This window comes from Vibrio sp. IB15, from assembly GCF_016406055.1.
In the GTDB taxonomy this organism is placed as follows: Bacteria; Pseudomonadota; Gammaproteobacteria; order Enterobacterales; family Vibrionaceae; genus Vibrio; species Vibrio chagasii.
This window is the reverse complement of sequence record NZ_JAEFCE010000003.1, coordinates 1-57671: the sequence shown is the minus strand read 5'-3', so window position 1 is coordinate 57671 and position 57671 is coordinate 1. Positions and strand designations below refer to the sequence as shown.

Here is a 57671-nt window from a genome sequence, read left to right as displayed (position 1 = left end):
TCGTCAATCGACGTCAACAATAGATCGATGGTCTCGTTGCCTGAATGGATGATTTCCATGGCCTCGTCACCCACGTCACGCAGCTGTTTTAACTCTTCGGCGCTCAGTGCATATGGCTCTTTGATGTCACCACTCTTTGGGTTTGGCAGTATCGATTGAATAACATCAATAGAAGTTAATAAGCCACTAAGAGGATTTCTCATTTCGTGTGCAATACCGGCACCAAAAGATTTTGCTAGGGACACCTTGTTCTCGTGTTCCACCTGATTACGGAAATAGAACAGGTTACCGAATAGATAGATAAACAAGAAAATCGGCACATGCGTCCAGTTCATGGTTATCTCAAGATAGAAGCCTTGTGCTACCCAAGCGCAAAACGTTGCAATCCCTATTCCGGCAAAGGTTTGTGCAAACATCACTCCTGTGACATGAACCAAAAGAATATGGAGGAATATTGCCGACATGAAAGACATGACCCAAACATTGGACCAATTGTTCATCAGCAACATATAAAAGAAGAAACATGGCAGACAGAGCGTAATCGCGACTTGATAATACGCAGGCAGATACTTTCGCCATTCGAATGGAACGTGTTTACGGAAAATGATGCCGAAGAACAACACCGAGCATAATAGGCGGAGAGTCAGATTTTCATACGGCTGCGGGAACAGATACTCCCACACAACAAAGTAAACAGGGAAACCGACAAAGCCCATCCAACCTACTAGGGTTAGATTCGGTTCAGCATATTGATAAACTTTACGAATAGCGTTCATACGAAATTCTTTATTCTCTAAGCCCGGACGTTTACTCGTTTTATGATTGAGTTTTTGTTTTTATATAACCGAACGATTATATTACACATCACCTCCGAGCAGTGAGGTTTGAATCAAATATATACACGCTTTTGCATTTAATCTGTTTCAACTCTGCTGCCAAATACATGAAGACCTCGTTAATACGAGGCCTAATATGATTTCATTTTTTGTTATCTGTGACACATAAAGCTAGCGTATCGGCAGGTAGATGTTAGTAAGCAAATCACATTCATCCACCTCATGGACTAGATTAAGGTACTGGAAAAAGCACGGAAAATCCCTCAAAGATTCGCCACTCTTAGGTAACCACTCACGATATAAGTAGCTGACCGTGTCAGCGATTAAATCATGGTTGCCCTTATGAACAGCTACAGCACAACGACCGCCCGGAATGATCCCCCTCTTAACACCAAAGACATTTTCTGGGACATCCCCGTTATGGCTTCCGCAAATATCAAAGCGATATTCATCTTCAGGGGTATCTGAAGGGTCAGAATAAGCCACACCAAATGTGTCACTGGTTTTTACCGGAGAAAAACCCGTCGACTTCCTCCAATCAATAAATTTAGCAGCAGTATTGTAAACCAGCTTTGGGCTTCCTTTATGCTCAATCAGTGCAACCTCTGTCTCGTAAAAATCGACGACTTTCACATCCATTATCTTTTCTCCACTCTTTGGTGAGTTAAACTCATACTTTGAACGCCAATATGGCCAGTTTGGTTGTTTTCTAAATTGAGAAGGTGTCTGCTCAAAGTGCCTCGAAAATGCTCGAGAGAATGCTTCAAGACTCTCAAAGTGAGCCTCCAATGCAATATCGGTGACACTGTACTCGGGCTCAAAAGCTAAACGAAAAGAAGCGCGCTTTAACCGAGCAAACAACACATACTGAATAGTGCTAATCCCCATAAACGACTTAAAGATCCGGTGAAAGTGGTACTTTGAACTCGCCGCCACTGAGCTCAGCTGATCCAAAGTTAATGACTCATCCAAATGTCTATCAATGAAGTCACACACATTTCGTATTCGTCGCTCGTGATGTTTCGCTACATTCATTTTTGTTACCCAATAAAGAATTCGGAGAGATAATACCGACGAGGCGTTAAGCTCGCCTGATTGAGATTGCGAGACTGACTTAACTGTTGTGTTTAATTCTATATTAAGTCGTAACAAAAGGCTCTTTAGCCAATGCAGCACTAAAGAGCCGAATCCTACTCAACAATAGATATTGAGCATTGTGATGCCTACTGGATTACAAACTGGGCTAGTTCAGTCCCAACATCGCATTAATCCGAACTATTTCTTGTTGCCATTTCATTTGCAGATCAGGCTTCTGATGCTTTGCTTTACGAGCTTGATCCTTACTGAGTAATTCTTCGAGCTCTAATAGCCTTTCTAAAAGGCACTCTTCATCATTTTGCGACTGCTGCTCATCTGTTTTAAGCAGCTCAGAACCTGAATCGACACAGGCTTTAGAGTTAGACTGAATCGACGCAGAGCAAGGTTCCACGTTATGACCTTGATGGCTGACAGACATCGCCTCATACACCGCATCTAAGTAAGTCATTTCCACAAGTTGACCTTCATTGATATACCAGAATCGATTGCATGATTTTTCGATCAACTCTCGATCATGACTAACCAACAGTAGCCCCCCTTCGAATTGTGTTAAGCAATTCGCCAGCTCTTCTTTGCCTTCAATATCAAGGTGGTTAGTGGGCTCATCCAACAACAGGAAGTGATACTTCGCTAGCGATAGCCCAACGAACAGCAGTCGAGAACGCTCTCCACCACTCAGCTCAGCGATCTTTTGCTCGTGTCTTTCGTAGGAAAAACCCGCGCTAATCAAAGCCATTTTTCTAGCTTCCTGAGACACAGGATAAAATGAGTAAAGTGAATCCAGTAGTGAATGGTCATCACGTAATTGGTGCAAGCTTTGATCGTAGTACCCGACTTCAGCATTGGGGTGAAAATAATCATTATCTCCAAGTTGACACGCCTGATAATTCGCCCATAGTACTTTCAGAAGCGATGACTTACCCGCCCCATTTTTGCCTAGCACAGCAACACGGTCACCGCTCTTTATCTGTTGGAACTGCACTTCAAACAGTGGCGCTTGGTCATCAGCGGCACTAATTGGCACCTCCGACAATTCAAGTAGTCGATTGGCCTTCATGGATTCACCGGACAAACTTAGTGTCCATGGTTCAACGGAGTCTAAACGAGTCATGGTCGAGCGTAACCCTTCGGCTCGCTTTTCCATGCTTTTTGCTTTTCGTGACAGACCTTCATTGTCAAAGTCACGCCCCCAAATCGCTAAACGATGAGCGCTCTTTTCGATGCGGTCGATCTCTTTCTTTTCTGCTTGTTGCCTTTCAGCATCCGTTCGATCTTTATCTTCCAGTGCTTTTCTAGCTTCGGTGCATTTTTGGCTAAAGCTAAGTATCCTTTTGTCACGTAACACCCAAGTAGAATCGGTGACGTGGTCGAGTAATCGTTGATCATGCGAAACCATGACAAACGTCCCTCTCCAATCTTTCAGAAACTGCTCTAACCAAAGTAACGTCGGTAGATCTAAGTGGTTACTTGGTTCATCTAGCAACAGGACATCTGGCTCAAGAATCAATGCTCTCGCGACTAACACTCGCGCGTATTGACCGCCACTTAAAGTGCCTACAGGCTGGTTCCAATAGCTTTCATCAAACCCTAAATTAGAAAGAGTAATTTGCGCTCGCCATTGTTCTGTTTGCTGCATGTTTAAAGGAAGGTTATCGGTCACAGCATCAAGCATTGAGAGGCTCAACAGTCGCTTGGGTAGGTGTTGCTCAATCAAAGCAACTACAGCATTCGAAGCAAAGGAAACATTCCCCACAAAGTCAGGTAAATCTTTGTTTAACCGACGTAATAAAGTACTTTTTCCACAGCCATTACTGCCGATAAGGCCAATGCGGTCGCCTTTTTTAATGGTAAAGGAAAGCCCATCAAATAGGCGGTATGATGTTAGATCGTAAGAAATGGATGATGTAGATATTAATGTAGTCATTTGTTTACTCAAGTTTCAAGCGCAACAAAGCGCTGTCGTCATTCGCTGACAACAACCAAGTAAACTAGAGTGAAGAAACTCTATTGAAGGTTATATTGAAATGCTTCGCTCAAGTTTTGGTTATCGCAGCACGATAGTGTTAAAACTTGAGTTTTGGTCGTACCAAAAAATATGCGCGAAGTTAAATTCACACACTTTCATAAAAATCCTCCTTGTATTTGTCTTGAGTTGAACATTAGCGCTAAAAGTAAATCACATTAATCGATGAGTCAAAATATTTAGTCGCTTCGTCTTGGGTTTGATTTACAACATTAGGTGACTGTTACCCGGTGCATTTTTCGTGGAGTATCACCATAATCAATAACGGCATAATGCTGAGTGACCCTGTTGTCCCATATCGCCATTGAGCCCTTGTTCCATTTAAAACGCACTTGATATTCTGGTCGTCGTGCAATTTCAAACAACTGGCTAAGTAATGAATCACTTTCTTCACGCTCAAGCTCATTGATGTAACGGGTAAATTGCTCGTTGATATATAACGTCTCTTTGCCCGTTTCTGGATGAACTTGCACTAAGGGATGTACCACCGGCGGGTTTTCTTGCGCAGTTTTCAGCAGCGACTTATGCCAATCTAGCTCGATTTGGTCCGATTCAATACCCTCAAATGCGACTAAAGAATGCGTTGCCGATAAGCCCCTTAGCTTGTCTTTCATGCTTTCATCTAATGAATCAAACACTGCGGTCATTGAACACCAAATCGTGTCGCCACCGATATCCGGTACATGTTGAGCATGTAATAGAGAGGCTTTAGATGGCAGCTCCCGCCACGTTAAGTCGGTATGCCAATAACTCTCCATTGGCGCATTACCTCGAGTAGTTTCTATCACACTGACTTGCGGAACTTGTTCTACACGCGGAAAGAAAGGATGAGCGGGTTCGAGATCTCCAAACCGTTTTGCAAGTGCTAAGTGTTGTTCAGGCGAGAGGCTTTGTTCATCCAAGAAAATGACTTGATAAGTAACAAGTGCTTTGTACACATCATCGAGTTCACTCTCACTACAATCCGAAAGATTTAATCCATGAATACGAGCGCCAATGTGAGGTGTAATGGGTTCAATTTTCAACATACTTTCGCTTATCGGTTAAGAGGTATTAAGGGGAAGTCATTTAGCTACTCGTTATTAAACCGGACAGAACCGATTTTTCTTTCCTTACCACGCAACATAAAACGCGTTTATTCGAAAAACAAAAGAAAAGAGCCCCTACACTGGAGCTCTTTTTGTTTGTTGATACTTCCTGTATCCGTAGACAAGTCCAATCTGTAGTACTTTCACCGAAAGCCAGATCATCGATATCTCCAGTTGTGTATCACTATTAAATCTAGCATACAAACTTCGAGCTTTTCTGAGACGTAACCGAAAGTTCGTCGAAGTACCGCCAATTCCTGCTTATCAACCAAAGCAAGCAACGCCATATCCTTTTGTTGCCTCCTACAAACCAAAAACAAAACCCACAACAAGGTGGGCTTTGGCTATCAGTCTTCTGAACTGACTAAACTAGTGAGTGACTTTTTGAAACCATTGTTCAAACCTAAATTTAAAAGTTTGCTTGAAGCGTCAAACCACTGTACGCCGAGTATGCATTCAACATCACGTGATATCTGCCGCTTTGGGTGACATTCACCGTACAAGTCTCGCTGTTGCCCGATCGGTAAGGTCGGCAGTCCCACGTACTAAGCGTTGGTTTATCCCCGAAACGTAGATACAGATCCGCATCGCCTGTGCCACCAATGGTGACCACTGTCAGCTGTTGACCCTGTTCCAAGTCCATGTAGAAGTAGTCCTTTTGTCCTCGACTGCCACTCAGTCCATTAACCGGCACGCCAGAGACTAGTTTTCCATCTGGATCTGGTCCAGGTGTTGGACCACCGCAATCCGGTTCACAACCACTATCAGTCAAACTATACAGCAGTTTATTGGTGGTTCCTCTTGTGTCAGAAACCTTATTCTCCGAGGCTCTTGAGTTCAGTAACCCTGCGAGTTGAAGCGGTGTTAAGCCGTTGTTTTCCTGTAAGTACAAGGCTGCAACGCCGGCAACATGTGGCGTCGCCATGGAAGTTCCACTAATCGTTTTATAGCCGCCATCATACCAAGCAGACTTAATTTGAGATCCCGGTGCGAATAGATCAACACAGCTGCCCCAGTTCGAGAAACTTGAACGTGAATCAGAGCTGGTTGTTGAGCCCACCGTCACACCACTTGGTACACGAGCTGGTGATGTATTACACGCATCGGCATTTGAGTTACCCGCTGCCAACATAAAGCTCACTCCAGATTGAATTGCGCCTTGTACCGCGCTATCCAATGCGGTTGAACGACCGCCACCTAAGCTCATATTTGCGACTGAAGGCCCTGATGCATTTTGAGCAACCCAGTCCACACCAGATATTACGCCAGATGTGGTTCCTGAGCCCGAACAGCTAAGTACTCTTACCCCAACAATATCGACATTTTTAGCCACACCGTACTGGCTACCGCCAATCGTTCCTGCAACGTGGGTACCATGCCCATTACAGTCACTCGAATCAGCATCATTATCCACGAAATCATAGCCAGAAACCGAGCGCCCGCCGAATTCCTCATGATTATTATTAACGCCCGTATCAATCACGTATGCTGTTACACCAGAGCCATCAAAATTGGCATTATAGTTTCGATCCAAAGGAAGACTTCTTTGATCTATTCGGTCTAGCCCCCAAATCGCGTTACTTTGAACGGCTTCATTTGAAACAACAGGATCGATACTGAGTATTTGGTCTTGTTCTATATATTCAACGCGAGAATCACGTCTGAGTTGCTTTAATTGAAGTGCGTCTAGATTTGCCACAAAGCCAATAATGGAGCTATCAAAAACATCGTCTGTTTTGATTGAAAACGAATTGGCCATCTGGCCTACCGTTTGTTGAGTGAACTGCTGTAATCCAGCCGCGTCATTCATTAGCATCTGCGGTTGTTTCAATACAACAATATAACGATCAGTGATCGCATCATCTGATGAAGCCAACATCAGTGGAGCAATAGGTTGTTGTAAGTTTTCAGTTGAATTTAAAGCCGAACCTTGAGCCAAACTTGATGCAGAATAAATACCAAATGTGGCTGCAATACAACAACTTAATACTTTCTTTAACATAGCTTGTTCCTTGATATTTTAGGTTTGTTGGTTGTTACCTACGACAAACACGAAAATGCAGACAGCTAGCGTTATACGCTCAATACGTGAAGCAACAGTGTTACAAATTCAACCTAAGACAATAAGAATGAGATTGCTTATTAATTTATATTCATCTCACTAGGAACTTCGAGTGGGGGCAAACTATTTTGAAAAGCTTATGCAATCACATTTTATATAATTTGATCAAAAGCTCTAATTTTAACAAAAGTCGAATGGTTGGTTAAAAATGGTATATGGAAGCGGAATGATCTTCACTATTGACACATAACACACCAAAACGCTGCAAAAACCGAAAAATACAGAATTAAAATTACGGGCGATTAGTCGTGCTTATAGTGAATAAATATTATTAATTGTACTCGCCGACAGCTTACCTCTATCTTGACTGCACTATCCAACACCATAAACAAACGCGATTACGCAGGGAAAAAGACGATGACCGCCATTACCGATTTAAACATTCTGCTAAAGTCCATGTCACCAGAACTCATTGAAGGCAAATATGTTTTCTGTACGGTAGAGGGAGAATTAGCCGACTATGTCCACCTCAATCCGATGGCGACCTTTCGAGAAAAAGAAGGGTTAACTTTAGTACTAACAGAAGAAGTGGCGACTCAAGCGCAGTTAAGTTTCGATGGTGTGTTTAGCTTGATTACTTTGTCTGTACACTCAAGCCTTGAAGCGGTTGGGTTAACCGCTGCTTTCGCCACAAAGCTTGGTTCATACGGTATTAGCGCCAACGTGATTGCTGGCTATTACCATGACCATATCTTCGTTCAGAAAGACAAAGCTGAAGCCGCAATGAGCGCGCTTAGAGAGTTTTCAGAAGCCGAATAACTCGATCAGTTTGCTCGTTCACGTATGAAGTTGACTAACAGCTTAGTTAGATGTGTGTGATAACTCATCGAACGGTAATTAATATATATCGTCAGGGGCGCTAATTGGTCATCTAAGTACTGTTCAACCAATGTGCCCCGCTCTATTTCCTCACGACAAAACTCTCTTGGTAAAGCAACAAAACCAAGCCCGCGGATCGCAGCGGCTTTCGCGATAAACCCACCATCGACATTAATATTTGACTTGATATCCAAGCCCTTCGAGTCGTCTTTTGTCCTGCTAAAGACCCAAGGGTTGCCGCCAAAAGCTTTATAGCTAGAGATACATGGCAACGCTCTTAACTCTTCAATTTTACTTGGAGAACCGTGTTCCACCAAACAAGTTGGAGAAGCCAAAACAGCACTCTCCCATTGGCATAAAGGACGAGAAATCCAATCCCTATCATCCAGCGATCCTCGCTCAAAGCTAATCACGATATCTGGGTCACTGTTGAGTGCGCTTTCGATGGACGTACTGTGTTCACAGAACAGAGATATATTGGGATAGTCGACCACAAAATCAGCAAGAACATCGCCAATGAACGGAACGTCTGGCGTGCTTAAGCGAATACTTCCTTTTACTGATTCAGTTGAAATGGTGAGGCTTTGCAACGTCTGACTCAGGCGACGAAGCGGCTCTCTTATCTCGTTATACAGAATCTCGCCCGCTGAGGTTGGCGTAACCTTGCGGGTAGTCCGATAAAACAGTTTATTGCCAATCTCATTTTCAAGTTGTTGAACATGACGACTTACCGTAGAGCTCGGAATTAACAAGCGCTCCGAAGCCTTGATGAAGCTGTTCTGTTCATACACACAAAGGAATGAGTTTAACCAAGCGTTATCGATCCTTTCCAATCTTATTATCCCAAAACTACCAATACTGAATCTAATATTAGCCTATTTATCAGGATTATCTATCGCGATAAGGTTCAAAAAAACGATGTGAGTTAAGAGTGATGAAAACTAAAAACCAGACAATCTTCAAACGCGATGGGTATCAACTTAAAGCCGAACAACACGGCGAAGGACCAAATTTATTGATTATTGGTAGTGTTGATTACTACAAGCGAGTAATACCGAAAGCGCTACACGACCACTTTACCTGCCTATATCTAGACCATCGTGGGTTTGCTTTAACGGGAAAAGATAACCAGACAATTAATTTAGATATTATCTCTGACGATATTGAAGCTATCTGCGAGAGTTTTAATATACGAAAAGCCTTTGTTCTTGGTCATTCAGGGCATGCTTACATGGCGCTTCACTTCGCCAGTTCTTCCAATATTCGTATTGAGAAGGTTATGATTTTTGGAGCATCACCAAGCTTATCTGAAGAGATGAAAGCCAAACAGTTTTCACACTGGGAAAGTCATGCGTCAGGTGAACGAAAGCGCCTATTTAAACAAAACATTGGAAAGCTCGAACACGACATAAACAAAGAACCACATAAAAAGTTTGTCCATCTATGTAATCGATCAAGCCCTATGCGCTGGGCAGATCCTAGCTTTAATGAACTTCCCCTTTGGGAACGAGTACACACCAACACAACAGTACTTGACGCACTATGGGGGGATATTTTTAACAGTATAGATGTAGCGACTCTGCCTATGGTCAATCAGCTAGAAGTTATTGTTGCTATTGGCGAACTCGATTTCAGTATCGCACCTTTGAGCACTTGGCTGGATTTAGGAGGGGCGTTTAAATCATTAGAACTCATTGAGCTTGAAGGCGTGTCACATACCCCAATGCTTGAATCGCCAGTCAGTTTTATTGAACTGATGTGCCATCATCTACTCGATTAATTCAGTGACTTATCTTGTTCTACCGTCTAACAATTGCCACAAAAAAAGCGACGTAATCTACGTCGCTTTGGCTTATTGCTTACTGTTCATTCACTGATCAGGCATCAGAGAACAAGACCGTTAAGCAAGCTTAAAAGTCGCCACTTTGTCACTTAAACCAGCGGCTTGGCTCTTAAGTTCGTTCGACTCAGTTAAGCTGTCCTGCGCGCCCACAACTAAGTGGTCAGTGACATCTTTAATGGTCGTCACGTTCTGGGTAATTTCACCAGTCACGTGTGTTTGCTCTTCAGCAGCCGTGGCGATTTGAGTCGCCATATCGCTAATCAAAGCAACTGCCGTATTGATCTCTTCAAGCGCATGCGAAGCTCTGTCGGCATCTTCTACTGAATGTATTGCCAGTTTAGAACTACTTTCCATCAGCTCAACGGCTTGGGTCGTTGTGCGCTGTAGGATATCAATCGTTGATTTGATCTCTTCTGTTGAAGAGTGAGTACGCTGCGAAAGCACACGTACTTCATCAGCAACCACAGCAAAGCCACGACCTTGTTCGCCAGCACGAGCAGCTTCAATCGCTGCATTCAAAGCAAGTAAGTTAGTTTGCTCTGCAATGCCTTGGATTGTCGCTAATACTGTTGAGATCTCTTGAGCGTGCTTGTTTAGCTCGCTGATCACGTTGCCCGCTTCGTTCACTTCATTGGCCAAGTTATTGATTGAGCCTTTAGTGTCGACAACCAGAGCGTGACCACTGTTAGTGCTTGTCGCTGAGTCTTGTGCAGCTTTCGCTGTTTGCTCGGCATGTGATGCAATCTCTTGAGTTGCACAGGCCATTTCAGTTACCGCCGTCGCGACCATAGTGATTTCTTGCTGCTGGTGGTTTAGCTCATCCACAGAGCGGTTCGCACGCTGAGCACTTTGCTCTGACTGACTGTTGAGCTGCTCTGATTGTCCGCGGATATGACCTATCAACTGCTGTAAGCTGCCGACAAACGTATTGAAGTTCTGAGCAAGCTCGCCCACTTCATCTTGATTATCAACATGAATGCGTTGAGTTAAGTCACCACTGCCGTTCACAATTTGCGCCAGAGCTTGAGACACATGATTCAGTGGACGGAATAGAATGGTACAAAGCAAATTAAATAGTACCGTACAAACCACCACTACTAGCAATGTCACCAACACTTGACCGATAACAGCGTCAAAGAGTGGCGCCACTAAAGAGTCATGATTCACTACGCTAATCGTAATTAGATTGGTTCCATCAATTGCACGCGCATACAGCACATAGTCAGTACCGTTCAACTCAATAGAGATGTCCTTACCGCTTACCAACGCCTTTTGCACATCTGAAAAGTTCAAACCAAGTGAGCTGATATCTTTGTTCAGTAGCTTAGTGTCTGCGTGCGTGTAAACCGTGCCCTTGTTGGTCGCGATAAACATGTAACCTTCACCTGGAAGAATTACTTGCTCAAGGCTATTTAGAATATCGGTTATTTCAACATCCGCGCCCAATACGACCTGTTGGCCATGCAGTTGCATTGCGGTGCCTAGTGACACTACATTCGCTCCCGTTGCAGCCGCAACCGTAGGGTTGTCCATGAAAACCTTACTTGGATTAGCAACCGCATTGGTATACCAGCCCCACAAACGAGGATCATCATTACCCGGTGGTAACACTACCCCATTGGCATTTTCTTGTGAGCCATCAGGATACGCTAAGAAGACATTATCAAAAGAGCCAGAATCGCGAACCTGTTTCAGGTGAGTAACCAAACTCTCCTTTTGAGACTCTTGAGACAGAGAAGTAAGCGCACGCTCTTTGGATAAGATCCAATCCGATACGTATTGATTGTATGAAGCCGATGCACCTTCTAAACGCTGTTCAACTTCTGTATCCAAACGCTGCAATGAAGCACGGAATGACAGTGCTTCAACCAAAATCCCCCCCAGGATGATGGCCAGACTGGCAGAAATCGCCAGCTTATTCTTAAGTGAGAGTTTCTTTAACATAGGAAACCTATAATTTTTGTATAAATAGCGCTGGAAACAGGACCGTTCCCACGCTGAAAGCAAGCTGATATATTTTACACATTAAAATAAATTATAAAATGCCCTAAGATATTGTATTTAAGGTATATGTGAGCCGAAAGATAGATCCAGATCAAACCAAAAGGTCGAACATCATACGCTAAGGCTCCCATATTAATTCATCAGTCTCATGTGATTGGTAAATGCCGCGCGTATCGCTTCAACATCAATCACAGCCCCACACAAAAGATCTCGTCGTTACGAGACCTTTTAATTCCTATCTATAGAGACGTGACTTACGCAATTCATGTTCACTTTTAAAGAAATGAATTTACATATTTCTAAACAGCCGCTAACGGTTTTCGGCGAGCTTTTGATTGATAAACAGTGCAGATAATATGATAACCAACGCTAACCATGTTGTGGGGTGTACAGGCTCATTCGCAAGTAATACTCCAATAAACACACCCACAGAGGGTACAAGATAGTTAGTCATTGAAGTAAATACCGGCCCGGCGTTTTGTATACTCATCATATAAAGATAATAAACCACACCCGCACACATCACTCCTAAGTAAACCAACGAAAACACTGATGTAGCGGTAGGCTTAACGCTAAAGATTGGCGAAGTCAAAGCCGCAATCAACATCAGTTGAATGCTCGCCATACAAAGTACATTTCGCGCGACAATCAATGGATGTTCATCTCGAACACGGTTCAGTAACAAAAGCGCTATTGCGAAACTCACGGCCGCAACAACTATGCCGGCTGCGCTCAATAAATCTATATTGCCAGTATTCGACAACATTTCTGGGGAGAATAAGACCAATAACCCGCTAAAGCCGACGATGACACTTACAGCGTTTCCCTTAGTTATTCTTACTCCTTTTATAAATACAGGTGATAGCAATAACGCATAAAAAGGCAGTGTGCCCATCAATATCGCCGTAATTGAACTAGATAAGTTCTGCTGTGCCCAAGGCACAAGAACAAAAGGGATCGCAGCTTCTAATAGCCCTATAAGAGCAAAAAGCCCCCACTGATTGCTAATGCTTTTAACTCTTATAAGTTTACATATAACAATAAGTGTCATCGCACCTAGTACAGCTCGAAGTGTCCCTACCCAGACTGGAGAGAACCCTTGAATTGAAATTTCTTGGAAAATAAATTGGGAACCCCAAATCAGCCCAATAGCGATTAACGTTAAATAATTTTTTAGCATGTTTAATATTGTCCGGAGAATTTACGCTGATAAAAAGTAAAAATGGTATGTACTGACAGTTTTGTCTTATTGATTACGACAACTAGGAGTCTGTGATTTAAAAGCTATAGCATCGACTTCAATTAGCATTCCATCTAACGCGAGTTTCGGAACTGGGATCAGTGTGCTCGCGGGTAAGCGCTCTTCAGCCCAACATTTAAGCATTTCTTCGCCCCAGATATGAAGTTTATCTGAATCATGATCAACAATCAGGACGGTAATCTTAGCTACATCATCAAAACCTAAGTCATGTGCCCGTAACGCAACATCAAGATTAGATAAAACAACCTTAACCTGACGACGAAAATCTATGTCTAATTCATGTTCCAGTCCTTCACCACCGCTTTGCCCTGAAATAAAAACAAACTCTCCGTTCGCGGAGGTCTTCACCGTATGGCAAAAACCAAAAGGAGTTGGGTTAAAAAGTTTTTCAGGATTATAAAATTTCAATCTTTTACGTGACATTCTGTTGCCCTATTAAGCTGTGTTTTTAACGTTAAGGAGTGTAAAACTTCAACCTAACTTTAAGTCAACAAACAATTTTCATTAAATCAGTTACCTATGGAGGTAACCTAGCGTTTACCCTATGATTCGAATAATCTTATAAGTCGTTATGTCCATAGAGTTTGCTTATGTCTCGAAGCCAACGCCTCTTTGATTTGCTTCAATTATTGCGCTGTCACAAATATCCCGTGCCTGCCGCTCACCTTGCTCAAGAACTGAATGTCAGTACACGTACCATCTATCGTGATATTGCAACACTACAAGCACAAGGCGCGGAAATCGATGGCGAAGCTGGTGTGGGCTACCTGCTCAAACCTACCTTTACTCTGCCACCAATGATGTTCTCCTCGGAAGAGCTAGAAGCGTTGCGACTCGGTGCGGAATGGATCGCTAAGCAAGCTAATGGAGAATTTAGTGAGTCGGCTAGAAATGCGATTGCCAAGATCTCGGCCGTGCTCCCTTCTGACCATCAAGCTAGGCGCAGTGAAGATATCATTCGTGTTGCTTCAATCATTGAGGTTACAGACTTAAGTTTTGAACTGTCGGAGATAAAGCGAGCGATCAAGCAGCAAAACAAAGCTCAAATTCACTACACAGACGCCAAGGCAAAAGTCAGTTCTAGGGTCGTATGGCCAATGCTGATCGGCGTATTTGAAAACTATTATGTGCTGGTCGCTTGGTGTGAAACACGCAGTGCCTATCGAAACTTCAGGCTCGATAGAATTAGCAAATGGGCCAAACTGGAAGAAAAATATTCGAAGTCACGGAATAGCTTACTCAAAGAGTGGCAAAGCATGGAAGGAATTACAGACAAAGTGATTCGCTACTGACAAAAACTGTCACTAGTTAGGGATATATTCCTGTTGTCCAAAGAAGCACCACACCAGATAACCTAACTAGGAGCAGCTATGTTTACTATCGATTCACTTGTCCTTTATGTCACTGACATTCACAGCAGCATGGATTTTTATTCCAAAGCCTTTGACTGTGAGCCAACACTGCTATCACCAACGTTTGCTGCCATAACTTTTGCAAGCAACGTAAAGATCACCCTCAAGCAATCTGATGCTTTAACACCAGTAAGCAAAGTAACTGGCGGCGGCACTGAACTATCCATGCCAGTAACAGATAAACATACTCTAGAAAACCTTTATAAAGAATGGAGCGAGAAAGGAATACAATTTGAACAAGCGCCTGAAGAGTCCGTGTTTGGTATCAACTTTGTCGCAGTTGACCCAGACGGCCACCGCATTCGAATCTTCGCCTAAATGAAAAGAGCGAGCGACACTCCTGTTGCTTGCTCATCTCATCCGCCAAAAAGAACTAACCGAAGTCTATGGTCAGTAACAATCGAGCTTCTTCAGATGAAGTGACAGGTGAACGGTGGACAAGGCCTCTGTTTTCATTACCGCTCCAACGCTCTCCTTTCAATAACGCAACATCACCGGCGGCCATCTGTTGGATATCAGATTGATTATTGTATAGGCCGGATGCTGAATCTGGCTGACCATTACTTCCACGACCGAGTTTAGAACGGTCAACCGCATCGTTCTCTAGCCACTGAGTCGCAATGCCATGATAGGTTGTCACTAACCGGCAAGGTACTTGGTCAAAATGAAAGCGAGGACACATTGCCTTGTTCAGTACAGCCAAGCGGAGACCAACTTCTTCAAGCTCAAACAAGCAACAGAACATGTCCACCAGCTCAGCCATATTTTCTAGCAGGACTTTTGAAGCCGTTCCGTCTGTAGCGAATTCCAATTTGTCGAAAGCGTTTGCAGGTGACACGCTAACAGACTTACTAAAATTTGGGTTAGCCGCAATAAATTCATTGATTTCAGACGCTAAGCTCTCATCAAAGTTACGCTGCCATATCGCGACATTGATATCATCTTGGTAAATGTCAGCCAACACTGTCGGGGATGAAGCTGCACTAGAAGATGGATTTCGGCCCTTCTGCCATTTATGAGCTAGCGTTCCATCAATACTTGACGATTGATTACAACTCGTTGTCAAAGGTTCAGCTAAAACGGCATTCATTATCTCATCTCCTTGCTGCGCGCTCGTATTCTCTAGAGGCAATATCTCTGTTTGCCAAAACAACAAACCAAGGAGATGTTATAACATAACAGTATATATTCAAACAACTCAAGAGATCATGGTTCCATACGTACCAATATGACATGTGTGCCCCCTACCGAATTTAGTGCATGAGTAAGGTGTTGAGCTGAGCTTGCCCCTATACTTTTCAAAGTTGTTCAGAATACGAACAGCGCTATTTGTTCAACTGGCAATCCATTATGTGGTGACAACTTATGAAAAAACTACTTACAACGACCGGGCTTCTTTGCACCGCCATATCAGCGCAGTCTTTTGCAGAAAGCGGCTACACATTAGATCCGAAGCTGTCGAATGTGACATTCGCAACCATTAAGAAGCAGTTCGTTGTTGAACCCGCTTCCATCAAGCCTTCGTCCGGTGGGCTTACCGAAGATGGGAAATTTTCAATCGTATTGGACATGATGAGTATTAGCACAGGAGTGTCTATTCGTGATCAAAGGCTAAACGAGCTGTATTTTGAATCTATGAACTTTCCTGAGGTTGAGATCTCAGGGTCCGTTGAGCCTTCGCTGTTAACAGGTGAACCAAATAATACGACGATAGCAGCGGAAGTCACTCTGCACGGCGTGACCAAAAACATCGACTTCCCTGTTATGGTCGTACCCTCTGACGGTTTTGTCATGGTGAATTCAACATCCACGGTCATCGTCAATGGCGCAGATTTTGGTATTTCGACCGACAACTTAAACAAACTTTCAGCAACGGTAGGCGGATTAGCGCTTTCCGATAAGGTGCCACTCAACTTCAACTTAATGTTCGATAAATAAAGGTCGATTACAGAGTGAGTTAACACGAGCCCTAACACTCATCAGGTAATCACAACGTTACCTGATGAGTGGGCGTAACTCCAAACCTCACACACTCCCCCTCGAACGTTCAATCTACCACTCGGAAGCGGCGTTAATGTCGTCGGTGTCACATGTCGTTACATAGCATGACCCCTTTAGGCTTTACATCTCAGTCGAGGTAAACAACAATCACTGAGAATAAATCCATAACACAATGTATTTAGATATTATGAGTAACACTGAAAACAAAAAATCGAGTCCTCTTTTTGAAGTCGTATTTAACGTCCTTCTTCCATCATTTATCCTAATGAAGTTCAGCGGAGAAGAGCACCTCGGAACTGGCTTAGCACTGCTTGTCGCACTCGCCTTCCCTATTGCTTACGGTGGCATGGAGTTAATCCGCAACAAGAAATTTAACTTCATCGCTGCACTTGGCTTTGTCAGCGTGTTACTAACTGGTGGTATTGGTTTCTTCGAACTAGACACGCGTTGGTTAGCTCTAAAAGAAGCCTTAATCCCTGGCTTAATTGGCCTAGCGGTACTTGGCTCTACCTTTACTCGCTACCCATTCATCCAAAAAGTGATTTTCACGCCTGCATTGCTGAACATTGCTCTAATTGAAGAGCGTTTAAAGCAATTCGGAAACCAAGCTAAGTTTGATCGTTGCCTAATGACGTCTAACTACATGTTCGCTAGCACGTTCGCATTCTCTTCCGCGATGAACTATTTCCTGGCGACTTGGATTGTTACTAGCCCTGCTGGTACAGCAGCGTTCAATGAAGAACTCGGTAAATTGACTCTATATAGCTACCCTGCGATTGCGATTCCAAGCTTACTAATGATGTTAGGTATTTTTTACTACATCTGGCGCCAAGTTCGTGACATGACCTCACTAGAGACAGAGCAAATTTTCGTCACCAATAAATAAGCTCACTCAGAGCAGCTCAACCTGAATACCTTAAGCCCAGCAATTCGCTGGGCTTTGCTTTATCTATCATCAAGTAAAACGAATAACTCAGGTTGCAGATAATTGGCACGATGATGACTCACCCATTCCCTCAAACTCTAAAATTCCTGATAGCTCTTTTACTATTCGTATTTAAAACGCTAAAAATCAACAACTTGTATTAGGCTTTTAATTGATGGTTTTCTGAACGATCTTGTTGGTTACTTAACAAAGCCCTACCCAATCACTGACAATATCGTACTTGGTGTTGATAAGATCACTCAAGCTAGGTGCCAAAGGTAGACACCAGCCTTACTCACTAAGGAATCAAGAATATGAACAAATCTCAATTAGTTGAACACATCGCTACATCTGCAGACATTTCAAAAGAACAAGCGGGTAACGCGCTAAATGCACTTGTAGAAGGTATTTCAACAACGCTTGCTAACGGTGATGAAGTAGCGATCCTTGGATTTGGTAGCTTCAAAGTAAACACTCGTGCCGCTCGCACGGGTCGTAACCCACGTACAGGCGAAGAAATTCAAATCGCTGCATCTAAAACACCAGCATTCAAAGCCAGTAAAGCGCTAAAAGAGTCGTGCAACCTTTAAGCTAGCGCCCTAAAACGCAGAACTATAAGGAAAATGACGATGACTACGCCAAAGGAAAAAGCCAAAAGCAGTCGCGTTAAAAAAGCAGGTAAATCAACAGAAAACCAAGCACCTAAAACTCGACAACGTATTGAAGAGCTTCTAGAAGAGCGTGAACTGGCCAAACTGTTAGAGCTTTAATTTAGCCCTGCGTTGATAACAAGCGATAGATAAACAATGCCACTGCATCTTTGCAGTGGCATTTTTGTTTAACCAGCAAGTACCCGTGAACTAGCCGTTTCTATCTGCGCAAAATACACACACTAAGTAATTGTTCCGATTACATTGTCATACATACCCATACATACCTAAATTTCACTTTTCATTATCATCGCAGCCTTGATGTTTATGAGTGTAAAGAACGTAAAACCCAACGCGGATGTGTTCGGGGGATGCTTCTTCTTTTGAGGTGATTATGAATGTAGTTCGTATGGGAATTGACGCTAATGTCCATAAAAACAAGGGCAAGTACAAAGCGATAGCTAAGTTTACAATTCGAGCATTGTTTTATTACTCAGATACGAAAAGAATGAATGAGAATTTCAACTCTGATGAGAGAAAACTCTTATTTAAAAAGCAACCGAATTTCCTATCTAAGTTTGTCACACCCTACCTATGTAATGGCTTTAGCAAAAAGCAGAAAATTGAAATTTTATCAAAGCATTACGACTGGTTTGAAAATACGTTCAACACTCCAGCTCGACACAATATTTACAACGAAAGAATCAACCTTTTAGAGCTAGAAATTGGTGAACAAACTTACTTACTGAATCTCAGTTTTGAGCGCAATTCAAGAAAAGAAGGCGAGCTCACGCTGTCGCTGACTGATTCACAATTGAATAAGATGTACACCCTGTCATTCTCTGTCTTCAACAATGATATCTACATCGGTGGTGTTCAAGGGGGTGCCAATGATAACGGGTTCAGCCGAGCGTTTACCAAAGCGTTGCACGGCTTAAGACCTAAGTCATTTATCGTTGAAACACTAAGACTAATGGCCTCCGACCTGGGTATAACCCACATTTACGCAGTCAACGAAGCGAGCCATGTGTCAAACTCATTCCGCTATGGAAAGAAAAGCAAAGACATCAACCTAAAATATGATGAGCTTTGGGAAGAGCATAACGGAGCACAACATAACAAGTGCTTTTACGTGTTGCCTTTACGCGCAACAAGAAAGGATCTTGAGCCGCTTAAACGCCAAAAACGAAAGCTATACCGCCAACGTTACGCTTGGCTGGACCAATATGAAGAAGATCTCAGAGCCGCTATTAACCCTCACCTACAGGCTCCTATCACCTTGACGGTTGAGCTAGCCAAAGCAAGCTAATGAGTTGAGGTTAACATCGCCAACCGAAAGGTTTTCGCACCAATGACAAGCTTTTATAGGTTCTTATTCGTATGAGTCTATAAACGCTTCGATCAAGCACAGTTCCTACACCTAACTACTCCCACTTCCAAAAACGGAATTTTAGCTTACCGGCTATAGGCTGATATCGCGTTGACGATGCTGTTTGAGAAGCGCATGCTTTTATTTCGAGCAGAGTCGTTCTTGGCCGTTTTGATAAGCGAACCGATAAGAAAGTGCTCTGTGTAACGTGTCTAATTGAGTGGCGAGTCAGATGAATAAAGTTGTTATGTTTGTAATGGGGATGCTTTTTACCAGCCGTTTGTTTGCCAGTATCGCCCCCCATATTAAGCAATTAGAGCATGATGCGCCTATCCTACTCCGCTCTGCATTGATCGTTTTTGTAGCCGCTTATGTCATTTAGACAGGTGTTAAACATTACAAAAAACGCAAAACCTCAGCGCTGGAATCAGAGCAGACTAACAGCTAATACCTCACGCTATGCATCGTTGTCTCGGTTAGTTGTCTGCAAAATACTCGACTAAGATTTTACGCCACTTGCGAGACTCTCGAATTTGCAACAGAGCGCGGTTAATCTCTTCTTCGTAAGGGTTATTTTCCGTAATGATAAAACCGTAGTTCTGTTTCTCTAGCTGATACGGTAACACCTCTAAACCTTCAAATTGGCCACTCATTCTGCCATTCCCAATCATATATTTAAGCACTACATCATCCGCTACAATGGCGTCGACTTCTCCTTCTTCTAGAGCAGCCAAAAGCCTTGGCATATCAACATAGTTCTCATGTCTGATACCAAAGCTGGTCAATAGCAGAGAGGATGTCGTCGCGACCTTGGCGCCTACTTTGACATTCGCTAGATCATTAATACCTTTGATCTGAGAAGATCCTTGGCTGAGTGTAAGTTTACTCGCTAACACAGCAGTAATACTGGCAATGAAAAGCATACTGAATACGCCAATAAACACCGTAGCAATCCGCCCCGTTAAACTCTTAAATTCAAAGTAATTAAATGGGCCTCGAGTAATGAAAAGTAAACCAAGGATAAAGCTCTCTAGCCAGCGTCCAGTTCGGCTTTTCATCGAATAGAGCTTCTGGTTTTCACCGTGTTCAAGCATATAGAAAAATGCGCCGATGACACCTGCGATAAATACAACCACACCGATGATCAACCACAAGGCTGGGTTGAAGAATATCGAGTGTAAAGTTTCAAGATAGCCTTTCTTTTTGACTGCGATAGCAAGGTGCGTTTCGTAAAATGAATGGGAAAAATCAGCAAAAATCTCTCGCTCTGGAGTGATTGAAATGCAAGACACACCTATGTCTATTTGTTCCGATTCAATAGCGCTAAGCAACTCATCGAGTGGATGGTTTTCTATCGTAAACTCAACATCCATATCCCTGGCGATCTTTTCCCACAGCTCAATACTGAGGCCATCCCACTCATTATCCATCGAACCAATAACAAAAGGAGGACAAGGGTAAACGCCAACTTTAAGTGGTGCTGATGAAGTCATTGAGCTAAAGAAAGGGAGAAGTAAGAGAGAAAAAACGGCACAAAATCTAAGTGCCAATTTGAAGAAATTTTGCATCAGCAGCCCTCCAGAATGGGCAGCGATGGATTGAATCGAAGATGAAGGCTCATCAACTGAAAACGCACAAGTGAGATCAGAAGTGAAGATATTTTATGATGAGTTCAGTGCTGCCCTAGCTTTAAAAGTTGTTACTTTAACTATAGAGAACCCTATTTATTCTGCAAAACATTGGAGCTCGGCCTAATACATAAACTGACTTTGTATCGATGAACCTTTCAGACCGCTAAGATAAAAGAAACACTATCCTAGGGCACTTCAAAACGTGCACTTACCGCTAGGTGGTCAGATAAATCCCACACACCCCACATATCATCGTCAAAACTGCGTAACACTTCAATTTTGCTGGAACTCGCCATCACGCTGCCATTATTTGAATACAACAGATAGTCCAATCGTTCTTGGGCTGATTGATCACTATCGGATAGGTTTTGATTCACAAGCGGATCGTAACTATAGGTCAATGCCCCCTTTAAAGAAGGCTCTTGCAAATCCAATACTCTTAGCATTTGAGTGAAATCGAGCGGAAACTTGTGCTTGGCGATATTGAAATCACCACCGAAGATAACAGGCTCGTCCTCCGGTAAACCTAACCGTTCCACAAAGGCGAGTATTTCACCGACCTGCAGCATTCGTATATTTCGATGTTCGCGGGAATTCCAAGAGCCAAGATGCAGGTTAAACAGATGATAAGGGCGGCTATCTTTTATTATCTTGGTATAGAGAACACCTTTATCTGCCGCACAATCGGTTCCCCGACAGTTATCAAAGACATGTTGTGCCTGTTCAACAATGGGATATTTACTATAAGTAATAACACCGCCATCGTAGGTATTACTGCCACCACCATCGAGTTTATGACTGACATACTGAAAATGGCGCTGCATGTCCGCATTTAAACGTAGTTCATTTTCTCGCCTGAACACCTCCTGCATAAAAACCACGTCATGATTCTTGACCGCTTCAGCTATTCGTATGTCTCTATCATTCATATGCTCTCCAATATAAGGGAGCAGCCATACGTTGTAAGTCAGTATATTGATGCTATTCGCATCAGATGATGGAGCCGTTGGTTCTTCACTTATAACAAACGTTATATCATCATATCCACCGGTGTAATCAGCCTTATAATAGTATCGGTACCCCCCTTTATTGTTCCCGTGAATCGCTCGATCACTGTATAAGTCACCGATATGTGTGGTTTCAGGATCGACAAGGGTAAAAGACATATCTGACCCCCACGCTGTTCCTTTTAGCCTAACGATTGGAGTGAGATATTCGTAGCCTAAAAATATAAAAAAGTAGTATTCTTTGCCTGCTTTTATGCCACCATATCGACTCAGGTTAGCAACCTCAGCATAGCTATAAGGCCTGATATGGTTGACGCCGGTTGAGGTGATAACTTGCTCATCTCCGGATATAAATAGGCTAAGATCCTCACGGGTGTTATTCAAAATACGTATGTTCGTCTCTGCTTTGATAACGCTACAGAAAAACAACAAACATAATAATGTCGCACTTATCAATTTGGTGATCATCACTTCAGGCACTCTTTTGTTTGTCGCACTCCAAAAATTATTAGAGCTTAGTTTCATATCGAATACAAAATAGAGATAACGCAACACTGAGTAATTTGATGACTTTGAGTATGGGAGGCTCATAAAAAATAATGATCGACACTTGCTGTACATTATTACAAGTGAATTGATGATTTACACAAATTTGATGTGAACAGCATAACTGATTGTTATAGTATAACATTACATCAATTAACTATTATGTCCCATGAAACCGCTATTTAGTCTAATCAAGGTGCTCAGGTGCCTCTCCTCACGATATTTATGTCGTTTCCCAACGCGATTACGCTCTGTTAAGCATTTACCTCTTTGGTTAGCGATGCTGACTTTTGCTCCGAACCTGCATGCACACCCCCACTCTTGGATCGAAATGAAAACTCATATAGAGGGTGAGAATGGCATGATCACCGGTTTTTCAATGGAGTGGTCTTTTGACGCAATGACCTCTATTTATATGCTGGATGGCGAAGACGTTTCTCCAGAAAAAGAGGAAGAGACGCTCAAGAACCTTGCGGCCTCAGTGATCGAAAACATGATGTATGAACATTACTTTACTTATTTCTACGATGGTGAGGAGCCAATTAAATATCAGGTTGCTGAACATGCCAAATTCGAGCGTGATAAAGCCAAAATGGTTCTCACGTTCGACCTACCACTTTCAAAGCCAAAGCCAGTAACACGTGATTCGCTTCGTATGTTGATTTTTGATCCGAGCTATTTTGTCGATATGTCGTGGATCGCTAATGACGATGTGACGTTATCTCCAGAGCTCGCAAGACAATGTAAGTTAGAAATTATCGAGCCGAACCCAACGCCTGAGCAAATGAGTTATGCGATGTCTTTACCTGCCGATGCCGACCCAGACAACACATTAGGTCAGCTATTCACTCAGTCGGTCGAGCTTCATTGTGCAGCGATTCCTGGTTCTTAACCAAGGCGTTTTATTTTTACGATTAGGCGTTTCGACAATTAAGCGTCTGTGCTCGTTCAGTCTCTCTAATCATCAAGAAAAAGATTTCTGATAAAGGTGCATTTAATGCAGAAAAATCAAATTCAAACAAAATACTACCTTACAGGTGTCCTTGCCTTAACACTCGTTGCCGTCGGTGCATACCAACTGTGGGTGATGTGGCCATCATTGGTGATATCCAGCATTCAATGGCAAAGAGAAGTTAATTCAGAGCTTGCCGACCTCCTCTATGATGCGAAGTCTAACCCTTGGGGCGCAGGTAGCTACCTTATCGGGGTCAGCTTTATCTACGGCATGCTTCACTCACTTGGACCAGGACACGGCAAAGTCATCGTCTCAACATACTTAGCTACTCACCCAACAAAAGCAAAAGCCAGTTTAGTGCTAACGGTTGTTTCTGCATTTTTACAAGCATTAGTCGCAATATTATTAGTAAGCGTGTTGCTATCGGGCTTTAGCGCTTCTATGCGAATGGTGAATGACAAAGCCAATATGTTTGTCTCGTTGAGTTTCGCGTTAGTCGCGGTAGTGGGTGCATTGATCTGTTGGAAGGCTCTTAAAAACATCTACACCACAATGCGTACACCAAAATTGAAAGTGAAAGCGATTACCACCTTAGCTGCCGATACGTCTTCGCCAATTTCAGTCCAATCATCAATGGCCCTTCGCTCATCAGTACCTGCTGGTTCAATGATGTTGAAGCCATATAACGCATTACAAAGTGCTGAACACGCTCACACAGATCATTCTCAAACGGATTGTGGATGCGGCCACCAGCATGTTGCCGATGCAGACGCTATAAACAAAGCTTCAACACTTCGTGAATATGCAGGAATCATCGTTACGATTGGCGTAAGGCCATGTACAGGTGCGATTATGGTTCTGCTTTTCGCAAACATGGTTGGCTTATATTGGATGGGCGTTGTCAGTGCCTTTGCCATGGCGATAGGTACCGCGTTCACAACCTCGACGATTGCAATCATGACACTAACAGGCAAAAACTTGGTAAAACGCTATTTGGCTGCAGGTAACAAGAATAACAGTGCGTCACTGAAAGCTGCAGGTCATTACTTACAACTGTTTGGTGGTGTTTTACTTGTCTTAATTGGCTTGTTGCTAATGAGTGGACAAGAGAGCGGTATGTCGCCGGTGTTTACTATGTAACTGTAGGGACGCTCTAACACTGCTAGAAACTACATAACACTTCCCCAGACTAAAGACCTCTTAGCCAGAGGTCTTTTTACTTCGCTGACATAAACACCCTTTAATTTTTTTCAAACGTTGCATAGCTAATAGTATGAATTCCGTTTTCATTATCATCGACTTACAAAACAGAGCCAAAATCTCTAAATAAAAGCGGTGAGAAGCGATACAATAATCAAGTTGCGAAATTGCTGCGTGGGACACCTGCCCACTGAAAGTCCATTTACAGAGAACCTTAAAGTAGTCATACATGTCTAAAGATTCCGGTTTCACCACAGAGTACACCCTCGACAAAGCTTTCTTTGCTGAGTGCTATGACCAAACGAGCGTCCCGACTCAATTCCCAAAAGCGTATTTGAAGGCGTTTTTGTTTCTTCTTTTTGGTTGGGTTCTACTTGAGTTTGAACTATTACCGAGCGGCTACGTTGGTTGGTTCTTCATTGTATTGAGTGTTATCGAAGCGTTCAGCGTATATTGCAAACGAACCTGGTGGTTGTGGCGACAAAGAATCAGCTCTGGCGCTGGCAGCAAAGTGGTATTTAAAGGTGATTTAGATGGCGTGAGTTACAAAAACTATAAGACCACCAACACGATCAAGTGGAACCAGATCGACGAGCTTGAGGAGACTGACCTTGGCTTTATCATTCATATTGGGAAGCAACGCCAATACGTGAGCAAATCGTGCCTAAGTGATGACGCGATTACTTTCATGGTTGAGCAACATAAAGCATCAAAAGCTAACTAACATAAGTGTATTAAGACCTCTCAGAGTTGAGGTCTTAATATTTTCTAGCCTTACAAAACAGATTCCTACCGCACTCAGCTTAACCCAATGTTCTAATTCTTAAAAACCCCATGTACAGCTCTACTGCCTGTTTTTAGCGTGAGTTCATCTAGATGATTCAGCACCGCTTATACCTATTGAATTGAACTCAAACTTTCCCCTGCTTTTTGCACAATTGCATCAAGTGCACCACACTTGAAATAATCAATTTTTGATTAATACTTGGCCTTGGGCACGCCCAATTTAAACAAAACAATTAAGAGAAGTTGAAATGTTTAAGCAGATGATATTAAGCATTGCCTTGATGGGACTCACAGCACCATTACACGCCGCTCAATTGGTCGATCTAGTTAATCCAGAGTTTCAGATACCCTGTAAAGATGGTCCCGATGATATGGTCACCGGAATGCCTGGCCTAATTTCTGAGCTGTCCGATGTAAAATGTACGACCTACGGTCAAATACTTACAGCGCCAGAAGGCTTCATATGGAAGATTGCTGGTACCCATAACGGAGCCATGAGCCTTTTGGCTCAAAACGACGTCGATGAGATCAACGAAGTTGGAAATAAAGCTTACTTTATCTCTATCGAGGGGAAGCAACTTAGTTATGATGAAATAGTGAATGTATTTGATACAAAACTAAGCGACGTTTTATTGCAAAAGACTAAAGAGCAGATCTTAGCTCAACAGGCAGAACTAATTGAAATAACGGCTATAAATAATAAAAATTTAACACAAAACGTTTATATATTCATGATAAAAAAATACACTTTGGGGTTTGTTTGCACACCAAAGTGTATCAAGTGGGCATTTACCATTGAGGATTCACCTCTATAGACGGCCGCCAAATAACCTTAATGTTAACAGTGATATATCGAAACTGTATAGTTAATATTTTCCGTAAGGGAAATAATCTAACCTAATGCTGATTATTCTATGAAGAGTTACTAACGTACACCACATATCTTTGCAGATAAAATAGGTAATATGTCTTTTTTCACTCACAATATGCTTAGTGTTGAACAATTATTTCTCAAAAATGAGAATGGACAACGTGGAATCAGCAGCAAATCTTAAGTGAAAGATTAAAATTATGCTTTATACTGATGTTTATGTATTCCTACTGAAACACTTGGGTACCCCAATCTCGTTAAATGCTCTTCTCTTTAAACAAAAAAGACTCAATTAACTAGGCCTTCTATGTTTGCAAATAAAAAAACTAGTTCAACATATCTAGTATGTCTTTCTTTTATTCCTTGTGTCTTGGCGCTGACTATTTTGTATCTCAGTTTTGGCCGTTCACTGGATGAGCAAGCAAATCAAAAAGCAATGAATATTGTTCAAGAAGTAGATGAGATTCTTGAGTTTGGTAAGCAGACTAACACGAGTGCTTTAAAGCTATTGCTAAACTCTAATGGCTGTGAAGATGAAGCCCTAGCCCTTAGACATCTGGTAGCATCCATACCTTACGTACGAAGTGCCAATCTAGCGAAAGACAATGTTATCTTCTGCACCTCTATTTGGGGTGAAGGCAATTCCAAATATGATCCTACCGCATACACTTCAGGACAATTACTGCTGCTTAATGGAAGTAAAGTTGATACTTCTCACCCTCTTATCGTGGTGAGGTCAACGTTGGATGATCACGCGGCATTAAGTGGGATTGATAGCCTTTACCTAAGAGAGTCGCTCACTTCAGGCAGCAAGTTGCGGTCATTTATTGCAGTCGGTGATAAGTGGCTTGATAGTAAAGAGTTGACCGTAAAGACAAACCCAGTAGAAAAACTCATTTCTTGGCATCAAGTATCATCAAAACAGTTTCCTTATAGCGCACATGCAGGTTTTGCTTACCCAAACATGCTGACGGCATTCTGGGCTAAAGATAAGCAATACATTGTAGCCATCATACTGCTGCAAACTCTGTTTGCCCTTTATCTTATATGGCTATCAAGGCGTCCCTCTAATCTATACCTCGAAATTGAACGTGCAATGGAGAGAAAAGAGTTTGTCCCATACGCTCAGCCGATTGTGAATAGTAAAACTCGTGCAATACAAGGCATAGAGATTCTATTGAGGTGGAAACACCCAGTACAAGGTATCGTGAGACCAGATCTGTTCATTCCTAAGGCTGAAACCTCTGGTCTTATTGTACCTATGACACACCAATTGATGCGGCTCACAGCTATGCAAATTAAGCCTTTCATAGACAAGCTACCTAGTGGTTTCCATGTGGGTATAAACATCTCACCCCAGCACTGTTCGAAAGGCACATTGCTAGAGGCGTGTCAGGAATTTATCGATATTATTGACTGTGACGACGTTACTCTAGTTCTAGAACTCACAGAAAGAGAAGCGCTAAACTACTGCGATTTAACCGATGATATTTTCGGGAAAATCAAAGCGCTCGGATGCAAGATAGCAATAGATGACTTTGGTACGGGTCACTCCTCTTTGGTTAACTTACAAAAAGTAGACCTCGACTACCTAAAGATTGACCAAACCTTTGTCCGAGACATTGGCGTTGACACAATCACAGGCCACCTACTTCAACACATGATCACCTTATCGCACGATTTATCTCTAGATGTCATCGCTGAAGGCGTCGAAACAGAGCAACAAGCAGATTATTTAAGAGAGCGAAGCGTCAACTACCTACAGGGCTTCTTGTTCGGTAAACCGATTCCACTTGAAGAGTTTTTGAAGAACCAAACAAGCCGTTGAAAATAGGCAAACAAAGCAAGCTGAGAGCATTTGTCTTTTGCTCTCAGCTTCTAAAAGATGCATCAACCTCTAAGTAACTCAATAAATCTCGCCGGGCTTCTTCCTGTCATCATCTTAAACATGTGAATAAATGATGATGGGGAGTCATAACCTAGCTCAGAGGAAATCCCGCTAACACTTTTACCCTTTAGCATTTCGTCAATAGCGACATGAACGACGAGCTGACTTTTCCATTGTCGATAACTCAAGTTAGTGTCAATACGTATAATTCTTGACAATGTGCTTTCTGAAACGTTTGAAAGCAATGCAAACTCTCGCTTGTCCATACTACATATTGACTTAATTCCTACCGAAGATATGCATTGAAGCACGCGTCTATCATGAGGCATAGGAGCGCTAGTAAACAGCCGTCTAGCGCTTTTCAGACGGTGAAAGACCAAATCAACGAGTAACTTTTGGCCACCCTCATCATTACTTGTTGGAGTTCTTTCCATCTCAATTAACAGCGATTTTAAGAAAGAATTGATCTCCACAAGCTGAGCTTTGACTGAGCAAAAATCAAAGATCTCTGAAGGCATGTAAAGGCTAACAAGTTCTACGTTGCTCAACGTTCCTACCGAATGTCTAACGCCAGCCGGAATCAATACTCCCTGCTGAGGAGACACAAGCATCCTCTCCTTGGATCTGTCTAAATACAAAAACAACGCACCTTCTTTCGCATAAAGCAACTGAACCCATGCATGGCTGTGTGCCTCAACATTTGCCCCTTTGGGAATTGAACGAGCGACCACTTTGCATTCGCTACACAAGTTTTCAAATGACTCTTTCGAAGGTGGGTAGGTTGAAATCATTGTTGATAAATATTCTCTATTCATTGACATATATTCGATACCGCCTCCATGAGTTGCTCAACTAATCTAGGCGCTACCGGAACCGAACTTGCATTACATTACCATATAAAACAATAAGATAAACACTCAACCTAATCACATTGACTCCTATCTTATTTGGGAAAACACCTAAATCAGAGTGGTTCCGGACTATTTGTCACTCAAACGAAAAACCGTTTAAAGGAAAATATTGTGAGTACACATACCTCAAAAACAAAAATCACAACCGCTAAGATAAAAAGCATGAAAGGAAAAGGGCGAATAGTGTCACTTACTGCCTATACAAAAAACATAACGCAACTAATGGATCCTTATGTCGATCTCATTATTGTTGGTGACTCGCTAGGCATGGTGGCTTATGGGTTTGACTCTACGTTACCAGTTACCATAGAAATGATGATTTCCCACGGTTCAGCCGTAGTCCGTGGCGCCGAAACATCTTGCGTAATAGTAGATATGCCCTTTGGCAGCTACCAGGAATCGAAAGAATTAGCGTATAAAAATGCAGCCGAAGTTATGGTCCAGACAGGAGCCCAAGGTATCAAAGTCGAAGGTGGCCCCGAAATGCTCGAAACAGTGGAGTTTCTAATTCAAAGAGGTATACCGGTAATGCCTCATATTGGTCTATGCCCTCAATACGCCAACGTATTAGGTGGTTTTAAGGTTCAAGGAAAAACACAACACCAAAGGGACCACCTCATCGAAACAGCGCGAAAATTTGAAAACGTTGGAGCATTTTCATTACTTGTTGAAGGCGTTGATGAGCTCACAGCTCGAGAAATCACCAGATCTGTATCGATCCCGACTATTGGTATCGGAGCTTCACCCGAATGTGATGGTCAAGTGTTAGTGACCGAAGACATGCTTGGTTTATTCACTGAATACACACCTAAGTTTGTCAAAAAGTACATCGACCTAAGCCAGCTAATCAAAACATCATTTAGTGAATATGAACAAGAAGTGAGAAATGGGGCATTCCCTACTCGTGAGCATTGCTTCGATTAATTTGCCTGTTCATTGACACTCTGGGTGCGGAAAATATCAGCGCTAGATCAAACAAAATGTGCATATATCGGGTATTTCCTGTTCAAATATCACACTTTCTCAATTACAAATTTGCAACATCTACAACATAATGTTCATATTCAACCGTCTGCATAACCTTGTAGAATATCTTTACTATGAAATAAGGGCTTTTCATTTGTAATGATTCTTCTCGTTTGTATTTGCCACCCTTCGGGGTGGCTTTTTTTTATTAAAGCCTTAGGCCGTTTTCATGTCTTCGCACGTACTCACACCGAGCTAACTCGACGAATTTATCAATAAAAACTCTTATCTATTAATGCTTTACACACCATCAAGCTATCTAATACCCTATCCACCGAACCAACAAATGAGGACCTATCATGTTAAAGTGGACCATATTATTTCTACTACTCAGCACAACATCTTACGCGGTGGCTTCACTAGATCCATTGGGCAATGGAAATATTCTTTAGTATTTCAGGGCTCACTTAACTAATTGATTCCATTATAGAGATACATAAAAATTTCGAATAAACAAAAATAGATAAAGAATTATAATTAAATAGAAGAATTTAAGAAGCACGCTCTGCTCCCTACCCACCGAATATCCACCCCACAAGCACGTAGATTATTTAATCACCACACTTTCAATATGTATAATGGCATTTATAGCGATAAATTCCAGATTATATCCCCAGTATCTAATATAGTCATTTTAACATGCCGCTAGATTTTAAGAGCTTATTAAAAGTACGACCATAAGCTGCGTCAAAAAAAACAATAAGCGACAAATGGCTGACTAAATACATCAGAATAATTAAATCATGCTATAGCTATACATCGAATATATGCTGCTAGTTACTTAGAAATAGTCATTCAACCAATCATTTATAAAATATTAGTTTGCACAGCTGGCAACACAATAAAAATAACTATAATCGCGCAACTCTTTAACAAGGCTACAAAGGCATTTAAACAAAGCGTCCTAACTTACTCGTATTCATCCCAATATGTGAATACACAATGATTCCGCTCAGAATCATTGACCGTACACAACAAAAACACCTGATTCTAATGTTGGTTTCAGATAAAAAATAAAGTGGCAGTTAAGTTAGAGAGAAGTATCAATCCTACAATCAAAAACACAAGTCAGCTCATGCAAAACAAGAACATTAAGAAATACACTATTTCAATCGCAGCAATGCTATCTATGGCCCTTACCGGGTGTGGTGGCGGCTCAAGCAGTGGAGGCTCGAATGGCGGAGGTTCAAACGGTAATGGCTCAATTGATCCAGCACCGCTTGTTAAGCTTCCGGCCCTCAAATCACTGAATATTCCCCAAACCAACTTTCAGACAATTAAGCCTTCCAATTTTGACATTGAGCCCGCAAGCAATACGGCATTAAATACGATGGCGTACAAAAATTTACAAGGTGACGAGCGCATATTCGAAGTTGCCTTCCAGCCATGCGAACAATGTGACGAAGCGGTTATGCCAACGGTTACACGTGTATTCGATATCAACCAGAAGTACACCATGTTTAACATGGACAACTCAACGGTCGCTTGGAAAGGTAAAACATATCATGGCAATTACCCTGTCATCATGGACAAAGAAAGTGGTCAGCTTTACCCCATCGTGATTGACGGTAAGGTATCGGAATTTGATGCTGAGTTACAAAACGAGAGCCCATTTCTTAGCCAACAGAAACAAGGTGACTTAGCACCAAATGAGACGCTATATAGCTTTGACATTACAGATGACGAGCATTGGCACACAAGAGGAATCTACAAAGCAGTGCTAGAAGATAATGCCTTTGTCTTCAAAACGTTAAAAAGTCGTGCGTATGCCGATGAACGAGACATACAGATAGACGCACAAGGTAATATTCTCGTCGACTACCAAGATCCACCAGAAGATCATGCTGTGAATTATAATCACTATGCCTATATCAAATTTTCAGATGAATATCAGGAACTAGACTATCAAGATACGAATTCACGTTATGATTCCTTGAGAGTGGTTGATGGCAAACTAGCAGGGATCGACCGTGCACAGCCAAACTACTTTTCATTTGTCACGCCAGTTGGAGACAAGCTAGTCTCGACGCAAAGCCAATACGACATTACTGGCTCTGAAGGGAATACCGTTAATACAAGTAAGCGCAGCCCACAAATTAATGGTTATGACATGAATATTGGATGCGTAGTGAATAAGCTCAATGAGAATAGCTACGACTACGTTGGAGAAAGTGCGCTGATAGACAAAAGTCGCCCCTACTCTTCATTCGATGCATTGAGAGCCTCGCAACATACCCTGTTTTGCGTCGATTACAATGAATCTTGGGTTAAGGAAGGGGTAACAGTCAAAGTATCGGCATTCGATACTGAGACTCAAACATTCTATGACTTTGATACTGGCATAGAGCTTAACAAAGACTTTTACGCACCAGACGTTGATAAATTAACCGCTATCGATGGCGCTGTCGTACAATCTGATCAAACGGTCATGTTGTACATGAATCGAATCAATAGTGATGAGATCGTAGAGTTTTACATCAACCCAATTTTACAGACGGTTGAGCAAAGAACGAATGATGGTTTTATCTCTCCAACGGGGTTCGCTTCTTTAAGCCACTAAGGTTGAATGCTTTCCTCCACTATTTTAAGGGAGCCGCTCTCTTAAACCTACCTCACATCATGCCTGCTCATCCAGCAGGCATTTTTGTACTAATCAAAACTAACGGGCGCATGGCGATTCAGGAGCTTAGGAGGAAAGAGTACCAGACAACATAGCTGAACAATTTGTAGAAAATGGTAAGCTAATTAGTATCTTGTATGACTGGGCATTTAAACCTTCGGATCTACACGCGCTCTATCCACACCATAGACGCGCATATCCAAGGTAAATGCCCTGCTTGATTATCTTGAAATGACCGGACGCCAATAATGAACACCATTTACCAAATCAGTGACTGCCACCTCTCCGATGAATTCAGCTATGGAAATCTACGTCGAGCTCTTGAATACGTCAATAACGATCAAGAATGCGAAGTTATTTTCCTAACAGGTGACATTTGCTGTAACCCCCAACCCGGTGACTATGTTCACTTAGAAACGTTCGTTCGACACCTTACCAACAAATCTATTTATGCGATTGCAGGCAACCATGATGACTCTCGCTTAATGCGTGAAGAGCTTAAAGGTTCGACGATCTGCGTAACCGATAGAGCCACCATTTGTGGTCGTGAATTTCTATTTCTCGATTCTAGTCTCAAACCCAAAGACAGCGTTCACCCACTCGGTTCAGGACGTATCGATAATCGAGGTCTGGCCAAATTAAAAAAACAGCTGAGAAAAGCCAGCCATCCTATCATTGTTATTCACCACCCCATAATCCCTGTCGGTGCCGATTGGATGAAAGCAATCCGCCTTGAGAACGATTTTTCCATAATGAAAGTGCTTCAGAAATATAGAGTGAGAGAAGTCATTTGTGGTCATGGGCATGATCAAATAACAACGACACAACACGGCATGACCCAGTATATGGCACCTTCTACAGCTTACGGGTTCGACCACTCTATTGAGGAGTACAATCGCAGTGATAAAATTGGATTAAGTAAGATATCCGTATCGCAACACTCATTTGATTATCTGGCTATCTACCTTTGAATATGCGTATTTAGGCCAGTGCGCTACCGCTAACTGGCAAGCCATTCATCTAACACGGAGATGAATTTAGGATTTATGAGATAACCAGTAGAAGCGTGCGGGTTGCTTTGCCCGTCACACACATTGAGATTGTAAATTGGATAAATGTCTTTCATTCCACCATTAATCAAACCCAGTGTAAGCATCTCTTGAAAGTCATTTTTGATTTTGCTGTCGTGAGAGATAAAGTCATCTTCAGCCGACAAGTTCACCCACCTATGAATATTTAAAGGGTACTTTTTCATGCCCTCTAAACGGCTCCCTTTCAAGCGCTCTTTCACACTCTCATCACCTAAAGGTGAACCTAACGTAACCAGAAGATCAATCTTCTTTTTGGCGCCGTAATCATTTCGGTACTCACTGTAATGGGAGAGTTTCCATAACACGTCATAACTGATCATTGTGCCAAGGCTATGTGCGACGATCATCACCTCATCTTGGTTATCTAACGCCTCTCTCAGCTCCACCATTAATCGATACCTTACGTCGCTACCAAAGTAAGAGTCTTCATACCAATAATGACTCATATCGGGAGCAACTAATGCTATAAGTGGCTCTGCCATTTTCAAACGACTAAGCACAGAAGAAAAAGTATCCGCGAGCGCCTCTTGCAGGAACCCTGCCTTCGAAACTTCACCATACGTTTTCTTATTAAACTGATGGGACGTGTACCCTTTGAGATCGATCAAAGCCTGTTGTCGGACAAGCGGCTCTTCAGTTGGCTTGTTCAATAATGTGTTTGATAAGTCGCCAAAATACACGAAACGCTTCTCGATATTCTGGAAAGCTTGGAGTGAATCAGAACCTTTACAGTCACGCTGTAATCCATGTTCGATAGCATCGTACCACAATGATTGAAGCGACTCCCTGTCAGGCTTTTGCCCCCGACCGTGGATAAATATAATTTTCTTTGCCATACCTGAAACCTCGTGTTCACTACCGACATTAATCATCGGGCGGCTATTTTCCTGAAAATTAACGAGGATAGAACCGATTAATTTCGCTTCCCTTGTTTTATGCGGCCTACATAACTGAAATGTACCCTCGTTAAACATCAACTTGTCAGTTTTAATGCGTAAATACCCCATACATGAGGGCCTTGAATCACATGGGGAATACTGCCGGGTCAGGGTGCATCAGTGTCCTTTCAAAACAGCCAATTCCTATTCCGACACACTGAGATAGGCTCTAAGATTCGGTTATGTACAATAACCACATATACTAGGGGGTAGTATTTTATACTCAGGGGGAGTATAGTTTTTTTAACACACTATCTCACAAACCACGGCTTAAGAGTTTCCATATGAAAGATGTTAAAGGTGTTTTCCGCAACCTAGAGAAGATGCTAAGAAAAACAAACTGGTTCGAGGACGGTTGGGAGATCTATAACCGTGGCGAGTACCTTCAGTTATATAAAGAGACATGGTTCAACCAAAAACAGGGCGGTATCCACTTTGAGACCTTTATCGAAGGGCCTCAAATTAAGCAAAAGGCCTTTCCTATTTGCATGCATGCGGAAGAAGACTGCCCTTCCCAAGCAGAATTTATACGCCAGTTTAAAGCACTAGAGAAAGCTCGCATTGAAAGTTGGAAAGGCTATAAAACTCAAGACAACAGTTACGGGATTTGCCAGAGAACCTTACCCCTAAACTTCAAAAACCTAGAGCAGCGTTTGTTCGAGGAATTCAACCGACTGCGCTCACTTGAAGCCAGTGTAGAGAAAGTACTAGATAGGCTCTAATATGAAAAAACAGAAAAGCCCTTGTATTGATATGTGCGACTTTTCACACAGTAAAGGGTGGTGTTTAGGCTGTGGTAGAACACGAGAAGAGTGTAAGGCTTGGAAATCAATGAAGCCTTACGCTGTTAATGTTCTCAAGAAAGAGCTAGTAAAAAGAAAGGCTCAAATGAACCGCTAAACCAAGCGCTATTTGATGTATGAATCCAATACTTTCAGTACCACTTCCATATCTTCTTCACGCTGAACTTTGTCATCTTCTAGTACCACATGCTCTAGAAGATGACCTTTAATGACCTCCCTCATCAAGCCATTCACTGCGCCACGAATCGCTGCGATTTGCTGCAGTACGTCTTGGCACTGTTGCTCGTCGTTATCGAGCATCTTTTTCAAACCATTGACCTGACCTTGTATTTTACTAACTCGGGCCTTTAGTTTTTTCTGATCTTTGGCGGTATGTGACATAACGTAGGTACTCAAGGTAATTAAAAACAAGCGGTTAACCTGTAATGTAGCACTTTAGCGATACTGGGGGGTAGTTTTTCAGTACCCGCAATACGCTTTCTAAGCAAGAGTAAGGCTCGAATGGCCTACTGCTTTGTTTTCGCACGCTGCTGCAAATGCGTTATAAAGGCGGGAACCTTCTTCGCTATGTGTTTTCTTGAGGCATAAAACGCATACAGAACTAAGTCTGCAGGCTGATATTCGAGTTCTACGATTTCTAGTTCACCAGCTTCAATCTCTTCACAACAAAGTTCAGCTGGTAGTATCGCAAAGCCTAAACCGGCCAATGCTCCAGCCTTAGCAAGCTGACCACTATTAACCTTAAATGCTGATTTGACTCGCTGCGTTACCCATTCACCATTATCGTCTGTAAAAACCCAAGGTGTACCGTTCAGTGCGGTAAAGCTACTGATACAAGGCACGTGTTTTAAATCTGTAATCTGAAACGGTTTTGAGCAGCTTTGAAGTAGTTTAGGTGAGGCAACGACAACACTCGGCCAGCGTTGGATTTCTTTAGCGATCCAGCTGTTGTCTTCTAGCTTTCCTCTATGAAAACTGACAATAACGTCAAAGCCATCGATCAAGTCCTCTTTTGGACTGATGCTGGTATCACAACACAGTGATATGGATGGGTACTGGTTGCAAAAGGCAATGACAGCTTGAGCTAATTCGGCAGAGTCCGGCATTAAGATGTTTAACTGCCCCTGCACCTCTTGAGAGTGTTGTGTGACCTCTTCTATCGCCTGGTTGAGTTTATCCAACAAGGGCTGCGTGCGCTTATAAAGATGCTCTCCAGCTTCCGTTGGAGCAATACGACGCGTGCTTCTCACAAACAGTCTTACGTCTAGTTGTTGCTCTAACAACGCAATATGTCGGCTAACATTTGAAGTCGGTAAACACAGAAATTCTGCCGCTCTTTTGAAGCTATTATTCTCATAAACACAATGAAAACTCTTTAGCCATTGCTGATCAATTTTATCCAGCATATCTCCTCACAAATAATCCCATATTATTGGATTATAAAGCCAAATATTGCCACTTTATTACCAAAATCAGGCTTATACAATATTCATCACTCGAACGATGGGAATAAAGGTTATCCATGAGCTGGCTAGAAAAACTATTGAATAAGAATAACTTAAAAAGTAATCGTAAAGTGTCAATCCCAGAAGGTGTCTGGATCAGCTGCCCTTCTTGTACTCAAACCTTGTACCATATCGCACTCAAGGAAAACCTACAGGTGTGTCCAAAATGTGGGCATCATATGCGCATGACAGCACGTCTTCGCTTAGACACATTTCTCGATAACAGCGAGCGAACGGAGTTAGGCACTCAATATCTACCAATAGATCTGCTCAGTTTTAAAGACAACAAACGCTATACCGAGCGACTGGCCTCTGCACAAAAAAGTACAGGAGAAAAAGATGCACTGGTCGTGATGAAGGGCGAGCTACTTGGAATGCCAGTTGTCGCATGTGCTTTCGAATTTGCTTTTATGGCTGGGTCAATGGGATCCGTTGTAGGCGCTCGATTTGTGGATGCAGTCAATGAAGCAATTGAATCAAACTGCGCACTGGTATGTTTTTCAGCCTGCGGGGGGGCGCGCATGCAAGAATCACTCATGGCGTTGATGCAAATGGCGAAAACCAGCGCTGCGCTCAAACGATTGTCTGAAGCTAAACTGCCCTATATCTCGGTACTCACCGACCAAACCTTTGGCGGTGTCTCAGCCAGTTTAGCCATGCTGGGCGATATCAATATCGGTGAGCCTAGAGCGAGAATCGGGTTCGCGGGTCGAAGAGTCATTGAACAAACGGTACGGGAAAAGCTACCTGAAGGTTTTCAACAGAGTGAATTCTTACTCGAACATGGTGCTTTAGACATGATTGTAGATAGGCGCAACATGCGTAAAAAAGTGGCAAGACTTATCGCCATGATGACCAACACCACCCATCAAAAGCGTGAGCTGAAAGAGCGAAGGCACTTAATATAGAGCAGCTCTAAGCCCTATTTATTTTTCCACGATTGATTTAACCACTGCCCCACTCGATTACTTATTCGAGGAGGCAGTGTAACCTAACAGCTCAGCATCACTGCGGAGACGAGTACAAGGTCAATTATACCGTGGCACTCTTGTTTTGAAGATATTCAAGGTATTGATTTAAAACCTCTATATCATCAGAACGTTCGAGTGCTTTTGGATGAGTTTTACGAATCGTATCAATGCTATTTTTCACATCCAAATATGATAAAACGGCTTGTTCGGATTCGATGGAAGGTTTGACGTAAGCCTTAGTCCCCTCGAGCACATTACTCAAGTCTAAACGGCTCTCGTTGAACATTTGTTTCATTATCACTGCCGACTTAACCATACCAGAGCGACCATCACCTAACGCACAATGGACTAACACATTCCCTTCGCGTGTACTCAATAAGTCCAGTACCCGATTCGCTAGACCATCGATATCTTCACTTAAAGGCTGTGTAAGGGCTTTGATTGAAAAGAAGTCCTTAATATACGTCGTCTTGTTAGAGATATACTCGATATTGTGACTCGCTAGTTGCTTAGTTAGTGATACGATCTCTCTTGCCGACATCCCAGAATCAAGGGAGATCAATGCCGAGACATTGTTTTGTTTTAGGTTTTCACAAAACGTCATCAGCTGCGCGCCAGTAGAATAGTTTTTATTAGGTCGACCAATCGAACCAATCCTAAGCTCGGGGTGAATGTGTATGTTCTCAACTTTCCCCTTAGTGTTAGTAGACTTTTGAACGATAGCTTTTTTGAATATCGGCTTCTGAACACCTTTTATCTTGTACTTTGCAGGGGTAGATTGGCTAAACTTAGTGCCACTCCAATCTACCTGGGTTGGTACAGTACCGAACTTTTTGATTTTTACTTCAACGGGAATCCCCAGCTTCGCTGCGGCAATAAACCTGTGCTGTCCATCCAGAATATGAATGCGGCCAGTTTGTGGAGAACGCCAACCAGAAATCAGAATCGGTTCATCCGCCTGCCTTACTATAGAGACCTTTTCATCGATAATAGATTGAAAAACTTCAGGCTGAGCTGGCAATGGAATCTGATTATCCGATACGACTTTTCCAACGGGTCCTTTTCCATTAAAACACCAGTCAAACGTCTCAAGTACAACGTTTCCAGAAGAGGCACCGTAAGCACTATTCACTTTAAAGCTGCCCGCACCACCACTTAAACCCATCGTTTTGATGGTTTCTAAACGTTCACTGGTTTCTTTCAGGAACTTGTACTTTTTAATCGCTCTTATCTTACTTTTTAGATCGCCGATGGCATCGCTCGATATAAATTTAGAACGGCGTATAAATTCGTCAGAGATATCGTTTACAACGCTCCTCATGAAGGCCGTTTTAGATAAACGAATCACTCTAATATTTTTCACTACACAAGCATTTACAACAACAGAGAGGTTAACGTTCAACGCCTTAGCAATCGGGGAAAAAATGGGAATGATGTCTGCTAGAAGTACAATTGAATCAAGAAAAATCGACTCAACATCTTGAATATCTACTTCATAATCAGGATCGTTTATCATCTTCTGCGCGACTTGTAAGAACGGAACCTTGTTGTTTAATGCAGCTTCCATTGAGCTTTCAGTAAACAGAACTTCCTTCATTTCGACCAATTTGTCGCTCAGAGATAACTTAAACTCATTTGCAACCAAATCTTTCAAAAGATAATTCTCTTGGAACTGTTTTTTGGTACCTACCTTTTTAAACGACTGAGCAATCAGGTTAAATTTAAGGAGCGTCGTCTCTTGTACTGCGTCCCACATAAAGTTATCAAATCTATGATTGCGCAGTAAGAAAGGTTTAGGTTGCTCCTGAGTGTCGTCAAAACCTGTTGGAATGTTCAATTTAAAGAAGATAGCGTTTAACGCTTCGTATGATACATCTTTCCAGTTCTCATCCGGTTTAGGCAACACTTCAATCAACTGAGTAACAAGCTCATTATCGGCCCCACCTAGGTAAGTCACTCGGTGATGGAATGCAAATGTGCTGACTAAGAAGTGGCGATGGTTGCTATCTTTAGCGAGAACAATTCTGCCGCTCATACCTAGATGAGTTTGCAGCATCAGCACCGCTGGTTTTATCGCTAAAGATATAGCCTCTGTCGTCGGAGCAGACATAAACAAATTAGCAAACAGAGCAATGAAAGCCTTCACTGAATCATCACAGTTCGGAAATTTCTCTTCGACCAATCGATACGCTTCAGCAATACCCTCTGCTTTACCAACCACGTAGTCATCAAGAATATTTTTAATCGCATTCTTACTGTAGAAAGGCAGTATTATATCTGCGGATGAAATAATGCTGACATTGCTATTCAAGTCACTTTGATAGATTGATTGGTCACGAATCAGAGTGTCCAAATCCTGCTCGAAATCAGAGTTTTTATATTCAACAAACTGCGCATAATATTGACTGTCCGAGTTGAAATTTTCTCTACCTACTATCTTTTCAATAGCGAGAGTTGATTGGCTTTCATCCCCCTCCAGCTCCATGACTTCAGAAAGTACACTAATTAAATGAATAACATCATTAAATCGTTCTACTACTTGAGGTTTTTCATAAACAATAATGTCGTCTAGCTTGATAGTGTCGCTGTAAAATAACGCCATGGTATCCATTACCTGAAACTCTAGACCATCCTTAGACTCATCTCGGATCAGAACCTTCTTAGGTATATTATTTTTTAATAATATTTGGTCGAAGGTTTCATCCAAATAATCCAATGAAGCGCTCATCTCATCAGATATTGCTGTCATTTTCACCAAAGCTAAACGAAAAGCAGCTTTATCATCACGTTGAGAACAATCATGATAGATCTCTACCTCTCTCGTAGCATCACTAAGTACTTTAGCTATATTAAATTCATCTAAGCTGTCGTGAATATTCCCACTCAATGCTCTTTGTACGATAGCGTCTACTTTTTTCTGTGAGATTTTAGCACCCGACTCGGGAATAAGCTTAATCTCTTCTTTGAAACCTGAATTGCTGAGTGCAAACAATACTCGGCGCTTCTCTGCTTTAAAAAACGTATAAATAAGAGCGCTTTCTAACCTAAAGTACAAACTACTTTCGCTGTACTTTAAACTCGTGATTGCACTGTTCAATGGTTCCCCTAACAGGCCTTCATCGCGACGCTCGAGAAGGTTTTCGATATAAATCATTGTTCTCGCAATGCTTGATTTAACAGCGAGATTTCTAGATTTTTCATCACTTTTATATCGATAGCTAATCGTGTTCATCACACTTACTTTCAAGTTTTGTATGAAAATCAAGCTATTTAAATCATTAATCTTGCTGACTATATAGTGCCTTACGTAGTACTTATCATCGATAGCCTTGTAATCCTTTAAAGAAAGAGATCTATACTCAGCAAGCTCCTTGTTAACAACTTCTAGAATTTGAGACATTTTTTGTATTTTTTCTAGGTTGCTATCACTATTTGAGCATATAACTTCAATTTCTTTAATATCCACATCTCTATGTGAACTACTTAATAACACAAGCTATTTCCTTATTGATATTTTAATTGGGATATTGATGATAACTTACATTATATGAAAATTTAAACACCTTTATTTATATCAACAATCAGTAATTTACTAATTTACTAATTTATATATTCCAAAAATTAGATCGCCAAGAATTAGAAAAAGCTTAAATTCACCAAAATAATGAAAAACCGAATCTCATTCATATTTATCATCTCAAATGATTTAAAACAAGTTAATAGTCAAATTAATTCCCAGATATACCATCTTAATATTAAGTAAATACTATATACAGCAATGCCTTACAGTTAAAGCATGTATATATGAATAATACTTTTAGTTTTTGGGTCCATCTAATTTAATAATAAAAACGGAACAGTTGAATAATTCTAAAAAGGATAACATTTATCCTTTACTAATCTAACAACCGTTACCAATGAGCGAACATGGGCTTTTGCTCAAGTGTTGTGGAAACGTAGCATGCGTTAATCCACTCCTTTTTTGACTATCATTATGACAATTGCGATACCCCTAAAAAAAACAGTATATAAAACATGAAGTAATAACTGGCATAGAAGTTTCATACTCACTTAGACAACCCCATAGATGCTTAGACAAACAAAAGGGACTTAGCATGAAACGACTATTGGTTATAGCAGCAGGACTGACAGCGAGTTCAGTGAGTATGGCAGGACCATTTACGTCTTGCCCAAGTGATGCTTACCTAATACAAGGTAAGCCAGCCTCAGTGTATTCCGTTGACTTAGTGACAGGTAACAACAACTTAGAGACAGCAAGTATTGGCTTGGGGCAGTCTGGCTTTAATGCGGCAGGTTTCAGTGAGAATGACGGATACCTATATGGCTACGACAGCACTGGCTCTAGGGTTTTGAGGATGGGCAGTGATTTTCTAGCATCAGAGGTAACTGTTTCAAATTTGCCTAATTACAGTTTCATCGCCGGTGATGTCTATGACGACTATCTCTATTTCTACAACAAAACGAAAGGTATCTTCAAAATTAACTTAGCCCCCTTAACGTCAAACTCCTCTGCAAGCTTAACCATGCAAACCGTCAAAACTTACAACAGCACCAAAGCCAACCACGCAGATATCGCAATCCACCCAAATAACGGAAAAATTTACGGTATCGACAATAATACCGGTGATTTGTTCGAATACCTTCGCTCGGACGGAGCTAGAACGAATTTAGGTGATACCGGGTTGGGAGGAAATAGCTTTGGTGCACTTTATTTTGACGGTGCCGGCTACCTTTACGCCGCCAGTAATAGTTCCGGTAATATCTACAGAGTCGATTTAACTGACCCGACAAACATAACGAATGTTAACGGTGTTTTTTTTGCAAATGGTCCGGCATCCGGTTCAAATGATGGTGCACGATGCGCTAGTGCAGACGCGGTTCCAACTAACTCTAACATTGATTTTGGTGATGCCCCTGACACTTACAGTACTACGTTGGCGTCAAATGGTCCCCGACATGACATAGATGGTGTGACTTATCTGGGTAGCATCTCTCCTGATGGTGATTCTGGGGCTCTTACAGACGATAATGCCGTTGGTACAGCCGATGAAGATGGCATTGGTTTCGTCGCAGCCCTAGATCCTGGATTAAGTTCAGTTATTGAGGTAACGGCGTCCTCATCTGGTTACTTATCTGCTTGGTTTGATTGGAACCGAGACGGTGACTTTGAGGATGCGGGAGAGCAAGTCTTCACTGACACGCTGCTCAATGCTGGTAGCAACTCTCTACCATTCATCGTCTCTCAGTCTGCTACAGCAGGGACAAGCTGGAGCCGTTTTCGTTTCAGTCAGCAAACAGGGCTTAGCTACAACGGTGGTTCAACGTCTGGTGAGGTAGAAGACCACCCCATTACCATCACTGCAAATGGCTACGCCGTTGAGTATTTCCCAAGTGCTGACGACTATGCTTCCGTCGCCTTTGAGGACAACTGGCCGTACACGGCAGATTATGACATGAACGACGTCATAGTTGATCTCCAAATTACGGAAACCACATTGGCCACTCATGTTGAAATTATAAAAATTTCAGGGAAGCTGGTGTCCTATGGGGCAACGTATCAAAATGGCTTTGCTATTCGACTGCCAGGCATCACACGAAGCAGCATTGAATCAACGTTGACTACGTTGAAGTTTGATGGTGTTGAACAACCCTCTAACGGCTTAGAAAGCATATCCGATGAAGCAATATTTATCATCGGTGAAGACATGAGTGTGCACGCAAACAATAGTAGCGGCTGTACTTTCTTTAGAACAGAAACGGGCTGTGATACGAGTGCCTCTTTGTTTAGCTTTACCTTAGAGGTCTATTTTACCGAAGGCTCTGATCGCTCGTCAATTACCGGCATGCCGTACGACCCATTCATATTTGCGACACCAAACACTTATCACGGCGAAGGGCTCCCATTCCATCCAGGCAGAACTTGGGAGGTTCACCTCCCAGGACAAGCACCTACCGAGCAATTTGATACAAGCTTGTATGGTATTGGTGTCGATGCCAGCTTAAATGGTTCAAACAACTACTTTAAAACTGCAACATACCTTCCGTGGGCGCTACTAATAATGGAAGATTGGGAGTGGCCACTTGAATACATTGATATCGTTGACGCTTATCCAGAGTTCCAAGCTTGGGCTGAATCAGGGGGTGTCACAGATGAGAATTGGCACCAATCACCAGCAGCCGGCAAAACCTATAATCTTCCATAGAGAGAAAATATTATGAAATACTTATTAATAGTTCTGACAGGAATTTTGCTTACCGCATGTGGGGGTGGTTCTGGAGGTGATAGCTCTGGCGCTAACACTCCAGATGCGAGCAGTGATGTTAGTCACCCTCCAACAGCTGAGCCGATATTAGCATCACAAGAACACAATCCAACCATGCAGGATTTAGTGATTCCGGCAGGGTTTAACTACGATCCAGTAAAGACTGGTTCACTGGATGTCGATATTAGTGATTTTTCTTCACAACGCGCGCATTTAAGCTTGTATAAGCAATACCAAGAAGAAAGTTCGGGACACTATAAAGCGGATTATCAAAGCAAAGTGGTCTCTGTTCCTCTAGATAGTGGTAAGGCGAAGTTTGACTTTAACATGTCTGATAGCCAGAAGAGTTTACTGGTTGAAATTTGGTTTTACGATGGAACCGATCCTATAAGACGCGTTATTTCACCAAACGATCAAACCTTTACATATTGACCCTCCATAACAGTCAATAACGGCCTTTTGTCCTTGAAAGTCGCATTATTCCTTCGAATATGCGACTTTCTTTATACAAGCACTAGAAGTACAAAAAAGCCAACACTAACCAAAATACAAGAGAAATAGCACAGTACTTTCATCGATTTAAAGGCTTCATTGTGTCCCACCTGGCCATGGGAGGCGATCTCCAACTGTATTGGATGTTTTGTATCACACTCAAACAACAAAACCGTTGTCATGATAATAAACAGATATGATTAACATCAAGGGAGAAAGAATGCTCAACACTCCTTTTATTCCAAGAAACGAACAAAGCTGTTCTCTATCAATCTGCTCACTATTAAGCTTTCAAAATAAGCATTGAGTCAAAGTGAAAACTTAACTCTATGTATGCTCATGTCTTTGAGCAAGTTATCGTAAAATAACAACTCGCAGAACGGAAGCCCTAATGGTAACTAGTATGAGGTCTAAGTCTTTAAGTTGGATTCCAAGTAAATCGCGTTCAATATTAGTACAAGTAACTGTAAATAATTTCTACTAATCAGATCACCTAATCAAGCTATTTAGACTAACAACATTGTATTATTTTGTTACAATCTCGCAGATTCTTATTACCTTTAAAAACAGTAAGTTATCAACAAAACCAATATTATCAGCATCGACAATAAATTTTTAATTTATACATATAGGTATTTTATGTTTGGAATAAAAACAATAAAACTAGAAAACCAATCACTTAAAAAACAACTCGCCGAACTAAAAAAGAAGTATCATTCTGATATTAATGCTCTCGAAATAAAATTAAATAAGTCGCAAAACCTTGCTCAATCGACACATCAACAACATCACAACAGCAGTGAAATGATGTCTAATTGCTTGAAAGGTGGAGATATGCTCAAAACCATTCAAAAAGAGATGGTTGAAAGTGCTAAATCGATGGCCCATGAAAACCAAGAGCTTCAACAGCTGGATGATATGTTTAAACAAACACATCAAGCATTAGTACGCTTAGACAACCGAGCAATTAAGATCAGCGATCAGGCGTCTCAAAGCATTCAATCTGTCGATATTTTGGATCATACAGCTGGTGCTATTTCTAACCTTGTATCGACTATCCAAGAGATTTCAGATCAAACTAACCTTTTAGCATTAAACGCAGCTATTGAAGCCGCGCGCGCAGGTGAGGCTGGACGCGGATTTGCAGTCGTCGCTGACGAAGTAAGAACCCTTGCAGGTAAGGCCAGTGAAGCTAGCGAAAAAATTGACTCATTAGTCAAGCAAGTCTTGGTGCAAGTAAACGCGATAAAGATCTCAATTGGGGAGAACCAAGTTTGCGCTGAAGAAGTGTCAGCATCTTCCGCGCAAATAAGCTCTATTGTTAACGAAGTGGTTGTGAAGTCGGAAAACATGAAGCAAGTGATTCATATTGCTTCTACTCGTGCATTCTTGGATTCGGTCAAACTCGACCACGCTATCTGGAAAAATAACACCTACCGTCTACTCCAAAGTGGTTCATTCACTGAAACCATCAATACTCACTCAGAGTGTCGCTTAGGACAATGGTATTATCGCGGTGATGGTAAAGCTTACAATCATTTGAGAAGCTATCAATTGCTTGAAGAGCCACACAAACAGGTACATGACAATGGTCGAAAAGCCATGAGTCAAGCAGCCTCGGGGGATACAAAAGGCGTAATCACAGCGGTTCAAGCAATGGAAGAGGCGAGTATCCAAGTCGTGTTCCAAATTGATCGTTTAATGAATGAAATTATAGAAACTGAATCAATGTAGTTTTTGTCGAGCCAACATATACCGACCAGACCAGAGATCCAACTAGTAGGTCAATTCCAAGCATCTTGATATCTTCAAATTTTATGCGTGGCACCCTATAGTTGTAGAGTGCCGCTAAACAATTGGATTTGTTAGTAAAAGTTGGGATTCTCCTACAATCAACCTTCTACTTTTTACCACTAGCGGCATTATGTTGTTTCTTGGTTTAGTAGTTTTATTTAATCAAACAACTGCTGTAATTACCGTACTGATGACAATGCCAGCCGCTTTAATCTTTAGACTTGACTCTTCGAACCCAAAGCATTGAACTCGTTTTGCTATTGCCGCGACCGCATGGGGTTTAACTCAAGCTGTCAGCTCTCTGCTACTTATCAGTGGGTTAACTTTTTTAGTTACCTTTGGCCCCTGAGTTGCTTTACTTGCAAGCGCTGCAATCAATGGCTCCCTTTAGAGTCGCCTGGCATGTCTAGCCGAATTATAGATTTCGGCGATACCGCAACCACTCGGAAAGATCAATGAGAACTCTGCGTGTTTGTGCTCAACCGAACATTTTCCTTTACGGAATATACGAGAATTAAGTGAATATTCCTTTACAATCTTTTAAGTTCGATTGACTCGTAGTGTAAGCCCATTTTTGCACTTCAACACTTGATTTAGCTTTCGATAAGTAAATAATATAACTCCACCCAATATGCGTTGAGTTTAACATGCTTAAGTATCCAGTATTACTTGCAACCCTGATATTAACTGTTGTTACCCCAAGAGATGCATTTGCTGAAAGTGAAAAGCCCGAGCGTGACAGTGATGATTATGCTAACTATGTCGTCAACACTGGTATGCAGCAACCTCTAACACGTACTCAAAGAGCAGCTATTTCTTCAGCAATAACACAATCGGTCGTTTCTAGCTATGGAAGTATTATCGATCGCCATACAGCAGCTTCAATAGAATACACATTAATAGATGCGCTATTTAATTCGCCAACATTTCAACATGCTATTTCTTTTGGTCTTCATAATAACGAAGAAAATGTAGGGCAAATTCTCTTCACCAATGAATACGAGGTTAATGAAGAGCGCGAAGGAGATTTTTCCGATGTTGATGAAGTAGAAATTGACGATATCGAAGATTCTGATGCTGAACAAGTGCCAATTATTGCAAGCCATGAAGCTCGCGAGAACGACTATGGTACACCTGTCGTGAATATAGGCGTCGCACCTAGCATCCATTCAAGCGACTACCCATGGTGGCAAGAAGCATTAATTCATGAGGTAATTCATCATATTACAGGTTCATCTGACACCGATAGTCTGAACAGACATGGTCCTACCGAGATTTTAGCTCAAAATGTGGCAAATGAGCTTAATTGGCCAATCCCCACTTTCTCAGGATATGGAGATCCCTCCAGAGTACAAGCATTAAAAGAAAGAAACTTTTCTGCTTTAATTCAAACCATTAATAGACACCCTTCAGAGGCATCTGCATTACTGCAAAGAATATCGATTATCGCAAGAGGCTCAAAGGCTTCTACGAGTTTTAGTTTACTCACTTCGTTCTGCTCATCAATGAATGTAGACTTACCTGATCGCCCTAACTTTGATGACGACGACTTTAGTATGGGGGCTGCTTTCTTTAAAGGCGCTAGCGCAAGTAACTCAGACCAATGCAGTTTTGATGTGAAGGATCGAGCTAAGCCGATAAGTGATTCTATTCACTTTGAAGGAGGACAGTTTCTTATTAAGAGGGATCTGATCAACCTGAACTTGTCTGTCGCAAAACTTGCATTTTTAAGAGCTAAAAATGGCGGCGGCTTTTACAATAAAAACTGGGCGTCCTGGAAGTCGTGGTATAAAGCATCCGCTTGGAAGCATCTATTGGGATTTGGTTTGTATGGATACGGTCAGGAACAAGCTCAGGGTAATGACATCTACAATCCATATGGAATTCGATTTAACGATGGTTCATTTTCCATTGGCGTCGTAGGAAGAGATATAAACAACAGTACCAAGAGTGATAATTTTACCACTCTCGCGGGCACTAACTGGCACACAATTAGATACGCTGGTCAGATGTTTTTTGATCTAAATGGCAGGCCCGTCGCACTCGTTATAACGGACCCTATAACTGGAGGACTTGGTTCTGGTTGGTCATTTGTCTATACCAACGGACAGTGGCAGTACGAGTCACAAGATGATTGGGATGAACGCCTGCTCAATCACTCAGTGTTATCAATGGATAGTGATGCCCCCCAATTTTCTTTATAAACTCCCTCAGATGCACCAAAGACAAAAGCAGCAGAACCACTTTCTGCTGCCTTAAAGCTTCCAACAATCCTTATAATAACAAGCTAGCTTAAAAGTAATTATTGACGCTCGGTAGCTTTTGCAATAGCTAGCGCATAAGCTACATAGAATCTCATTTCGACACTTTAAAGCCGTCGAAATGTGTCCTTTCATAAGAAGTTCATATCAAGAATATTTCAAATAGAAAACTTCACTTTTACCTACCTACTGATAGGTATTGCCATAGAATTTAAAAAAGCCTAAACTACCTATCGATAGATAGGCAAATATAAGGCAAGCAATGAAATACGATTTTATTATAATAGGAGGCGGATTAAGCGGCCTCTACACAGCAGCATACCTAGAAAAAACTGGTTATAGCTACTTATTACTAGAAGCTAGAGAAAGGCTCGGCGGTAGAGTCTTATCATCTTCGAGCTTGACTGCAACAAGTCCAAGTGACCAATTTGATCTTGGCCCTTCTTGGTTTTGGCCTCAAATAAATCAGCGAGTTATGAGACTTGTCGATAGCCTATCACTACCAATCATAGAACAATACGAAACGGGCGACATGATGCTAGAGCAGGCGGGAGGTAAGGGGGTTCGCAAAGTACCTAATCAATTCTTTTCCGCACCTCAGTCCATGAGAGTTTCTGGGGGTATAGCACAATTAACCATGGGCGTTGCTGCACTTCTTAACCAAGATAACATTAAGTGTGGGCATCAATTACAAGGAGTTAATCATACTGAGAGCCAAGGATTTGCATTAGATGTTCTCCACCAAAAAAAGGCCATACGCTTAGAAAGTGAAAACATTATTCTTGCACTTCCTCACCGTTTAATTGCAAATAACATTCGCTTTTCCCCTGCACTTCCAACAAAAGCACTCGAAGCTCTGAAAAGAGCACCCACATGGATGGCCGCCCATGCGAAATTCTTCGCACTTTATGATAAACCGTTCTGGCGGAAGAATGGATTATCAGGGTACGCAAATAGTCAAATTGGCCCACTGGTGGAAATTCATGATGCGAGTGCTGAAAATGGGCATGCTGCTCTATTCGGGTTTGTAGGTTTCAATGCCGAAACACGAATGAAGCTAGGTACTGCACAATTAAAAACCATGGCGGTTGAACAGCTTTCAAGGATCTATGGTCCAGAAGCTTACAACACCACCGAAGTGAAGCTGTTAGACTGGTCAAAAGAAATTTACACAGCCGTTGAAGAGGATCAATTGCCCCCTTCCACTCATCCTCAATATGGGTTGCATACTTCGTTAGAACGACTAGAAAAACAGGGCATTTATTTTGCAGGTACTGAATCTGCAAAAGAGTTTGGAGGATTTATCGAAGGTGCCTTAGAAGCGGCAGAGCGTGTAATTCAAGAGATTGCTACACGGAAAAACTAGATTACTGATATAAATATCTGATAAATCTAAAGCGCCCTAATTTTATTAAATAAAGAGGGCGCTTACTCATCATTTTGAGTCGCTTTCGCGAAATTCTAACCGCCTTTACTGACTCAGCTGACTGAACTTAGGCAGACTCTTCACAAACCTTTGGTGCACGTCCATATAAGTTTGCATATAGATCTTGTCGATATGCTCGTTACTTGGGAAGCTCGATGAGAAATCAACATGTTTACGGTCAATCGATAACTTAGCGGCTTCGATTATGTGTGCAATGAACATGCGAGGATCTTCTAAACCAATCGAGATGCGCATCGTCGTTGGCTTGATTCCCGCCTCATTGAGTGCCTCGTCGCTCAGTTCTGAGTGAGTGGTCAATGCAGGACACAGCGCCACCGTATTGGTTTGCCCAAGACTTACTTGCATACCGATAGCGGGTTCAAGCATGTCGAAGAACTGCTTAAATCCATCTCGATTGATTGGTGCTCGATTACCATTCCCTTCCATATCGATAGTAAACAGTGCGGCTGGCAGCCCTAAGTACATATTGTTTCGACAGTGTTCGTAGTTATCACTGTCTGGCAAAGCAGGACACGACACATTAATGTCTGGGTGAGCATCAAAAATTTTCGCTAGAGTCAGCGTATTAATGGTTTTCTGCACCACACGCATCTCATAAGTTTTCATGCCATTGAGCACCTCAAACGCTTTGTCTGCATCTAAGAAGGCACCTTTAATGTAATACACATTCCAAAACAGGGTTTCATTCCAAGGAATCGTCACCCCCTCACCATTGGGCTTGGTGAAAGTCACTTCCTCTCCTTTTGGCACAAACATGGTCTCGTTGCGCCCAATCACCACACCTGCTGTGGTGGTGCCAGATCCGGCCAGCTCTTTGGTATACGAGTGAATCACGTAATCCGGCCTTTCCATCACATCATCACGCTTGAGAACTGGGTGTAACAGCGGCGTACCTACAGTCGAATCCACAATCACATCCCAACCACGAGAATGAGTCACCTTACTAATGTTGGCGACATCTAACACGTAACCATGTGGGTTACACGGTGACTCAAGATAGACATAGATCTTCTTACCTGCAGCGAGGCGATCAGCATACTTGTGTGCGACCTCATCAAGGCGAGCCGCAAAATTGTCACCGGAGTAACCATCCACCCACTCGACAGCGACATTGAGGTTCGAAGGTTTACCAAACCAATCTTCTAACAGCTGATAAGAACCGCCGTAGATGTTGCGTGAAGCCAAAACAATATCTTCATGACCTAGCAAGTGACTTAGTAAGCCATCTATGGCCGCCATCCCCGAGTTAAAGTTCCAAGCAAGGTACTCGTTGGCTCTCGATCCTGCTTCAAGATCAACCATATGGTTTGCCAGAGAGATTGATGTTGGGTTCAGCAATCGAGAGTAAATATCGTGAAGTGGCTCTTTACCGTTGAACGCATCTTCAATCCACTCAGTACAGGCAAACAGATAAGTCGCCGTGCGAGTAATAACCGGGCTGGCAGAAAAGATAGCTGCCACATTGTCGAAAATAGGATACGCCCCTTTTGAGGCGAAATTACCATTGTTAGTCGTAATAGACTGGTAAGTCGCACGCATCGGGTTTTGCAGGTTATCGAGGATCTTAGCGATCTGGAACGACAAAAAGCGTTTGGCGTTAAACCAAGCGATACGGTCACTCTTATCCAGCTCTGAAAGGCCATCAACCGTCAAAGCCCAAAGATCGTGGGTCTTGGTATTGGCTGTGTACAGTGTCGTCGCCAATTCCACCAGCGTGGTGCCGTAATCGCTGCTTAGATCAATACCAAAGTGTTTTGCTTGCTCAATGGCAAGGGCTTCTGCTTGTTCATGTTTGGTGGTTTTTCGCAGTGGGCTAAGTTGAGTTGCAGTATTCATAATTGCTAAGTCATTCCATCCTTGTTGTATCTCCTTTAATTTTAGTGTTACATAGATGTTAAAGATTGCTATTTAAGAAGTAATACATACACTTTGAGCAATAATATTGCCGAATATTGTTTGATATTGATGGAATATGCCAATGGATGAGATCGACAAAAAGATACTGGCTGAACTGCAAAGCAACGCACGACTCACCAATCAAGAGTTAGCTGACCGCGTCGCGCTTTCCCCCTCCCCTTGTCTACGCAGAGTTCGAGCACTAGAAAAGCAAGGGATCATTCGTGGCTATCACGCCAGTGTCGACCAAGAAGCGTGCGGCCTGCCCGTAAACGTGTTTGTGTTGGTAAAGCTTGAAAAGCCGACTGAAGATAACATGCGAGACTTTGAGCAGCACATTGAAGCGATAGATGAAGTGTTAGAGTGCTTTCTAATGACTGGGAATCACGACTACCTATTGCATGTGGTGAGTGAGTCTCTAAAAAGCTACGAGCAGTTTATTCGCAAACATTTAACTCGCCTGCCCAATATTGCTTCGATTGAATCCAGCTTCGCCTTTGGACAGGTAAAGACAAAAACCAAATTACCAGTAAGGTAAGTAAATCCTCTTTTATGAAAACTGAGAGACCATTTAGCCTTCTGTTTGTGCGATTGCGACAAGTTGCGTCACTTTGAGATCAATCTGTTCTACAACCTTTCTTACAAACTGGGTCCTTTCGCTACCTGATAGCTCTAGTGCAGCAACCAGATTTGGGATAGCCCAATGGAGCCTATGAGGTACGTGAGAGCAAACCAGGTTGACACATCCAATAAACAAGTGACACTGCTCATTACTTGCTTGGTCGCAAAGCGTAATCACGTAGTCAAATTTTTCATTGGTCTTTTTGTATTCAAATAGTGTTTTACTCTCGCCAATTATTGCAACGTCAAGCATGTTAGACAACTCATCTAAGAGAACTTGGGGGGTTGGCCCGGGCTCAAAACCACAGCAACTCGCGTGTATCATCCCATTAGATTGCAGCTCGACAATCGCTTTGGCGATAGCCGCTCTTACACCTTTCTTCACGCACACAAACAAAACTTTGACTGGAGTGGCATCCATACTTTAATGACCATTTTGTATTGGTATTCCTATATTAAACATAGATATTTAAGGAAGTTTTGCAATATCTCGGCTAATCAAGGGCAATGAGGATGGAATTAGTCATCGCCCATTCTATTCGACAAAAAGGATAAACAAGCCCATAAACAAGATATCTATCCTATATTTTTCATATAACTCCCAAAAATAACATGGAAGTCATTTAAGTATGACTAAGCTATCTTTAATCAGCCCTAAAGTGTTGCTTGTACTATTTCTCTTGCTCACGTCTTTGACCTACGGCGGCATTTCACTTTATGTGCTCTCTAATCACAGCCAATCGACCGTAAAACAACTGCAAAGCGGTAACAGTCGCTTTGAGCTTGAATCTGCCAAAATTTTTATGGAAAAGTATCTCGAGGTTGCAGAAGACCGCATTGTTTTAGCTTCGCAATACCAAGGGGTCATCGACGCAGTATCGGTCTCAAATATAGAACGGCTCTCATTTCATCTTGAACGATTCAAGGGACAGAACCAATCAATGCAATTTGCCGTGCGAGACCGCACCGGTCAGCTGTTGTTTGAAGATACGTTTCGTCACCCTGCATCAAAGCAAGAGCAAGCTATCTTTGAAGCAATTGCGAATCAAGAAGTCGACGATCGCATTCTGTACCTTTTGCACGATGACACCAATCATATTTGTCTCAAACTATTTATGTCTTTACTTCAAGGCAGTGATTTCGTAGGCGTGCTATATGGTGAAACCGCTGTCGATTATGATGATTTCTTTGGCTCGTTTGTCACGAACCGAGAGCGTTGGTACGAGCTCAGTCAAATAAGCTCACCGATAGCATCTCTTATTGGAGAAGATGACTCGCATACACACTCACATGGCCATGATTCACACATACCAATTAAAAATAAATACAGTGAAGAAGACTGGTTATTGACTCAAACGGCTTTAACAAGAGGAGGCTTAGTATTAACCCAAGGGGTAAGCCGCTTATTTGTTACCGACCAGCTCTCAAGCTTACAGAAGGAGCTGTTAAATGGGCTTTTGATTGTCTTAGTACTCAGCTCTGTTTTAGTGTTTTTTCTCGGGCAAAAATTGTTCGTTAACCCACATAAAGAATTGGCAGGTTCTAAAAAGCTACTAGAGGAATCAAACAAGCGGTTAGCAGAGCAAGAACGAGAAAGTCACCTTCTTGCCACCGTAGTCAAGACAGCCAGAGATGGCGTTGTGATAACTGATAATAAGGGGCGTATAGAATGGGTAAACAGCGCTTTTGAACGAATGACAGGTTATCGCTTAGACTCCATTAAAGGGTTAAGACCAGGCTCATTTCTACAAGGTGAAGGGACTTCTGTTAGCACGGCAAATCGAATAGGTTCTGCGATTCAACAGGGGAACCAAGTTAAAGCGGAAATATTGAATTACGCGATCGACAAAACGTCCTACTGGATTGATATTGATATCGTACCTTTAAGGAATGTGAAAGGTGACGTCGAACGCTTTATCGCCATTGAACGTGATATCACAGAATTTAAGCAGCTTGAGAAGGAGTTAGAAGAACAAGCAAATAATGCACGCCAGGCAAATGATGCAAAATCACTATTCTTGGCGACAATGAGTCATGAAATTAGAACTCCAATGAATGGCTTGCTGGGTATTCTACAAATGTTGGTTGAAGACTTGGAAAAAGCTGAGCAAAGGGAAGTTCTTCAGTTAGCACTCGACTCAGGCGAGCACTTAATTGCCATTCTTAACGATATTCTAGACTTAGCCAAAATAGAGAATGACAGTTTAGAAATTGATCCGCATTCATTCAAAATGTGCGACGTCATTAATCCCGTATTAAACACTTATCAAACCTTATGTTCAGAAAAAGGGATTGAGTTTTCTTTACTAGATAACAGCAATACGTCCTCTGTCTACAGGGGCGATTCAGTTCGGATACGACAAGTCATTCTAAATTTAGTTGGGAACGCATTGAAGTTTACAGCGAGCGGTTCAATTACTGTCAGCATCAATCCACTGGCTCACTCAGCGATGAGGTTTATGGTCGAAGACACAGGAATCGGCATCCCAGCAGAAAGACTGAGCTCAATCTTTAATGAGTTTGAACAAGCAGACGTCTCAACAACTCGGCACTATGGTGGGACCGGACTTGGATTGGCAATTTGCCATAAACTTGTGACCTTGATGAACGGCAAACTTACTGTACAAAGCGAGCTTGGTACAGGAAGCAAGTTCAGCTTTGTCATAAACCTACCATCAATTGAGGCTGAAGATGATAAGCATCCAATAACAGAGCAAGTCGATCTGTCTCCATTTAAGATTCTTGTGACAGATGACAATAAAATGAACCTTATCATCGCCAAAGGATTCTTGGATAAATTAAACGTAGAGTGCGTTACCTGTAATAGTGGCTTTGAGGCTTTAACGCACTTAGAATCAGGCGCTTTCAACCTATTCATTATTGATAACCATATGCCGGAAATGAATGGTTTGGAAACAGTTCGAAAAATACGACAAGCAGGACATGATGACCTTGTTATTTTTGGCTGGACTGCCGATATCATGCAAACATCAACTCTAGCTTTTATTGAGGCAGGTGCAAATGAAGTGTTAACGAAACCACTGATTAAGTCAGACTTAGTGGAGGCACTTTCTCGTTACCTCAAGCAAATAAAATAATAGGTAAAACAAGCTGGGTCAGAGCTTGCTTTACCTTGATTTACGTTTAGTCTGAAAGAAACCAATAATAGAAATAATTAAACAAGATCAGCGCATATAAGTTACGCTAACTTAGGTAATGATTATTCTTTACGTGCATTCATCGGATAACTTCTTGAACCACTATACTGAATATCTTTATAACTACCCTTCATTGTTCCTTTTGCAACAGAGACATAATTAATCGTCACTGCTGGATTTCCAGAAAAACCATTGATGTTTACCTCTATTTTCCCATCTTTCTTAGAAGCGAGCCCTGTACCTGATTTAAATACATTACCATTATGTTCATAAGTCATGGCAACGCGGATATCTGTACTCGGATAAGCTTGATCAAGAAATTGTAACTTCCAATTTTCCGACAAACTCCACCTTGTATTAACTAACATATTGAGCGTATTTGGGTTTGTTAAATTTTTGGCTATTTTTACGTTTCCATATTGGTCCATAAAAATTATTTCATCGGAACCATCCCCATCGGTATCACCTAAGGCAAAATGCGAAACTTGCTGCCCATCTAAAATGTCTTCAATGACAAATTCGCTTTCTGCAGCAACACACGAGCTAAAAATGACTAAAGGTAGAAACGAACTTTTTATCTTATTTGACAACACAATATTTCACTCAAAATTCAATTGAAGTTAATATATAAGATTTATATCTGTGCCATTCAATAGATAATTAAAACAAATCACTAAAATGGAGTTATCCGCCCGTAAATCAAAGAAATTAAATTTAATTTTATCTATAAACACTTTCAACAACAGCTTTGAATCTTTGAATAATGACACAGCATAGATAGCATGTAGATACGATATAAATCATAAAATATAAAGTCATAACAGTATTTAATGACCTGATATAAATGAAATTATCTTCCATTTTACCTGAGGTGAAAATTTTACTTTATCGTGTTCTTGACCCCATATCTTGATCCTCTACTGCACCTTCGATTTGAATCGATAGTTCATCGATTAACTTAACCGTTCCCATATGATCGAAATAATAAAAAGCGTAGAGCTTGAATTTAGCTCGACTACCATCGTTCTTGGTAACCTCGACAGTGTGTATCTCTGAGACAGTCCCATCAGCATCAACGTTTACATCTTCAAACACAATATCCATTCTAGTCAGCTGTTCGGTTAAAACGGACGCATGTTGAATAAATTCATCATGTGTGTTTTTGTCATCACCAAATTTCTGAACAAAACTTTCAGATATCATCGATTTTAGGTGAGACTTATCACGATCAATAAACGCTTTAAATGTTTCCTCCAAAAATTTGTTCGCCTGAATATTCGACTGGTCTTCAAACTGCACTGTTAGAGTTGGTGACATATCTTGTTCTATCACCGACTCTGAGAGGCTTTGTTGCGTAATTCAATGGAACTAAATCCAGAGCCTACGATCTGATCAGCTACGTCCACTACCTCTCGTAGCTCTATGCCTAAACCTCGTTACAAAACAACCAACTGGAAGCAATATAACCAACTGGAAGCAATATAACCATCACTCATTAACCGTGGTTCTCTGACCTTT

Annotated in this window: 49 protein-coding genes (1 of these 49 running past the window's edge); 28 read left to right on the top strand and 21 right to left on the bottom strand. The window is 41.9% G+C overall.

Annotated elements, in window-relative coordinates:
- The 5 genes from JC606_RS01725 to JC606_RS01705 form a co-directional block, all read right to left on the bottom strand.
- Positions 1–776 carry the 5' end (the start) of an ATP-binding response regulator gene (locus tag JC606_RS01725; RefSeq protein WP_198777672.1) on the bottom strand. The gene continues 1273 nt to the left of window position 1, outside the view, so the window shows 776 of its 2049 coding nt (coding positions 1–776); the start codon lies at positions 774–776; its stop codon lies off the left edge, out of view.
- 231 nt (positions 777–1007) lie between these two features.
- On the bottom strand, positions 1008–1871 hold the full coding sequence (locus JC606_RS01720) for an AraC family transcriptional regulator (RefSeq protein ID WP_102426347.1): 864 nt from the start codon (positions 1869–1871) through the stop codon (positions 1008–1010).
- Between the two features lie 208 nt (positions 1872–2079).
- Positions 2080–3858: an ABC-F family ATP-binding cassette domain-containing protein gene (locus JC606_RS01715; RefSeq protein ID WP_198777671.1), complete on the bottom strand. Its 1779-nt coding sequence runs from the start codon at positions 3856–3858 to the stop codon at positions 2080–2082.
- 311 nt (positions 3859–4169) lie between these two features.
- Positions 4170–4985, bottom strand: a complete 816-nt coding sequence (locus tag JC606_RS01710; RefSeq protein WP_198777670.1) for a TauD/TfdA dioxygenase family protein — start codon at positions 4983–4985, stop codon at positions 4170–4172.
- 469 nt (positions 4986–5454) lie between these two features.
- A complete protein-coding gene (locus JC606_RS01705; protein ID WP_061031527.1) occupies positions 5455–7047 on the bottom strand; it encodes a S8 family peptidase in 1593 nt (530 codons plus the stop codon).
- A 477-nt stretch (positions 7048–7524) separates the two neighbouring features.
- Between JC606_RS01705 and JC606_RS01700 the strand changes: the two genes are divergently transcribed.
- On the top strand, positions 7525–7926 hold the full coding sequence (locus JC606_RS01700; protein ID WP_198777669.1) for an ACT domain-containing protein: 402 nt from the start codon (positions 7525–7527) through the stop codon (positions 7924–7926).
- A 5-nt stretch (positions 7927–7931) separates the two neighbouring features.
- Here the strand turns inward: JC606_RS01700 and JC606_RS01695 are convergent, their stop codons facing one another.
- Entirely contained in the window at positions 7932–8819 is an 888-nt protein-coding gene (locus JC606_RS01695) for a LysR family transcriptional regulator (RefSeq protein WP_198777668.1), read from the bottom strand.
- 101 nt (positions 8820–8920) lie between these two features.
- On the opposite strand from JC606_RS01695, the gene JC606_RS01690 reads away from it, so the two are divergent.
- Positions 8921–9766: an alpha/beta fold hydrolase gene (locus tag JC606_RS01690; RefSeq protein ID WP_198777667.1), complete on the top strand. Its 846-nt coding sequence runs from the start codon at positions 8921–8923 to the stop codon at positions 9764–9766.
- A gap of 120 nt (positions 9767–9886) precedes the next feature.
- Here the strand turns inward: JC606_RS01690 and JC606_RS01685 are convergent, their stop codons facing one another.
- The 3 genes from JC606_RS01685 to JC606_RS01675 all read right to left on the bottom strand — a co-directional run bounded on the left by JC606_RS01685 (position 9887) and on the right by JC606_RS01675 (position 13517).
- Positions 9887–11773 (bottom strand): methyl-accepting chemotaxis protein, encoded by a 1887-nt coding sequence (locus JC606_RS01685; RefSeq protein WP_198777666.1) that lies wholly within the window; start codon positions 11771–11773, stop codon positions 9887–9889.
- 370 nt (positions 11774–12143) lie between these two features.
- Complete coding sequence (locus tag JC606_RS01680) at positions 12144–13013, bottom strand: DMT family transporter (protein ID WP_137408409.1); 870 nt, start codon at positions 13011–13013, stop codon at positions 12144–12146.
- Between the two features lie 66 nt (positions 13014–13079).
- Positions 13080–13517, bottom strand: a complete 438-nt coding sequence (locus tag JC606_RS01675) for a RidA family protein (RefSeq protein WP_137408410.1) — start codon at positions 13515–13517, stop codon at positions 13080–13082.
- Between the two features lie 167 nt (positions 13518–13684).
- On the opposite strand from JC606_RS01675, the gene JC606_RS01670 reads away from it, so the two are divergent.
- Positions 13685–14386, top strand: coding sequence for a helix-turn-helix transcriptional regulator (locus JC606_RS01670; RefSeq protein ID WP_137408411.1), 702 nt, complete (start codon positions 13685–13687; stop codon positions 14384–14386).
- A gap of 78 nt (positions 14387–14464) precedes the next feature.
- Positions 14465–14824: a VOC family protein gene (locus tag JC606_RS01665; protein ID WP_137408412.1), complete on the top strand. Its 360-nt coding sequence runs from the start codon at positions 14465–14467 to the stop codon at positions 14822–14824.
- Between the two features lie 55 nt (positions 14825–14879).
- On the opposite strand, the gene JC606_RS01660 is transcribed toward JC606_RS01665, so the two are convergent.
- Positions 14880–15596 carry a DUF1826 domain-containing protein gene (locus tag JC606_RS01660; protein WP_198777665.1) on the bottom strand — a complete coding sequence of 239 codons (717 nt, stop codon included), beginning with the start codon at positions 15594–15596 and terminating at the stop codon, positions 14880–14882.
- Positions 15597–15871: 275 nt separating this feature from the next.
- On the opposite strand from JC606_RS01660, the gene JC606_RS01655 reads away from it, so the two are divergent.
- From JC606_RS01655 to JC606_RS01630, 6 genes are all read left to right on the top strand, one after another.
- Positions 15872–16444 (top strand): YceI family protein, encoded by a 573-nt coding sequence (locus tag JC606_RS01655; protein ID WP_198777664.1) that lies wholly within the window; start codon positions 15872–15874, stop codon positions 16442–16444.
- Positions 16445–16694: 250 nt separating this feature from the next.
- Positions 16695–17393 carry a VC0807 family protein gene (locus JC606_RS01650; RefSeq protein ID WP_004741780.1) on the top strand — a complete coding sequence of 233 codons (699 nt, stop codon included), beginning with the start codon at positions 16695–16697 and terminating at the stop codon, positions 17391–17393.
- Between the two features lie 353 nt (positions 17394–17746).
- Positions 17747–18022, top strand: a complete 276-nt coding sequence (locus JC606_RS01645; protein WP_137408415.1) for an HU family DNA-binding protein — start codon at positions 17747–17749, stop codon at positions 18020–18022.
- 39 nt (positions 18023–18061) lie between these two features.
- Positions 18062–18202: a hypothetical protein gene (locus tag JC606_RS01640; protein WP_162884293.1), complete on the top strand. Its 141-nt coding sequence runs from the start codon at positions 18062–18064 to the stop codon at positions 18200–18202.
- Between the two features lie 274 nt (positions 18203–18476).
- A complete protein-coding gene (locus JC606_RS01635; RefSeq protein ID WP_137408416.1) occupies positions 18477–19391 on the top strand; it encodes a VirK/YbjX family protein in 915 nt (304 codons plus the stop codon).
- A 292-nt stretch (positions 19392–19683) separates the two neighbouring features.
- A complete protein-coding gene (locus tag JC606_RS01630; RefSeq protein WP_198777663.1) occupies positions 19684–19833 on the top strand; it encodes a hypothetical protein in 150 nt (49 codons plus the stop codon).
- 94 nt (positions 19834–19927) lie between these two features.
- On the opposite strand, the gene JC606_RS01625 is transcribed toward JC606_RS01630, so the two are convergent.
- Both JC606_RS01625 and JC606_RS01620 read right to left on the bottom strand, forming a co-directional pair.
- Complete coding sequence (locus tag JC606_RS01625) at positions 19928–21019, bottom strand: transporter substrate-binding domain-containing protein (RefSeq protein WP_137408418.1); 1092 nt, start codon at positions 21017–21019, stop codon at positions 19928–19930.
- Positions 21020–21267: 248 nt separating this feature from the next.
- Positions 21268–22614 carry a sphingomyelin phosphodiesterase gene (locus JC606_RS01620; RefSeq protein WP_233090039.1) on the bottom strand — a complete coding sequence of 449 codons (1347 nt, stop codon included), beginning with the start codon at positions 22612–22614 and terminating at the stop codon, positions 21268–21270.
- 190 nt (positions 22615–22804) lie between these two features.
- On the opposite strand from JC606_RS01620, the gene JC606_RS01615 reads away from it, so the two are divergent.
- From JC606_RS01615 to JC606_RS01595, 5 genes are all read left to right on the top strand, one after another.
- Complete coding sequence (locus JC606_RS01615) at positions 22805–23527, top strand: DUF1007 family protein (RefSeq protein WP_198777662.1); 723 nt, start codon at positions 22805–22807, stop codon at positions 23525–23527.
- Positions 23528–23632: 105 nt separating this feature from the next.
- The gene (locus JC606_RS01610; protein ID WP_198777661.1) at positions 23633–24730 is read left to right on the top strand and encodes a nickel/cobalt transporter; all 1098 of its coding nucleotides are present in this window, start codon (positions 23633–23635) and stop codon (positions 24728–24730) included.
- Positions 24731–25019: 289 nt separating this feature from the next.
- Positions 25020–25514, top strand: coding sequence for a YcxB family protein (locus JC606_RS01605; RefSeq protein WP_137408421.1), 495 nt, complete (start codon positions 25020–25022; stop codon positions 25512–25514).
- Positions 25515–25824: 310 nt separating this feature from the next.
- Positions 25825–26391 carry a hypothetical protein gene (locus JC606_RS01600; protein ID WP_198777660.1) on the top strand — a complete coding sequence of 189 codons (567 nt, stop codon included), beginning with the start codon at positions 25825–25827 and terminating at the stop codon, positions 26389–26391.
- A gap of 363 nt (positions 26392–26754) precedes the next feature.
- The gene (locus JC606_RS01595) at positions 26755–28275 is read left to right on the top strand and encodes an EAL domain-containing protein (protein ID WP_198777659.1); all 1521 of its coding nucleotides are present in this window, start codon (positions 26755–26757) and stop codon (positions 28273–28275) included.
- A 62-nt stretch (positions 28276–28337) separates the two neighbouring features.
- Here the strand turns inward: JC606_RS01595 and JC606_RS01590 are convergent, their stop codons facing one another.
- The gene (locus JC606_RS01590) at positions 28338–29156 is read right to left on the bottom strand and encodes an AraC family transcriptional regulator (protein WP_137408423.1); all 819 of its coding nucleotides are present in this window, start codon (positions 29154–29156) and stop codon (positions 28338–28340) included.
- A 201-nt stretch (positions 29157–29357) separates the two neighbouring features.
- On the opposite strand from JC606_RS01590, the gene panB reads away from it, so the two are divergent.
- The 3 genes from panB (at position 29358) to JC606_RS01575 (ending at position 33863) form a co-directional block, all read left to right on the top strand.
- Complete coding sequence (gene panB, locus JC606_RS01585) at positions 29358–30170, top strand: 3-methyl-2-oxobutanoate hydroxymethyltransferase (protein WP_332873228.1); 813 nt, start codon at positions 29358–29360, stop codon at positions 30168–30170.
- A gap of 1177 nt (positions 30171–31347) precedes the next feature.
- Positions 31348–32832, top strand: a complete 1485-nt coding sequence (locus tag JC606_RS01580; RefSeq protein WP_198777658.1) for a hypothetical protein — start codon at positions 31348–31350, stop codon at positions 32830–32832.
- Positions 32833–33140: 308 nt separating this feature from the next.
- Positions 33141–33863 carry a metallophosphoesterase family protein gene (locus JC606_RS01575; protein WP_198777657.1) on the top strand — a complete coding sequence of 241 codons (723 nt, stop codon included), beginning with the start codon at positions 33141–33143 and terminating at the stop codon, positions 33861–33863.
- Between the two features lie 29 nt (positions 33864–33892).
- On the opposite strand, the gene JC606_RS01570 is transcribed toward JC606_RS01575, so the two are convergent.
- Positions 33893–34819, bottom strand: a complete 927-nt coding sequence (locus tag JC606_RS01570; RefSeq protein ID WP_198777656.1) for a hypothetical protein — start codon at positions 34817–34819, stop codon at positions 33893–33895.
- 386 nt (positions 34820–35205) lie between these two features.
- Between JC606_RS01570 and JC606_RS01565 the strand changes: the two genes are divergently transcribed.
- Positions 35206–35643: a hypothetical protein gene (locus JC606_RS01565; protein WP_198777655.1), complete on the top strand. Its 438-nt coding sequence runs from the start codon at positions 35206–35208 to the stop codon at positions 35641–35643.
- 1 nt (position 35644) lies between these two features.
- Positions 35645–35821 carry a DUF1289 domain-containing protein gene (locus JC606_RS01560; protein ID WP_063524636.1) on the top strand — a complete coding sequence of 59 codons (177 nt, stop codon included), beginning with the start codon at positions 35645–35647 and terminating at the stop codon, positions 35819–35821.
- Positions 35822–35829: 8 nt separating this feature from the next.
- On the opposite strand, the gene rcnR is transcribed toward JC606_RS01560, so the two are convergent.
- The gene (gene rcnR / locus JC606_RS01555) at positions 35830–36105 is read right to left on the bottom strand and encodes a Ni(II)/Co(II)-binding transcriptional repressor RcnR (protein WP_008223718.1); all 276 of its coding nucleotides are present in this window, start codon (positions 36103–36105) and stop codon (positions 35830–35832) included.
- A gap of 125 nt (positions 36106–36230) precedes the next feature.
- The gene (locus tag JC606_RS01550; RefSeq protein WP_198777654.1) at positions 36231–37130 is read right to left on the bottom strand and encodes a LysR family transcriptional regulator; all 900 of its coding nucleotides are present in this window, start codon (positions 37128–37130) and stop codon (positions 36231–36233) included.
- 116 nt (positions 37131–37246) lie between these two features.
- Here JC606_RS01550 and accD point away from each other — a divergent pair, with 116 nt between their 5' ends.
- Positions 37247–38137 (top strand): acetyl-CoA carboxylase, carboxyltransferase subunit beta, encoded by an 891-nt coding sequence (accD, locus tag JC606_RS01545; protein WP_198777653.1) that lies wholly within the window; start codon positions 37247–37249, stop codon positions 38135–38137.
- A gap of 124 nt (positions 38138–38261) precedes the next feature.
- Here the strand turns inward: accD and JC606_RS01540 are convergent, their stop codons facing one another.
- Positions 38262–41693 (bottom strand): dual specificity protein phosphatase family protein, encoded by a 3432-nt coding sequence (locus tag JC606_RS01540; protein WP_198777652.1) that lies wholly within the window; start codon positions 41691–41693, stop codon positions 38262–38264.
- 622 nt (positions 41694–42315) lie between these two features.
- Between JC606_RS01540 and JC606_RS01535 the strand changes: the two genes are divergently transcribed.
- The 5 genes from JC606_RS01535 (at position 42316) to JC606_RS01515 (ending at position 50397) form a co-directional block, all read left to right on the top strand.
- On the top strand, positions 42316–44424 hold the full coding sequence (locus JC606_RS01535) for an LruC domain-containing protein (RefSeq protein WP_198777651.1): 2109 nt from the start codon (positions 42316–42318) through the stop codon (positions 44422–44424).
- A 12-nt stretch (positions 44425–44436) separates the two neighbouring features.
- On the top strand, positions 44437–44916 hold the full coding sequence (locus JC606_RS01530; RefSeq protein WP_137408433.1) for a hypothetical protein: 480 nt from the start codon (positions 44437–44439) through the stop codon (positions 44914–44916).
- 699 nt (positions 44917–45615) lie between these two features.
- A complete protein-coding gene (locus JC606_RS01525) occupies positions 45616–46710 on the top strand; it encodes a methyl-accepting chemotaxis protein (RefSeq protein ID WP_198777650.1) in 1095 nt (364 codons plus the stop codon).
- A 707-nt stretch (positions 46711–47417) separates the two neighbouring features.
- Complete coding sequence (locus tag JC606_RS01520) at positions 47418–48974, top strand: M85 family metallopeptidase (RefSeq protein ID WP_198777649.1); 1557 nt, start codon at positions 47418–47420, stop codon at positions 48972–48974.
- 319 nt (positions 48975–49293) lie between these two features.
- Positions 49294–50397 carry a flavin monoamine oxidase family protein gene (locus JC606_RS01515; RefSeq protein ID WP_102424774.1) on the top strand — a complete coding sequence of 368 codons (1104 nt, stop codon included), beginning with the start codon at positions 49294–49296 and terminating at the stop codon, positions 50395–50397.
- A 105-nt stretch (positions 50398–50502) separates the two neighbouring features.
- Here JC606_RS01515 and JC606_RS01510 read toward each other — a convergent pair whose 3' ends face one another.
- Entirely contained in the window at positions 50503–52314 is a 1812-nt protein-coding gene (locus JC606_RS01510; protein WP_198777648.1) for a trans-sulfuration enzyme family protein, read from the bottom strand.
- Positions 52315–52456: 142 nt separating this feature from the next.
- Between JC606_RS01510 and JC606_RS01505 the strand changes: the two genes are divergently transcribed.
- On the top strand, positions 52457–52912 hold the full coding sequence (locus tag JC606_RS01505) for an Lrp/AsnC family transcriptional regulator (protein WP_137408437.1): 456 nt from the start codon (positions 52457–52459) through the stop codon (positions 52910–52912).
- Between the two features lie 33 nt (positions 52913–52945).
- Here JC606_RS01505 and JC606_RS01500 read toward each other — a convergent pair whose 3' ends face one another.
- Complete coding sequence (locus tag JC606_RS01500) at positions 52946–53416, bottom strand: arsenate reductase/protein-tyrosine-phosphatase family protein (protein ID WP_137408438.1); 471 nt, start codon at positions 53414–53416, stop codon at positions 52946–52948.
- Between the two features lie 208 nt (positions 53417–53624).
- Here JC606_RS01500 and JC606_RS01495 point away from each other — a divergent pair, with 208 nt between their 5' ends.
- Complete coding sequence (locus tag JC606_RS01495; RefSeq protein ID WP_137408439.1) at positions 53625–56093, top strand: PAS domain-containing hybrid sensor histidine kinase/response regulator; 2469 nt, start codon at positions 53625–53627, stop codon at positions 56091–56093.
- A gap of 122 nt (positions 56094–56215) precedes the next feature.
- Here the strand turns inward: JC606_RS01495 and JC606_RS01490 are convergent, their stop codons facing one another.
- Both JC606_RS01490 and JC606_RS01485 read right to left on the bottom strand, forming a co-directional pair.
- Positions 56216–56746: a hypothetical protein gene (locus JC606_RS01490; RefSeq protein ID WP_137408440.1), complete on the bottom strand. Its 531-nt coding sequence runs from the start codon at positions 56744–56746 to the stop codon at positions 56216–56218.
- Between the two features lie 292 nt (positions 56747–57038).
- Complete coding sequence (locus JC606_RS01485) at positions 57039–57470, bottom strand: hypothetical protein (protein ID WP_137408441.1); 432 nt, start codon at positions 57468–57470, stop codon at positions 57039–57041.
- Positions 57471–57671 lie beyond the last annotated feature (201 nt).

Coding starts and splice junctions, on each gene's coding strand:
- JC606_RS01720 (WP_102426347.1), bottom strand. CDS start 1,871: ATGAATGTAGCGAAACATCACGAGCGACGAATACGAAATGTGTGTGAC.
- JC606_RS01715 (WP_198777671.1), bottom strand. CDS start 3,858: ATGACTACATTAATATCTACATCATCCATTTCTTACGATCTAACATCA.
- JC606_RS01710 (WP_198777670.1), bottom strand. CDS start 4,985: ATGTTGAAAATTGAACCCATTACACCTCACATTGGCGCTCGTATTCAT.
- JC606_RS01705 (WP_061031527.1), bottom strand. CDS start 7,047: ATGTTAAAGAAAGTATTAAGTTGTTGTATTGCAGCCACATTTGGTATT.
- JC606_RS01700 (WP_198777669.1), top strand. CDS start 7,525: ATGACCGCCATTACCGATTTAAACATTCTGCTAAAGTCCATGTCACCA.
- JC606_RS01690 (WP_198777667.1), top strand. CDS start 8,921: ATGAAAACTAAAAACCAGACAATCTTCAAACGCGATGGGTATCAACTT.
- JC606_RS01685 (WP_198777666.1), bottom strand. CDS start 11,773: ATGTTAAAGAAACTCTCACTTAAGAATAAGCTGGCGATTTCTGCCAGT.
- JC606_RS01680 (WP_137408409.1), bottom strand. CDS start 13,013: ATGCTAAAAAATTATTTAACGTTAATCGCTATTGGGCTGATTTGGGGT.
- JC606_RS01675 (WP_137408410.1), bottom strand. CDS start 13,517: ATGTCACGTAAAAGATTGAAATTTTATAATCCTGAAAAACTTTTTAAC.
- JC606_RS01670 (WP_137408411.1), top strand. CDS start 13,685: ATGTCTCGAAGCCAACGCCTCTTTGATTTGCTTCAATTATTGCGCTGT.
- JC606_RS01665 (WP_137408412.1), top strand. CDS start 14,465: ATGTTTACTATCGATTCACTTGTCCTTTATGTCACTGACATTCACAGC.
- JC606_RS01660 (WP_198777665.1), bottom strand. CDS start 15,596: ATGAATGCCGTTTTAGCTGAACCTTTGACAACGAGTTGTAATCAATCG.
- JC606_RS01655 (WP_198777664.1), top strand. CDS start 15,872: ATGAAAAAACTACTTACAACGACCGGGCTTCTTTGCACCGCCATATCA.
- JC606_RS01650 (WP_004741780.1), top strand. CDS start 16,695: ATGAGTAACACTGAAAACAAAAAATCGAGTCCTCTTTTTGAAGTCGTA.
- JC606_RS01645 (WP_137408415.1), top strand. CDS start 17,747: ATGAACAAATCTCAATTAGTTGAACACATCGCTACATCTGCAGACATT.
- JC606_RS01640 (WP_162884293.1), top strand. CDS start 18,062: ATGACTACGCCAAAGGAAAAAGCCAAAAGCAGTCGCGTTAAAAAAGCA.
- JC606_RS01635 (WP_137408416.1), top strand. CDS start 18,477: ATGAATGTAGTTCGTATGGGAATTGACGCTAATGTCCATAAAAACAAG.
- JC606_RS01630 (WP_198777663.1), top strand. CDS start 19,684: ATGAATAAAGTTGTTATGTTTGTAATGGGGATGCTTTTTACCAGCCGT.
- JC606_RS01625 (WP_137408418.1), bottom strand. CDS start 21,019: ATGCAAAATTTCTTCAAATTGGCACTTAGATTTTGTGCCGTTTTTTCT.
- JC606_RS01620 (WP_233090039.1), bottom strand. CDS start 22,614: ATGAAACTAAGCTCTAATAATTTTTGGAGTGCGACAAACAAAAGAGTG.
- JC606_RS01615 (WP_198777662.1), top strand. CDS start 22,805: ATGAAACCGCTATTTAGTCTAATCAAGGTGCTCAGGTGCCTCTCCTCA.
- JC606_RS01610 (WP_198777661.1), top strand. CDS start 23,633: ATGCAGAAAAATCAAATTCAAACAAAATACTACCTTACAGGTGTCCTT.
- JC606_RS01605 (WP_137408421.1), top strand. CDS start 25,020: ATGTCTAAAGATTCCGGTTTCACCACAGAGTACACCCTCGACAAAGCT.
- JC606_RS01600 (WP_198777660.1), top strand. CDS start 25,825: ATGTTTAAGCAGATGATATTAAGCATTGCCTTGATGGGACTCACAGCA.
- JC606_RS01595 (WP_198777659.1), top strand. CDS start 26,755: ATGTTTGCAAATAAAAAAACTAGTTCAACATATCTAGTATGTCTTTCT.
- JC606_RS01590 (WP_137408423.1), bottom strand. CDS start 29,156: ATGTCAATGAATAGAGAATATTTATCAACAATGATTTCAACCTACCCA.
- JC606_RS01580 (WP_198777658.1), top strand. CDS start 31,348: ATGCAAAACAAGAACATTAAGAAATACACTATTTCAATCGCAGCAATG.
- JC606_RS01575 (WP_198777657.1), top strand. CDS start 33,141: ATGAACACCATTTACCAAATCAGTGACTGCCACCTCTCCGATGAATTC.
- JC606_RS01570 (WP_198777656.1), bottom strand. CDS start 34,819: ATGGCAAAGAAAATTATATTTATCCACGGTCGGGGGCAAAAGCCTGAC.
- JC606_RS01565 (WP_198777655.1), top strand. CDS start 35,206: ATGAAAGATGTTAAAGGTGTTTTCCGCAACCTAGAGAAGATGCTAAGA.
- JC606_RS01560 (WP_063524636.1), top strand. CDS start 35,645: ATGAAAAAACAGAAAAGCCCTTGTATTGATATGTGCGACTTTTCACAC.
- rcnR (WP_008223718.1), bottom strand. CDS start 36,105: ATGTCACATACCGCCAAAGATCAGAAAAAACTAAAGGCCCGAGTTAGT.
- JC606_RS01550 (WP_198777654.1), bottom strand. CDS start 37,130: ATGCTGGATAAAATTGATCAGCAATGGCTAAAGAGTTTTCATTGTGTT.
- accD (WP_198777653.1), top strand. CDS start 37,247: ATGAGCTGGCTAGAAAAACTATTGAATAAGAATAACTTAAAAAGTAAT.
- JC606_RS01535 (WP_198777651.1), top strand. CDS start 42,316: ATGAAACGACTATTGGTTATAGCAGCAGGACTGACAGCGAGTTCAGTG.
- JC606_RS01530 (WP_137408433.1), top strand. CDS start 44,437: ATGAAATACTTATTAATAGTTCTGACAGGAATTTTGCTTACCGCATGT.
- JC606_RS01525 (WP_198777650.1), top strand. CDS start 45,616: ATGTTTGGAATAAAAACAATAAAACTAGAAAACCAATCACTTAAAAAA.
- JC606_RS01520 (WP_198777649.1), top strand. CDS start 47,418: ATGCTTAAGTATCCAGTATTACTTGCAACCCTGATATTAACTGTTGTT.
- JC606_RS01515 (WP_102424774.1), top strand. CDS start 49,294: ATGAAATACGATTTTATTATAATAGGAGGCGGATTAAGCGGCCTCTAC.
- JC606_RS01510 (WP_198777648.1), bottom strand. CDS start 52,314: ATGAATACTGCAACTCAACTTAGCCCACTGCGAAAAACCACCAAACAT.
- JC606_RS01505 (WP_137408437.1), top strand. CDS start 52,457: ATGGATGAGATCGACAAAAAGATACTGGCTGAACTGCAAAGCAACGCA.
- JC606_RS01500 (WP_137408438.1), bottom strand. CDS start 53,416: ATGGATGCCACTCCAGTCAAAGTTTTGTTTGTGTGCGTGAAGAAAGGT.
- JC606_RS01495 (WP_137408439.1), top strand. CDS start 53,625: ATGACTAAGCTATCTTTAATCAGCCCTAAAGTGTTGCTTGTACTATTT.
- JC606_RS01485 (WP_137408441.1), bottom strand. CDS start 57,470: ATGTCACCAACTCTAACAGTGCAGTTTGAAGACCAGTCGAATATTCAG.